At 43.1% G+C, this 57,671-nt stretch carries 59 protein-coding genes, 2 tRNA genes and 2 rRNA genes (1 of these 63 only partly in view); 1 reads left to right on the top strand and 62 read right to left on the bottom strand.

What is annotated here, in order from left to right:
• The 49 genes from JQX68_RS00490 to metG form a co-directional block, all read right to left on the bottom strand.
• Positions 1 to 897: ribosomal RNA gene (locus tag JQX68_RS00490) — 23S ribosomal RNA — on the bottom strand; it reaches 2,031 nt to the left of the window's first position.
• A 170-nt stretch (positions 898 to 1,067) separates the two neighbouring features.
• Positions 1,068 to 2,615, bottom strand: a 16S ribosomal RNA gene (locus tag JQX68_RS00485).
• Together the 16S and 23S rRNA genes form the textbook arrangement of a ribosomal RNA operon.
• 308 nt (positions 2,616 to 2,923) lie before the next feature.
• The gene (gene lysS / locus JQX68_RS00480; RefSeq protein ID WP_040081045.1) at positions 2,924 to 4,423 is read right to left on the bottom strand and encodes a lysine--tRNA ligase; all 1,500 of its coding nucleotides are present in this window, start codon (positions 4,421 to 4,423) and stop codon (positions 2,924 to 2,926) included.
• Positions 4,424 to 4,514: 91 nt separating this feature from the next.
• The gene (dusB, locus tag JQX68_RS00475; RefSeq protein WP_069150738.1) at positions 4,515 to 5,516 is read right to left on the bottom strand and encodes a tRNA dihydrouridine synthase DusB; all 1,002 of its coding nucleotides are present in this window, start codon (positions 5,514 to 5,516) and stop codon (positions 4,515 to 4,517) included.
• 23 nt (positions 5,517 to 5,539) lie between these two features.
• A complete protein-coding gene (locus JQX68_RS00470) occupies positions 5,540 to 5,749 on the bottom strand; it encodes a helix-turn-helix domain-containing protein (protein WP_014662507.1) in 210 nt (69 codons plus the stop codon).
• On the bottom strand, positions 5,701 to 6,204 hold the full coding sequence (folK, locus tag JQX68_RS00465) for a 2-amino-4-hydroxy-6-hydroxymethyldihydropteridine diphosphokinase (protein WP_014662506.1): 504 nt from the start codon (positions 6,202 to 6,204) through the stop codon (positions 5,701 to 5,703). Before folK ends, JQX68_RS00470 begins: the two co-directional genes overlap by 49 nt.
• Positions 6,201 to 6,563 carry a dihydroneopterin aldolase gene (folB, locus tag JQX68_RS00460; protein WP_014662505.1) on the bottom strand — a complete coding sequence of 121 codons (363 nt, stop codon included), beginning with the start codon at positions 6,561 to 6,563 and terminating at the stop codon, positions 6,201 to 6,203. Before folB ends, folK begins: the two co-directional genes overlap by 4 nt.
• Positions 6,556 to 7,413, bottom strand: coding sequence for a dihydropteroate synthase (folP, locus tag JQX68_RS00455; protein WP_205440459.1), 858 nt, complete (start codon positions 7,411 to 7,413; stop codon positions 6,556 to 6,558). Before folP ends, folB begins: the two co-directional genes overlap by 8 nt.
• Entirely contained in the window at positions 7,395 to 8,276 is an 882-nt protein-coding gene (gene pabC / locus JQX68_RS00450) for an aminodeoxychorismate lyase (protein WP_014662503.1), read from the bottom strand. The genes folP and pabC overlap by 19 nt, the downstream gene beginning before the upstream one ends.
• Positions 8,276 to 8,860, bottom strand: coding sequence for an aminodeoxychorismate/anthranilate synthase component II (pabA, locus tag JQX68_RS00445; protein ID WP_014478610.1), 585 nt, complete (start codon positions 8,858 to 8,860; stop codon positions 8,276 to 8,278). The genes pabC and pabA overlap by 1 nt, the downstream gene beginning before the upstream one ends.
• 13 nt (positions 8,861 to 8,873) lie before the next feature.
• Positions 8,874 to 10,286, bottom strand: a complete 1,413-nt coding sequence (locus tag JQX68_RS00440) for an anthranilate synthase component I family protein (protein WP_205440458.1) — start codon at positions 10,284 to 10,286, stop codon at positions 8,874 to 8,876.
• A 163-nt stretch (positions 10,287 to 10,449) separates the two neighbouring features.
• Positions 10,450 to 11,376 carry a cysteine synthase A gene (cysK, locus tag JQX68_RS00435; RefSeq protein WP_014662501.1) on the bottom strand — a complete coding sequence of 309 codons (927 nt, stop codon included), beginning with the start codon at positions 11,374 to 11,376 and terminating at the stop codon, positions 10,450 to 10,452.
• 75 nt (positions 11,377 to 11,451) lie between these two features.
• The gene (locus tag JQX68_RS00430; protein ID WP_172641353.1) at positions 11,452 to 12,345 is read right to left on the bottom strand and encodes a peptidyl-prolyl cis-trans isomerase; all 894 of its coding nucleotides are present in this window, start codon (positions 12,343 to 12,345) and stop codon (positions 11,452 to 11,454) included.
• A gap of 46 nt (positions 12,346 to 12,391) precedes the next feature.
• Complete coding sequence (gene hslO, locus JQX68_RS00425; protein ID WP_172641352.1) at positions 12,392 to 13,267, bottom strand: redox-regulated molecular chaperone HslO; 876 nt, start codon at positions 13,265 to 13,267, stop codon at positions 12,392 to 12,394.
• An 11-nt stretch (positions 13,268 to 13,278) separates the two neighbouring features.
• Positions 13,279 to 14,055 carry a type III pantothenate kinase gene (locus JQX68_RS00420; protein WP_003218395.1) on the bottom strand — a complete coding sequence of 259 codons (777 nt, stop codon included), beginning with the start codon at positions 14,053 to 14,055 and terminating at the stop codon, positions 13,279 to 13,281.
• 192 nt (positions 14,056 to 14,247) lie between these two features.
• Entirely contained in the window at positions 14,248 to 16,161 is a 1,914-nt protein-coding gene (ftsH, locus tag JQX68_RS00415) for an ATP-dependent zinc metalloprotease FtsH (protein WP_014662498.1), read from the bottom strand.
• Positions 16,162 to 16,258: 97 nt separating this feature from the next.
• Positions 16,259 to 16,801 (bottom strand): hypoxanthine phosphoribosyltransferase, encoded by a 543-nt coding sequence (gene hpt / locus JQX68_RS00410; RefSeq protein WP_014662497.1) that lies wholly within the window; start codon positions 16,799 to 16,801, stop codon positions 16,259 to 16,261.
• Positions 16,798 to 18,216: a tRNA lysidine(34) synthetase TilS gene (tilS, locus tag JQX68_RS00405; RefSeq protein WP_205440457.1), complete on the bottom strand. Its 1,419-nt coding sequence runs from the start codon at positions 18,214 to 18,216 to the stop codon at positions 16,798 to 16,800. The genes hpt and tilS overlap by 4 nt, the downstream gene beginning before the upstream one ends.
• 103 nt (positions 18,217 to 18,319) lie before the next feature.
• A complete protein-coding gene (gene prkT / locus JQX68_RS00400) occupies positions 18,320 to 19,336 on the bottom strand; it encodes a serine/threonine protein kinase PrkT (protein WP_014662496.1) in 1,017 nt (338 codons plus the stop codon).
• Positions 19,302 to 20,039: a vWA domain-containing protein gene (locus tag JQX68_RS00395; RefSeq protein ID WP_003243782.1), complete on the bottom strand. Its 738-nt coding sequence runs from the start codon at positions 20,037 to 20,039 to the stop codon at positions 19,302 to 19,304. Before JQX68_RS00395 ends, prkT begins: the two co-directional genes overlap by 35 nt.
• A gap of 84 nt (positions 20,040 to 20,123) precedes the next feature.
• Complete coding sequence (gene spoIIE, locus JQX68_RS00390; protein WP_040081059.1) at positions 20,124 to 22,607, bottom strand: stage II sporulation protein E; 2,484 nt, start codon at positions 22,605 to 22,607, stop codon at positions 20,124 to 20,126.
• Positions 22,608 to 22,806: 199 nt separating this feature from the next.
• A tRNA-Glu gene (locus tag JQX68_RS00385) sits at positions 22,807 to 22,878 on the bottom strand.
• A 9-nt stretch (positions 22,879 to 22,887) separates the two neighbouring features.
• Positions 22,888 to 22,964, bottom strand: a tRNA-Met gene (locus tag JQX68_RS00380).
• Between the two features lie 168 nt (positions 22,965 to 23,132).
• Positions 23,133 to 23,519: a S1 domain-containing RNA-binding protein gene (locus JQX68_RS00375; protein WP_003218379.1), complete on the bottom strand. Its 387-nt coding sequence runs from the start codon at positions 23,517 to 23,519 to the stop codon at positions 23,133 to 23,135.
• A gap of 80 nt (positions 23,520 to 23,599) precedes the next feature.
• The gene (gene divIC, locus JQX68_RS00370) at positions 23,600 to 23,977 is read right to left on the bottom strand and encodes a cell division protein DivIC (protein WP_040081060.1); all 378 of its coding nucleotides are present in this window, start codon (positions 23,975 to 23,977) and stop codon (positions 23,600 to 23,602) included.
• A 17-nt stretch (positions 23,978 to 23,994) separates the two neighbouring features.
• Positions 23,995 to 24,630 (bottom strand): spore cortex biosynthesis protein YabQ, encoded by a 636-nt coding sequence (yabQ, locus tag JQX68_RS00365; RefSeq protein ID WP_014662494.1) that lies wholly within the window; start codon positions 24,628 to 24,630, stop codon positions 23,995 to 23,997.
• On the bottom strand, positions 24,627 to 24,929 hold the full coding sequence (gene yabP / locus JQX68_RS00360; protein ID WP_003226714.1) for a sporulation protein YabP: 303 nt from the start codon (positions 24,927 to 24,929) through the stop codon (positions 24,627 to 24,629). The genes yabQ and yabP overlap by 4 nt, the downstream gene beginning before the upstream one ends.
• A gap of 78 nt (positions 24,930 to 25,007) precedes the next feature.
• Positions 25,008 to 25,268 (bottom strand): RNA-binding S4 domain-containing protein, encoded by a 261-nt coding sequence (locus tag JQX68_RS00355; RefSeq protein WP_003226716.1) that lies wholly within the window; start codon positions 25,266 to 25,268, stop codon positions 25,008 to 25,010.
• 2 nt (positions 25,269 to 25,270) lie between these two features.
• Complete coding sequence (yabN, locus tag JQX68_RS00350) at positions 25,271 to 26,740, bottom strand: bifunctional methyltransferase/pyrophosphohydrolase YabN (protein ID WP_205440456.1); 1,470 nt, start codon at positions 26,738 to 26,740, stop codon at positions 25,271 to 25,273.
• Positions 26,730 to 28,328: a putative polysaccharide biosynthesis protein gene (locus JQX68_RS00345; protein WP_205440455.1), complete on the bottom strand. Its 1,599-nt coding sequence runs from the start codon at positions 28,326 to 28,328 to the stop codon at positions 26,730 to 26,732. The genes yabN and JQX68_RS00345 overlap by 11 nt, the downstream gene beginning before the upstream one ends.
• 182 nt (positions 28,329 to 28,510) lie before the next feature.
• Positions 28,511 to 29,047, bottom strand: a complete 537-nt coding sequence (gene spoVT, locus JQX68_RS00340) for a stage V sporulation protein T (protein ID WP_014662490.1) — start codon at positions 29,045 to 29,047, stop codon at positions 28,511 to 28,513.
• A gap of 137 nt (positions 29,048 to 29,184) precedes the next feature.
• The gene (mfd, locus tag JQX68_RS00335; RefSeq protein ID WP_069150727.1) at positions 29,185 to 32,718 is read right to left on the bottom strand and encodes a transcription-repair coupling factor; all 3,534 of its coding nucleotides are present in this window, start codon (positions 32,716 to 32,718) and stop codon (positions 29,185 to 29,187) included.
• Positions 32,719 to 32,787: 69 nt separating this feature from the next.
• Complete coding sequence (gene fin / locus JQX68_RS00330; RefSeq protein WP_003243417.1) at positions 32,788 to 33,018, bottom strand: anti-sigma-F factor Fin; 231 nt, start codon at positions 33,016 to 33,018, stop codon at positions 32,788 to 32,790.
• Positions 33,019 to 33,077: 59 nt separating this feature from the next.
• On the bottom strand, positions 33,078 to 33,644 hold the full coding sequence (gene pth, locus JQX68_RS00325) for an aminoacyl-tRNA hydrolase (RefSeq protein WP_040081067.1): 567 nt from the start codon (positions 33,642 to 33,644) through the stop codon (positions 33,078 to 33,080).
• A 106-nt stretch (positions 33,645 to 33,750) separates the two neighbouring features.
• The gene (locus JQX68_RS00320) at positions 33,751 to 34,368 is read right to left on the bottom strand and encodes a 50S ribosomal protein L25/general stress protein Ctc (protein ID WP_147773096.1); all 618 of its coding nucleotides are present in this window, start codon (positions 34,366 to 34,368) and stop codon (positions 33,751 to 33,753) included.
• A gap of 84 nt (positions 34,369 to 34,452) precedes the next feature.
• On the bottom strand, positions 34,453 to 35,406 hold the full coding sequence (locus JQX68_RS00315) for a ribose-phosphate diphosphokinase (RefSeq protein ID WP_003218353.1): 954 nt from the start codon (positions 35,404 to 35,406) through the stop codon (positions 34,453 to 34,455).
• 22 nt (positions 35,407 to 35,428) lie between these two features.
• On the bottom strand, positions 35,429 to 36,799 hold the full coding sequence (gene glmU / locus JQX68_RS00310) for a bifunctional UDP-N-acetylglucosamine diphosphorylase/glucosamine-1-phosphate N-acetyltransferase GlmU (RefSeq protein WP_147773095.1): 1,371 nt from the start codon (positions 36,797 to 36,799) through the stop codon (positions 35,429 to 35,431).
• A 192-nt stretch (positions 36,800 to 36,991) separates the two neighbouring features.
• A complete protein-coding gene (gene spoVG, locus JQX68_RS00305; RefSeq protein ID WP_003218346.1) occupies positions 36,992 to 37,285 on the bottom strand; it encodes a septation regulator SpoVG in 294 nt (97 codons plus the stop codon).
• Between the two features lie 194 nt (positions 37,286 to 37,479).
• Positions 37,480 to 37,857 carry a 2-iminobutanoate/2-iminopropanoate deaminase gene (ridA, locus tag JQX68_RS00300; RefSeq protein ID WP_147773094.1) on the bottom strand — a complete coding sequence of 126 codons (378 nt, stop codon included), beginning with the start codon at positions 37,855 to 37,857 and terminating at the stop codon, positions 37,480 to 37,482.
• Positions 37,854 to 38,711, bottom strand: coding sequence for a pur operon repressor (gene purR / locus JQX68_RS00295; protein WP_147773093.1), 858 nt, complete (start codon positions 38,709 to 38,711; stop codon positions 37,854 to 37,856). The genes ridA and purR overlap by 4 nt, the downstream gene beginning before the upstream one ends.
• Before the next feature lie 55 nt (positions 38,712 to 38,766).
• Positions 38,767 to 39,636, bottom strand: a complete 870-nt coding sequence (gene ispE, locus JQX68_RS00290) for a 4-(cytidine 5'-diphospho)-2-C-methyl-D-erythritol kinase (RefSeq protein WP_040081072.1) — start codon at positions 39,634 to 39,636, stop codon at positions 38,767 to 38,769.
• 146 nt (positions 39,637 to 39,782) lie between these two features.
• A complete protein-coding gene (locus JQX68_RS00285) occupies positions 39,783 to 39,968 on the bottom strand; it encodes a small, acid-soluble spore protein, alpha/beta type (protein ID WP_040081073.1) in 186 nt (61 codons plus the stop codon).
• Positions 39,969 to 40,128: 160 nt separating this feature from the next.
• Positions 40,129 to 40,389: a biofilm formation stimulator Veg gene (gene veg, locus JQX68_RS00280; RefSeq protein ID WP_003218330.1), complete on the bottom strand. Its 261-nt coding sequence runs from the start codon at positions 40,387 to 40,389 to the stop codon at positions 40,129 to 40,131.
• A 210-nt stretch (positions 40,390 to 40,599) separates the two neighbouring features.
• On the bottom strand, positions 40,600 to 41,472 hold the full coding sequence (prtG, locus tag JQX68_RS00275) for a sporulation-specific protease PrtG (protein WP_040081075.1): 873 nt from the start codon (positions 41,470 to 41,472) through the stop codon (positions 40,600 to 40,602).
• Positions 41,473 to 41,633: 161 nt separating this feature from the next.
• Positions 41,634 to 42,512: a 16S rRNA (adenine(1518)-N(6)/adenine(1519)-N(6))-dimethyltransferase RsmA gene (gene rsmA / locus JQX68_RS00270; protein WP_040081077.1), complete on the bottom strand. Its 879-nt coding sequence runs from the start codon at positions 42,510 to 42,512 to the stop codon at positions 41,634 to 41,636.
• The gene (gene rnmV, locus JQX68_RS00265) at positions 42,505 to 43,065 is read right to left on the bottom strand and encodes a ribonuclease M5 (RefSeq protein ID WP_014662481.1); all 561 of its coding nucleotides are present in this window, start codon (positions 43,063 to 43,065) and stop codon (positions 42,505 to 42,507) included. Before rnmV ends, rsmA begins: the two co-directional genes overlap by 8 nt.
• A gap of 143 nt (positions 43,066 to 43,208) precedes the next feature.
• Positions 43,209 to 44,522, bottom strand: a complete 1,314-nt coding sequence (locus JQX68_RS00260; protein ID WP_147773092.1) for a ubiquitin-like domain-containing protein — start codon at positions 44,520 to 44,522, stop codon at positions 43,209 to 43,211.
• Between the two features lie 155 nt (positions 44,523 to 44,677).
• On the bottom strand, positions 44,678 to 45,445 hold the full coding sequence (locus tag JQX68_RS00255) for a TatD family hydrolase (RefSeq protein ID WP_147773091.1): 768 nt from the start codon (positions 45,443 to 45,445) through the stop codon (positions 44,678 to 44,680).
• Between the two features lie 78 nt (positions 45,446 to 45,523).
• Entirely contained in the window at positions 45,524 to 47,518 is a 1,995-nt protein-coding gene (metG, locus tag JQX68_RS00250) for a methionine--tRNA ligase (protein WP_147773090.1), read from the bottom strand.
• Positions 47,519 to 48,012: 494 nt separating this feature from the next.
• Here metG and abrB point away from each other — a divergent pair, with 494 nt between their 5' ends.
• Positions 48,013 to 48,303, top strand: a complete 291-nt coding sequence (gene abrB / locus JQX68_RS00245) for a transition state genes transcriptional regulator AbrB (protein ID WP_003226760.1) — start codon at positions 48,013 to 48,015, stop codon at positions 48,301 to 48,303.
• A gap of 48 nt (positions 48,304 to 48,351) precedes the next feature.
• Here the strand turns inward: abrB and rsmI are convergent, their stop codons facing one another.
• From rsmI to csfB, 13 genes are all read right to left on the bottom strand, one after another.
• Positions 48,352 to 49,230, bottom strand: coding sequence for a 16S rRNA (cytidine(1402)-2'-O)-methyltransferase (gene rsmI, locus JQX68_RS00240; RefSeq protein ID WP_014662478.1), 879 nt, complete (start codon positions 49,228 to 49,230; stop codon positions 48,352 to 48,354).
• A complete protein-coding gene (locus tag JQX68_RS00235) occupies positions 49,205 to 49,504 on the bottom strand; it encodes a GIY-YIG nuclease family protein (RefSeq protein WP_014662477.1) in 300 nt (99 codons plus the stop codon). Before JQX68_RS00235 ends, rsmI begins: the two co-directional genes overlap by 26 nt.
• Positions 49,491 to 50,234, bottom strand: coding sequence for a tRNA1(Val) (adenine(37)-N6)-methyltransferase (locus JQX68_RS00230; protein WP_040081085.1), 744 nt, complete (start codon positions 50,232 to 50,234; stop codon positions 49,491 to 49,493). Before JQX68_RS00230 ends, JQX68_RS00235 begins: the two co-directional genes overlap by 14 nt.
• 58 nt (positions 50,235 to 50,292) lie before the next feature.
• Positions 50,293 to 50,652, bottom strand: coding sequence for a replication initiation-control protein YabA (gene yabA / locus JQX68_RS00225; RefSeq protein ID WP_003218308.1), 360 nt, complete (start codon positions 50,650 to 50,652; stop codon positions 50,293 to 50,295).
• Positions 50,653 to 50,666: 14 nt separating this feature from the next.
• Positions 50,667 to 51,494: a competence/sporulation regulator complex protein RicT gene (gene ricT, locus JQX68_RS00220; RefSeq protein ID WP_003226767.1), complete on the bottom strand. Its 828-nt coding sequence runs from the start codon at positions 51,492 to 51,494 to the stop codon at positions 50,667 to 50,669.
• Between the two features lie 2 nt (positions 51,495 to 51,496).
• Positions 51,497 to 52,486, bottom strand: a complete 990-nt coding sequence (holB, locus tag JQX68_RS00215; RefSeq protein ID WP_014662475.1) for a DNA polymerase III subunit delta' — start codon at positions 52,484 to 52,486, stop codon at positions 51,497 to 51,499.
• 11 nt (positions 52,487 to 52,497) lie between these two features.
• On the bottom strand, positions 52,498 to 52,938 hold the full coding sequence (locus JQX68_RS00210; RefSeq protein WP_014662474.1) for a YaaR family protein: 441 nt from the start codon (positions 52,936 to 52,938) through the stop codon (positions 52,498 to 52,500).
• A gap of 12 nt (positions 52,939 to 52,950) precedes the next feature.
• Entirely contained in the window at positions 52,951 to 53,280 is a 330-nt protein-coding gene (gene darA / locus JQX68_RS00205; RefSeq protein ID WP_003242755.1) for a cyclic di-AMP receptor DarA, read from the bottom strand.
• A gap of 73 nt (positions 53,281 to 53,353) precedes the next feature.
• Positions 53,354 to 53,992, bottom strand: a complete 639-nt coding sequence (gene tmk, locus JQX68_RS00200; RefSeq protein WP_134976566.1) for a dTMP kinase — start codon at positions 53,990 to 53,992, stop codon at positions 53,354 to 53,356.
• Positions 53,989 to 55,431, bottom strand: a complete 1,443-nt coding sequence (locus JQX68_RS00195) for an aminotransferase class I/II-fold pyridoxal phosphate-dependent enzyme (protein ID WP_205440454.1) — start codon at positions 55,429 to 55,431, stop codon at positions 53,989 to 53,991. Before JQX68_RS00195 ends, tmk begins: the two co-directional genes overlap by 4 nt.
• 81 nt (positions 55,432 to 55,512) lie before the next feature.
• Positions 55,513 to 56,673 (bottom strand): toxic anion resistance protein, encoded by a 1,161-nt coding sequence (locus JQX68_RS00190; RefSeq protein ID WP_069150724.1) that lies wholly within the window; start codon positions 56,671 to 56,673, stop codon positions 55,513 to 55,515.
• An 18-nt stretch (positions 56,674 to 56,691) separates the two neighbouring features.
• A complete protein-coding gene (locus JQX68_RS00185; RefSeq protein ID WP_014662470.1) occupies positions 56,692 to 57,306 on the bottom strand; it encodes a 5-bromo-4-chloroindolyl phosphate hydrolysis family protein in 615 nt (204 codons plus the stop codon).
• A gap of 119 nt (positions 57,307 to 57,425) precedes the next feature.
• Complete coding sequence (gene csfB / locus JQX68_RS00180; protein ID WP_014662469.1) at positions 57,426 to 57,620, bottom strand: anti-sigma-G factor; 195 nt, start codon at positions 57,618 to 57,620, stop codon at positions 57,426 to 57,428.
• Between the last annotated feature and the right edge of the window lie 51 nt (positions 57,621 to 57,671).

Below are 57,671 nucleotides of genomic sequence, written 5' to 3'. Positions count from 1 at the left end.
CTCTTACCTTGAGGCTAGCCCTAAAGCTATTTCGGAGAGAACCAGCTATCTCCAGGTTCGATTGGCATTTCACCCCTACCCACACCTCATCCCCGCACTTTTCAACGTGCGTGGGTTCGGGCCTCCATTCAGTGTTACCTGAACTTCACCCTGGACATGGGTAGATCACCTGGTTTCGGGTCTACGACCACGTACTCATGCGCCCTATTCAGACTCGCTTTCGCTGCGGCTCCGCATCTTCTGCTTAACCTTGCACGGGATCGTAACTCGCCGGTTCATTCTACAAAAGGCACGCCATCACCCGTTAACGGGCTCTGACTACTTGTAGGCACACGGTTTCAGGATCTCTTTCACTCCCCTTCCGGGGTGCTTTTCACCTTTCCCTCACGGTACTGGTTCACTATCGGTCACTAGGGAGTATTTAGCCTTGGGAGATGGTCCTCCCGGATTCCGACGGAATTTCACGTGTTCCGCCGTACTCAGGATCCACTCAGGAGAGAACGAAGTTTTGATTACAGGGCTGTTACCTCCTATGGCGGGCCTTTCCAGGCCTCTTCATCTACCTCGTTCCTTTGTAACTCCGTACAGAGTGTCCTACAACCCCAAGAGGCAAGCCTCTTGGTTTGGGCTAATCCCGTTTCGCTCGCCGCTACTCAGGGAATCGCATTTGCTTTCTCTTCCTCCGGGTACTTAGATGTTTCAGTTCCCCGGGTCTGCCTTCTCATATCCTATGAATTCAGATATGGATACCACTCCATTACGAGTGGTGGGTTTCCCCATTCGGAAATCTCCGGATCAAAGCTTGCTTACAGCTCCCCGAAGCATATCGGTGTTCGTCCCGTCCTTCATCGGCTCCTAGTGCCAAGGCATCCACCGTGCGCCCTTTCTAACTTAACCGTTAAAAAGAATCACTATGTGATATCTTGTATTACTAATTGAATGTGATGTCTACTGTTATCTAGTTTTCAAAGAACACGTTTCGAAGGAATGATCCTTCAAAACTAAACAAGACAGGGAACGTTCTGTTTATAAGACCCAAGGTCTTATATTCCGTATAATATCCTTAGAAAGGAGGTGATCCAGCCGCACCTTCCGATACGGCTACCTTGTTACGACTTCACCCCAATCATCTGTCCCACCTTCGGCGGCTGGCTCCTAAAAGGTTACCTCACCGACTTCGGGTGTTACAAACTCTCGTGGTGTGACGGGCGGTGTGTACAAGGCCCGGGAACGTATTCACCGCGGCATGCTGATCCGCGATTACTAGCGATTCCAGCTTCACGCAGTCGAGTTGCAGACTGCGATCCGAACTGAGAACAGATTTGTGGGATTGGCTTAACCTCGCGGTTTCGCTGCCCTTTGTTCTGTCCATTGTAGCACGTGTGTAGCCCAGGTCATAAGGGGCATGATGATTTGACGTCATCCCCACCTTCCTCCGGTTTGTCACCGGCAGTCACCTTAGAGTGCCCAACTGAATGCTGGCAACTAAGATCAAGGGTTGCGCTCGTTGCGGGACTTAACCCAACATCTCACGACACGAGCTGACGACAACCATGCACCACCTGTCACTCTGCCCCCGAAGGGGACGTCCTATCTCTAGGATTGTCAGAGGATGTCAAGACCTGGTAAGGTTCTTCGCGTTGCTTCGAATTAAACCACATGCTCCACCGCTTGTGCGGGCCCCCGTCAATTCCTTTGAGTTTCAGTCTTGCGACCGTACTCCCCAGGCGGAGTGCTTAATGCGTTAGCTGCAGCACTAAGGGGCGGAAACCCCTAACACTTAGCACTCATCGTTTACGGCGTGGACTACCAGGGTATCTAATCCTGTTCGCTCCCCACGCTTTCGCTCCTCAGCGTCAGTTACAGACCAGAGAGTCGCCTTCGCCACTGGTGTTCCTCCACATCTCTACGCATTTCACCGCTACACGTGGAATTCCACTCTCCTCTTCTGCACTCAAGTTCCCCAGTTTCCAATGACCCTCCCCGGTTGAGCCGGGGCTTTCACATCAGACTTAAGAAACCGCCTGCGAGCCCTTTACGCCCAATAATTCCGGACAACGCTTGCCACCTACGTATTACCGCGGCTGCTGGCACGTAGTTAGCCGTGGCTTTCTGGTTAGGTACCGTCAAGGTACCGCCCTATTCGAACGGTACTTGTTCTTCCCTAACAACAGAGCTTTACGATCCGAAAACCTTCATCACTCACGCGGCGTTGCTCCGTCAGACTTTCGTCCATTGCGGAAGATTCCCTACTGCTGCCTCCCGTAGGAGTCTGGGCCGTGTCTCAGTCCCAGTGTGGCCGATCACCCTCTCAGGTCGGCTACGCATCGTTGCCTTGGTGAGCCATTACCTCACCAACTAGCTAATGCGCCGCGGGTCCATCTGTAAGTGGTAGCCGAAGCCACCTTTTATGTTTGAACCATGCGGTTCAAACAAGCATCCGGTATTAGCCCCGGTTTCCCGGAGTTATCCCAGTCTTACAGGCAGGTTACCCACGTGTTACTCACCCGTCCGCCGCTAACATCAGGGAGCAAGCTCCCATCTGTCCGCTCGACTTGCATGTATTAGGCACGCCGCCAGCGTTCGTCCTGAGCCAGGATCAAACTCTCCGATAAAGTAGTTTGACTGACTACGCACATCGCTGTGCGATTTATAAAAAATGAATTAACAGGTACGTTTTGTCTTGTTTAGTTTTCAAAGATCATTTTGTTCACTTCGTTCAAGCGACTTTATTATTATAACTCGTTGACTCAGTGAAGTCAATAACTTTTTTTGAAGTTCTTTTTTCGTTATCGCCTTGTTTAGCGGCAACGAATAATAATATACCACCTTGTAAATAATAGTGCAATAGTTTTTTTGAAGAAATACTAAGAATTTAAAAAGAGCGGTATCCTCCATAGAGAAAGGATACCGCTCTTCTTTATTAGCGTTGTCTCATTTGCGGGAATAACAGCACATCGCGAATAGAAGGGGCATTCGTCAACAGCATAACCAGACGGTCGATACCGATGCCTAAACCTCCTGTTGGCGGCATACCGTATTCCAGAGCTTCAACAAAGTCTTCATCCATTAGATGAGCTTCATCATTACCGGCTTCACGTTCTTTTAGTTGCTCTTCAAAGCGTTCTCTTTGATCAATAGGATCATTCAGCTCTGTAAACGCGTTGGCATGTTCACGGCCGACGATAAACAGTTCAAAACGGTCTGTAAAACGCGGGTCCTCAGGGTTTTTCTTAGCAAGAGGAGAAATTTCTACAGGATGCCCGTAAATAAACGTTGGCTGAATAAGCGTTTCTTCAATTTTTTGTTCGAAGAATTCGTTGATGATATGCCCTACTGTCATAGAATCTTTAATTTCTACACCGTGTTCTTTTGCATATTCCCGCGCCTGTTCAACAGTAACCTCTTTCCAGAAATCAACGCCAGTCGCTTCTTTGACTGCGTCAACCATATGGATTCTTTTCCACTCCGGTTTAAGGTCGATTTGCTCTTCCCCGTATTGAATTGTAGTTGTGCCAAGCACTTCTTGGGCGATATGAGCGACAAGGTTTTCAGTTAAGCTCATGATATCTTTATAGTCCGCATATGCTTCGTATAATTCAATCATCGTAAATTCAGGGTTATGGCGTGTAGAGACACCTTCGTTACGGAAAACACGGCCGATTTCATATACTTTTTCTAAACCGCCGACAATTAGGCGTTTTAGGTGTAGTTCAATTGCAATACGCATATAGAGTGGAATATCTAACGCATTGTGGTGAGTGATAAATGGACGTGCAGAAGCTCCCCCAGGAATGCTGTGCATTGTAGGTGTTTCTACTTCTAAGTATCCATGATCATCAAGATATCTTCTCATAGCTTGAATGATCTTGCTTCGGGTAATGAATGTATGTTTGCTGTCCGGGTTTACGATAAGATCCAGGTAGCGTTGACGATAGCGCTGCTCAACGTCTTTTAAACCATGGTATTTGTCAGGAAGCGGACGAAGCGCTTTTGTCAGCAATTCAAAGGAAGTTGCCTTAACAGACAATTCGCCTACATTTGTTTTGAAGACTTTTCCGGTTACGCCGATCAGATCACCAAGGTCAGAAGACTTGAAGATTTCATACTGGTCGTCACCGACACTGTCTTTTCTTACGTAGATTTGGATTTGCCCTTCTAAGTCCTGAATATGAGCAAAGCCGGCTTTTCCTTTGCCGCGTTTTGTCATCATGCGGCCTGCGATTGTAACTTCAATCGCTTTTTCTTCTAACTCTTCTTTGGTTAGATCTTGATATGCCGAAATAACTTCTTGAGACTGATGAGTTCTTTCAAAACGTGCCCCAAATGGATCGATGCCGTTATCTCTCAGCTGATTCATTTTATCGCGTCTGACTTGCAGCTGATCATTCAATTCTTCATGGTTATGCTCTTCTTGACTCATTGTTATCACTCCATTACAGTTATTGTTTCATGAAAAAAGCAGAAAAACTGCCAGCGTAAAACTAGCAGTGAGCAGCAAATAGAGGTGGGTATTATCCTACTTTTGCATTTTGAAGCTCTTTTGCCTCAACTTCAACCGTAAACGCATCTAAAAGCTGTACAAACTCTTCTCTTGTCTCGCAATGATTGATTTCATTACGAACGTTCGCATTGCCTTTTACACCTTTCAGATACCATGCAGCATGCTTTCTCATTTCTCTTACCGCTACGTTTTCACCTTTTAAGTCAATCAGGCGGTCAAGATGCAGTTTGCATACGGCCATTTTTTCGCGTACTTGCGGCTCTTCTTTTAATTCACCTGTTTCAAGATACTGAACCGTACGGTAAATCATCCACGGGTTGCCCAATGCAGCGCGTCCGATCATGACACCGTCTACTCCTGTTTCATCAAGCATGCGCTTAGCATCCTGCGGTGTTTTAACATCGCCGTTTCCGATAACCGGAATCGAAACGGATTGTTTCACTTCCTTGATGATGTCCCAGTTTGCCGTTCCTTCATACATCTGCACTCTCGTACGGCCGTGAAGCGCAACTGCTTTACCGCCCGCACGTTCTACAGCTTGTGCATTTTTTACCGCGAAAATATGGTCTTCATCCCAGCCCATTCTCATTTTCACTGTTACTGGTTTATCGACGGCATCTACTACTGCAGAAACCATCTCATAAATCTTATCAGGATCAAGAAGCCATTTGGCTCCCGCATCGCATTTTGTAATCTTTGGCACAGGACATCCCATGTTAATATCAATGATATCAGCAGTTGTGTTCTGGTCTACAAACTTCGCCGCTTCCACAAGGGTATCCTTTTGTCCTCCGAAAATTTGTAGGCTTAGAGGTTTCTCACGTTCATCGATATAAAGCATACCCATTGTTCTTGCATTGTTGTAAAGGATCGCTTTGTCACTGACCATTTCAGCGCATACCAATCCGGCTCCGAATTCCTTTACAGTCAATCTGAACGCAGAGTTGCAGACACCAGCCATAGGTGCGAGCACAACCCGGTTTTTCAATTGAATATCTCCGATTTTGAACAATTTTTCTCCTCCTTTCGTTTGTTCTATTTTTCTGGCGGTGCCAATTCGTCCGCACTTATATTTAAAACATCTGCCGCATCTTGAATGATGACAGCCGACGGCAATCGGTTTCCGCGTTCAATTTCGCCGAGAATAGAAACTGATATACCTAACGCCTTTGCAAATCCTTCTTGAGTATAACCTTTCAGCTTTCTGAATGCACGAATTCGTCTACCCCAGATTTCTGCTTCCATACTCTTACACCTTCTTGGTTTGTTTCAGCGCTTGTAGCCTCTTTTTCAACCTGCTGGCAAATTTCCGCAAGCGGCGCAAGGACAAACAAACGCTCATACATTCTCGGATGCGGAACAATTAGTTGCTCTGTTTCAATATTTTCACGATTAAATAACAAAATGTCAAGGTCTGCCGTCCGCGGCCCCCATCTTACTTCCCTTGTTCTGCCTAATTCGTTTTCTATCTGCTGCGTCAGTTCAAGGAGTTCAAAAGGGTTTAGTGATGTTTTGATTTCAACAGCCATATTCAAAAACTCATCTTGATCTTCGTATCCGACCGGGTCAGTTTCGTAAATTGACGACACTTTAGTGACTGTCACTGCAGCATGCTGATGCAGCAGGGCCACTGCTTGCCTTAAATACGTTTCTCTATTTCCAATGTTAGATCCAAGTGCAATATAAGCTATGTTGTTCATGACTTTTTTCTCGTGATTTCAATTGCTACTGATTTATAGTGTCCGGGAATTGGCGGATCTGGCTTAATGACTTTCACCGTACATTGCTGAACCGGCTGAAATTGTTTGAGAACAGTGTCGGCGATACGTGCTGCCAGCGTTTCCACCAATTTTACAGGCTCCCCTTCCACGACATCTTTACATACGTGATAGAGCTCAGCATAGTTGATCGTTTGCTCAAGGTCGTCTGTTTGTCCGGCTTTGCTTAAATCCAGCTCAGCGGTTAAATCGACTTTAAACCGCTGGCCAAGTTTGTTTTCTTCTTTGAACACACCGTGATATCCGTAAAACTCCATACCTTCTACATAAACTTTATCCATGGTGCATCCCTCCCTTATTCAGCATCGCGTCCATCATTTTCGCCATTCTGGCAATTTGTTTTACATCATGGACCCTGACAATGTCACAGCCTTTTTGAATGCCGAGACACACAGTCGCACCTGTGCCCTCAGCCCGCTCCTCGGGCGGAAGATCCAGAACACGTCCGATGAATCTTTTGCGGGAGGTTGCCAGAAGAACCGGATATCCCAATCCGCTGAAAATCTCCAGCTTGTTCATCACTGCCAAGTTGTCGTGATAGTTTTTCGCGAAACCGATACCGGGATCAAGAATAATATTCTTCTCGTCTACTCCGGCCTCAACAGCAATTTTTACACTCTCCATTAAGTCCGACAGCATATCCGGCAATAAGTCATTGTAGTTTCTTTCTGGGCGGTTATGCATGAGAACAATTGGAACATTGTGTTCAGCTGCAACAGAAGCCATCCTCGGATCATGTTTGGCTCCCCAAATATCATTGATAATGGATGCGCCGGCTTTCACAGCTTCATCTGCGACAGAAGCCTTGTACGTATCTACAGAAATAGGAACACCAAGCTCCTTTGTAATTCGCTCAATCACCGGAATGACTCTGGACATCTCCTCATCTTCAGACACACACTCAGCGCCAGGCCTTGTCGATTCTCCTCCGATATCTATGAGATGGGCACCGTCATCGATCATTTCTTTCGCGTGCAGCAGTGCCTTGTCCAAGCTGTCATACTTCCCGCCGTCCGAGAAAGAGTCAGGCGTTACGTTTAAAATTCCCATCACCAGCGTCTTCTCTTTATATGATAAAGCGCTGGGCTTGGTGTGGATGACTTGTGTTTGATTTATCGTTTGCTGCGCCATGCTCTTCCTCCCTTTTCATGTATCATGTTCTTTATCTCTTTCTTATATAGCAATTGAAGAGCGGAGACTGCTTCTCCGCTTTGGCTTCCATAGGTTACTTCTTCTATTTTAGTAAACGGGATGATTTCAAGAACCGAGTTCGTCATCCACGCTTCGTCAGCTGTCAAGAGAGCTTCTAGCTCATATCGGCCCGTTTTGAGATCCAAACCTGCATTCTTTGCATTTTCTATGATAAAACGCCTCGTGACGCCGTCCAGAATACCAGTATCAAGAGATGGCGTATAGATACAGCTGCCTTTTCTCCAGAAGACATTAGATATGATACCCTCTGCAACAGCTCCATCCTCCGTTAAGAATATTCCCTCGACACGCGGGTTATTTCCAATCTCCCGTTTCGCATACATATTATTTAGATAATGATGAGATTTTAACCGGAACGATCCCTCTGGAGTGTTTCTCCGTATCGATAAAACCTTTCCTTCTTTGTGCAATGGGAGGCTTTCTGGTTTCAGCTGATTCACAAAGCATAAAACGGTCGGCTTATCGTACGTCTGGGCGACAAAGCCTTTATCGCTGATCCCCGCTGATATGTTCAGTCTGACGCGGGCATTTCCATCCTTGATATCATTTAGCTTTAGCAGCTTGTCCAACATCTCAAGGATCTCATGCTTTGAAACAGTATATTCAATTTGCAGATCCTTAAGCGCGCGTTCAAGCCGTTCTATATGCCAATCAATCAAAAACGGGCAGCCTTCGTAGAGCCTGAAGGTTTCGAAAACACCGATCCCGTATAAAAAACCATGGTCAAAAGGAGAAAGAACTGCATCTTTCTCCTCCATATACCGGCCGTTCACATATATCATCACGCAATAACTTCCTTGCGGTATGTCTCAATAAAATTTCTGAGCATTTCTTTTCCAAAGGAGGTCATGATAGACTCGGGGTGAAATTGCACGCCCTCTATCGGGAGGTCATTGTGGCGAATAGCCATGATTTCTCCTTCTTTCGTTTGGGCTGTTACTGTAAAACAGCTTGGCAGCGTCTCAGGTTTTACGATCAGCGAGTGGTAACGTGTCGCAACAAGGGGATTCTTTAACCCTTCAAAAATGGTCTTGCCGTCATGCTCGATATCCGAGGTTTTCCCGTGCATAAGCCGTTCTGCCCTAACCACGTCGCCACCGAACACTTGTGCAATGGATTGATGTCCGAGGCACACACCGAAAATAGGAATTTCCCCTGCAAAATGTTTAATGGCTTCGAGGCTGATTCCCGCCTCATCAGGGCTGCACGGTCCGGGAGATATCATCAGAAAGTCCGGAGACAGTTCTTCAATTTCTTCGATTGTGATGCTGTCGTTGCGTTTCACAACCAGCTCTTCCCCAAGCTCGCCCAAATACTGTACCAAGTTGTACGTGAATGAATCGTAGTTATCAATCATTAAAATCATTTCTCCGCTCACCTCATCTAATTTTTGTCTCTTCTTTGCTCAGCTCTAACGCCTTTTGCATCGCAAAAGCTTTTTTGAATGATTCCCTGTATTCATGCTTTGGAACAGAATCAATCACAACTCCTGCGCCGGACTGCATAAATGCCTGCCCTCCGGTTGCATAAATGGTTCGAATAACGATATTAAACTGCAGATCGTGATTATATCCAAACCATCCTATAGATCCAGTATAAAGCCCGCGGCGTGTCGGCTCAAGTTCTTCTATAATTTCCATTGTCCTTACTTTTGGTGCACCTGTAATGGTCCCCCCAGGAAACACAGCATGAATAATATCTACAGCATCATACCCATCCTGCAGTTCACCCTGGACGTTAGACACAATGTGCATCACATGCGAGTATTTTTCAATCGCCATGAATTCATTCACGCGCACAGACCCGTAACGTGATACTCTTCCCAGATCATTTCGCTCAAGATCAACCAGCATGACATGTTCCGCGCGTTCTTTTTCGTTGTGGATCAATTCGTTTGCAAGCGCCTCATCTTCTTCATTCGTTTTCCCTCTGGAACGGGTGCCAGCGATCGGTCTCGTCTCTAATCGTTTGCCGTTTTTGCTGACAAGCAGTTCAGGCGATCCGCAAATGATTTGGAAATCAGGCGTTTCTAAATACGCCATGTACGGAGAAGGATTTACTTCTCTCAAGGTTTTGTAAATTTGATATGGATGAGCTGGCAGTGACTGTGACTGCCTTATTGATAGATTAACTTGAAACACATCTCCGTTGGCAATGTATTGTTTGATTTTCTCTACAGCTTGTGAGAATCCATCCTCGGTAAATGGCGCCGCGAAGGAACCATCCGTTTTAGGCTTCATCTCTCGCGAAGGGACAGCGGGAAGCTCAGTCAGCCACATCTGCTCTAACTCAGATAGCTTCACATCCGCTGTTTCCTGGTCAGAACCATTTACATGAGTAATCAGCCATAGAGACTCTTCTTGATGGTCATAAACCGCTATATCATCAAAAACAAGAAAATAAATATCTGGCGTTTCTAGATCATCTAACGAGAGCATTTTAAAATTTTCAATATAACGTGCGTAATCATAGCTGAGAAACCCGATTGCTCCGCCTTGAAAGTCGGGGAACTCATGATTCGTTTCTGTTTCCAGTGTTTTAAACCAGCTGTGGAAAGCCCGTAATGGGTCACCTTCTCTAAACAGCATGTCATCACAATGCTTAATAGTCGTTATTCCGTCTTTTCCTTTTACAGTCGCAATTGGATCAAGACCGGCTATACTGTATCTGCCGCCTCTTGCACTTTCGAGAAGTACATGATGTTTTCGGGATTGCGCAAGTTTCTCAAATTGTTGTAAGAATGAGTCTTTTTGAAAAGGTACTTTTTTGCCTGCCGGTCTGCGTTGTGCCATTTGTATCATTCCTCTATTTTCTTTTTTGCTTGTTTTCATTGTAAAGCAATGTTGTTAGTGAAAAAAGTGAATTTCTCTTCCAAGAATAACATTCGTCGCAGACATGGCATATTTGATGCACGAAATAAAAAAACTCCCGGCGAACCGGGAGTTTTGGCTTTTTTTAATCGAATTGATACAGCGGCGTGCTTAGATAACGTTCACCGTTACTTGGAATGATGGCCAATACTTTTTTGCCTTTTCCGAGTTTTTTCGCTACTTGAAGTGCAGCATAAATTGCCGCACCTGATGAGATGCCTCCGAGAATTCCTTCTTCACGTGCAGCTCTGCGGGCATACTCGAATGCTTCTTCATTCTTCACAGGGAAGATTTCATCGTATACTTCAGTGTTTAAGATGTCCGGCACGAATCCAGCTCCGATTCCCTGAATTTTGTGAGGGCCTGGTTTTCCTCCTGAAAGCACTGGGGAATCTGACGGTTCAACAGCGTAAATCTTGATGGAAGGGTATGCTTCCTTCAGTACTTCGCCAGCTCCCGTAATCGTTCCGCCTGTGCCAATTCCGGCTACAAATGCGTCAAGCTGGTCGTCACCGAATTGCTCGACGATTTCTTTACCCGTTGTTTGGCGGTGAATTTCTGGGTTAGATGGGTTGTTGAACTGCTGCGGCACAAAGTATCCGTGCTTTTCAGCAAGCTCTTCAGCTTTCTGAATGGCACCTTTCATGCCTTCCGCACCAGGAGTCAGCACAAGCTCTGCGCCGTATGCGCGAAGAAGGTTGCGGCGCTCCATGCTCATTGTATCAGGCATAACCAAAATAGCTTTTAATCCTTTAGCAGCAGCAACCATTGCAAGCCCGATTCCAGTATTTCCGCTTGTCGGTTCAATGATTGTATCACCGGCTTTTAATTTTCCTTCTTTTTCAGCCGCTTCAATCATGGCTAAACCGATACGGTCTTTTACACTGCTTCCAGGGTTCATGTATTCAAGCTTTAGATATACATCCGCACTGTTTTCATCTGCAAGGCGATTTAATTTAACGATTGGCGTATTCCCAATTAATTCAGTAATGGAGTTTGCTACACGTACCATTCTCGACACCTCAATTTCCGACTATTTGTATTGGTATTATGTATATAATCTATCAATTTCAAAATTTTTTGTCAATCAATTAGTACTTTTTTCCCCATAAAACCAAGATACATCGGCTTCTTTCCAAAGTGTTTTAACTGTCGCTTTATCGCCAAGCTGATCCATTGCGATTTGCCGTCTGATCTGGTCCTTTACTTCATCATATGAGAATGTTCTTGCTTTTAGTTTTTCTTTAAGCTGGATAATGGCATATCCATTGCTGACCTTAATGGGTTCCTGAGACCATTCATCCGTTTTGAGTGTTTTCGCCTCTTCAATATATGCTGACGGAATGTTGTCTGATGCCTCTGTGACAAAACCTAAATCTCCGCCGTATGGTGATGTATATCTGTCAGTAGATCTCTCCGCCGCGGCAGCTTCAAAGCTTGAGCCGCCTTTCAGTTCTTTCAGGACTTCTCTCGCTTCTTCTTCATCTTTTACAACAATGTGCCGAATTCGATACGAATCATCAAACTGATATAGTTCCTTATTTTTATGATAAAATGATTCCAATTCTTTGTTTGAGATGTCGATATCCCTTGTTAACAATTGTTCAAGGAGGATATTATAACGAATTTGGTCTTTCCACTCTTTCTCAGTCGTATGTTCATCTTCGTAAAAGGAATTATTGACCGCTTTGATCAGCAAAAACTCCCGATCAATTTCGCTTTTGGATACTTTAAGGTTGTTCTTTTTGGCCAGTTGCTCAACGACTCGGACATTGATCATATCTTCAAGCGTTGACTTCCCATACTGGTCTTCCATTTCTTTCAGCCATTCTTCTCTTGTCACACTCTTGCCTCCGATAGTCGCAATAGACTCACCGGATGACGATGCGCCGGCTTGGGATTTCGTCAGCGTATACGCAACAGCAATACAGCAAACCAACAGCGCCCCTAAAATAATGGTCCAGATTGTTCTTGATTTCAAACCTGCTTTCAGCCCCTTTTCTCAAATTAAAAACCCGCTAAAGAGCTTAGCGGGTAGTTTGGTCACGAAGCCCTTCCAGCTCTTCTTTTGTAAATAAGTACTTTTCATTACAAAAATGGCATACTGCTTCGGCTTGTCCATCTTCTTCTATCATATCTTGAATTTCTTTTTTGCCTAGTCCTAAAATGGCTGTTTCGAACCGTTCTTTTGAACAAGCACAATGGAATCTGACAGGCATCGTTTCCAAAATCTCTGGTTTCTCGCCTAGGACTTCTTCTAAAATTTCTTCCGGTGTCAATCCCTTTTGGATGAGCTTAGAAATCGGCTCAACTTGAGATAGGCGCTGTTCAATTTTTGTGATGGTTTCATCATCTGTTCCCGGCATCAGCTGAATAATAAAGCCCCCTGCCGCAAGAATGGTATTGTCAGGATTGACGAGCACGCCTACACCCACTGATGAAGGAACCTGCTCAGATGACACAAGATAGTAAGTAAAATCATCTCCTAATTCTCCTGAAACGATTTCTACTTGTCCTGTGAAGAACTCACGCAAACCTAAATCTTTTACAACACTTAACGTTCCGCTTGTTCCAACCGCACGTCTGACATCAAGCTTGCCTTGTTCATTTAAATCGAAATGAACTTGTGGGTTAGAGACATAGGCTCTGACTTCTCCTTTGGCATTGGCATCAGCTACAATAGCTCCAATCGGACCTCCGCCCTCGACTTTCACAGTCAGCTTATCTTCGCCCTTCAGCATAGCGCCGAGCATAAGTGAAGCTGTCATTGTGCGCCCTAATGCAGCGGATGCTGTCGGCCACGTACCATGGCGTCTCTGTCCTTCATTTACCATATCAGTCGTTCTCGCTGCATAAGCCCGAACTTTTCCGTCATACGCAAGTGCTTTTACTAAATAATCCATTACAAAACCTCCTATACACTTCCTACGCGGTTTCTTTCATAAATCAATTCCAGCCCTTTTAGGGTTAGGAATGGATCAACGATATCAATACAATCTGATTCGTTTGCAATGAGCGGCGCCAGTCCTCCTGTCGCAATGACCTTTGGTTCCTGTTTTGCCTGCCATTTCATTCGCTTAACGATTCCTTCCACTTGGCCTACATAGCCAAATAAAATTCCAGATTGCATCGCGCTTACAGTGTTTTTACCGATAATATTGTCGGGCCGGGTAATTTCGATACGCGGTAGCTTCGCTGCACGTGAGTAAAGCGCCTCTGTCGAAATTGTAATCCCAGGAGCAATCGCCCCGCCCATGTATTGTTTATTTTCATCAATATAGCAGTACGTTGTGGCCGTTCCGAAATCAACGACAATTAATGGATTGCCGTATAAGTGTATCGCAGCGACAGCATTTACGATTCTGTCTGCCCCCACTTCTTTCGGATTGTCGTATTTTATATTTAAACCAGTTTTCATACCCGGACCGACAATTTGCGGTTCGATATGAAAGTATTTTGTGCACATTCTTTCTAACGCAAACATGATTGGCGGCACTACTGATGAAATAATGATGCCATCTATCTGTTCAAACATAAGCCCGGAATGCTCAAATAACGAGCGTAAAATCATTCCAAACTCATCTTCTGTTTTATGCCTGCTTGTTTCTATACGCCAGTGATATTCTAATTTTCCATCATGATATACACCAAGTACAGTATTGGTGTTCCCAACATCGATAACCAGTAACAACCTCTATCACCACTTTTGAATAGTTTCTCTACTTTACTTTTTACAAACATTCTACAATACCATACACGATCAGCGGCTCATTTGTAAACAAATCGATACCAGAATTGGATGATTGTAAAAGACGCAGCTGAGCCCATCATTTACATAAAAAAACTGCCAGCGTCAGCCGGCAGTTTTTAGAGAGAAAGCGAATTATTCTTTCGTATCGTCTTTCTTTTCTTCTGTTTTTGTCAGAATGTTTACTTTCACATCATCATTCTTCTCATCATCAGAGAAATTGCGTTCTGGCAATGTTCCATGATCGACAAGGTGTTTGATTTGTTCAGCGTCAAGCGTTTCAACTTTCAGAAGCGTTTGGGCAATCAATTCAAGCTTGTCACGATTTTCAGTCAGGATTTGTTTCGCGCGTTCATAACATTCTTTGATGATGCGCTGAATTTCCTGATCAATTTCGTAAGCGATTTGATCACTGTAGTTCTGTTCGTTGTTGAAATCACGGCCTAAGAATACCTGACCGCCCTGAGACTGTCCAAATTGCAACGGCCCCAGTTTTTCTGACATACCGAATTCCGTAACCATTCGTCTTGCAATATTCGTCGCACGCTGGAAGTCATTGTGCGCTCCTGTGCTGACTTCACCGAAGATAATCTCTTCAGCAACACGCCCGCCCAAGAGGCCGACAATTTTATCAAGCAGCTCCGGCTTCGTTTGGAAGTAACGGTCTTCTCTTGGCAGCATAACAGCATAACCGCCAGCCTGACCCCGAGGTACAATCGTTACTTTATGAACCATATCTGCCTCATCTAAAACGAGTCCGATAACAGTGTGTCCGCCTTCGTGATAAGCCACGATATTGCGTTCTTTCTTGGAGATAACGCGGCTCTTCTTAGCAGGTCCGGCAATTACACGGTCCGTCGCTTCGTCAATATCACGCGCATCGATTTTTTTCTTATTTTGACGAGCCGCCACAAGCGCAGCTTCATTCAAGAGATTTTCTAAGTCAGCGCCTGAGAAGCCTGGTGTTCTCATGGCAATTGATTTAAGGTTAACCGTTTCATCCAGCGGTTTGTTTCTCGCATGGACTTTCAATACAGCTTCACGGCCAATGACATCTGGACGATCCACTGTGATTTGACGGTCAAAACGTCCCGGACGAAGTAAGGCTGGGTCCAAGATGTCCGCACGGTTCGTCGCAGCAATGATGATAATTCCTTCATTAGCGCTGAATCCGTCCATTTCAACAAGCAATTGGTTTAGCGTCTGTTCACGTTCATCGTGTCCGCCGCCGAGACCCGCTCCACGCTGGCGTCCCACTGCGTCAATTTCATCAATGAAAATCAAACATGGCGCATTCTTTTTCGCATTTTCAAACAAGTCACGCACACGGGAAGCACCGACACCTACAAACATTTCAACGAAATCAGATCCGCTGATGCTGAAGAAAGGTACACCGGCTTCACCTGCACAAGCCTTGGCGAGCAATGTTTTACCGGTACCCGGAGGTCCGACTAAAAGCACGCCTTTCGGTATTCTGGCGCCAAGCTCGGCAAACTTGCGGGGATCTTTCAGAAACTCAACAACTTCAACGAGTTCTTGCTTTTCTTCGTCAGCCCCTGCAACGTCTTTAAATTTGACGCGTTTCTTTTCCTCTGTATACAGCTTCGCCTTACTCTTACCAAAGTTCATGACACGGCTGCCGCCGCCTTGAGCCTGATTGAGCAGGAAGAAAAACAGAATAAAGATAATAACAAACGGGATGATGGTCGTCAGAAATGTCACCCATCCGCTTGTTTCTTGAGCGGGATCAACCTTTACGTCCGTTTTTTTCAAAGCGTTAAATATCTGGTCTGCTCCCTTTCCTTCAGGAACATGAGTCAAAAAGTATTGATCTTTGTCGTAGTTTTTCAGCTGCCCTTTTACCTCATAAACACCTCTGACAGGCTGAACCGATACGCTATCAACTTTCCCGTCATCCAGGTTTTTGATGAACGTACTGTACGACATATTTTCTGTTTTCGGATTTGAGGTCTGGAAGTAGCTCACAACCCCGATTACTACTAATAAAATAAGTAAATAAAAAATGGTATTACGGAAGACCCGATTCATTCCTTACCTCCTCCCACAGTAAGCACAACTATGTTCAATAGTACCATAGAAAATCATTCCAATACAAACAATAACCATCTCGGAAGCAGGCTGCCGATCAGCTTTCATAAACTGCCGGTTTTAACACTCCGATATAAGGCAGATTGCGATAGCGCTCAGCATAATCAAGTCCGTAACCCACTACAAACGCGTCAGGAACTTCAAAACCTACAAAGTCTGCTTTGATGTCCGCTTTTCTTCCGCTCGGTTTATCCAAAAGGGTAACAATCTTAATTGATTTTGCTTTACGGTATCGGAAGAGCTCTACGAGATAACTTAAGGTTAACCCACTGTCGATGATATCTTCAATAATTAAGATGTCCCGGCCCTCTACAGATGTATCCAAATCTTTAATGATTTTGACTTCTCCAGAAGAAACCGTAGAATTTCCATAGCTTGATACATCCATGAAATCCATTTCCAAATATGTATCAATATGCTTGATAAGATCCGCCATAAAAGGAAGTGCTCCTTTTAACACACCGATTGCCAACGGAAATGTATCTTGATACTCGCTCGTTAATTCTGCGCCTAACTCTTTTACTTTCTCTTGTATCTCTGCCTCTGAGATCAATACTTTCTCGATATCATGTTTCATCATGATTTTGCTTGCCCCCTACACTTTTCATGCTGTCTATATTGTAATACAATGCGGTCGCTGTTTGGAATCACAAGATCTTCAAAAATTGATTTTTTCAAGCCAGGTATCCAGATAATTTCACCGCTTGCGTCCGTCACAATCGGCCAGTTGTCTCTTTCTTGGAGAGGCATTTTCTTATCAATAAATATATCCTTTACCTTTTTTGAGCCGTTCATCCCTTTTAGTTTGATCCGGTCTCCAGCTTTTCTTGTCCGGATAGTTAAGGGAAATTGCACCTTTTTTTCACTTGTGATAAAAACAGCATTCCCATGTTCTTCAGGCGAATCCGTATAATGCTTTGCCTCTATCAGATATCCATTGGGGAGCACTGCCGTTTCATCAGCAGCTCCGCTTATTTGGTATTCAAAGGGAACATTTTTGCACTGCCATTGTTCAAATGTAAACAAACATGTCTGATATGATTTGACCACCTTCAGCCCTTTCGGAAAGTCCAATACTCCTGAAGGACCGCCATTTTCCGCCCAATCAAGAAACTGTTGAATGTGATGGGCTGAAAAGGATGATGGAACGTTTTCATAAAGATAGTTTAATATTAGTTGAACTCCTCTTCTTTGTAAAGGCATCGGGAGGGCAAGCAATTGAGAGGAATTGATTTCAACTGATGTATTAGACTGGCTTGTGATTACTTTATTCATTTCATCTTTCGTTAATGACTGTAAGAATTGCTCATCTTCCGTCAGTGCTTCACTCACTTTCTGAAACCTTTTATGCACATCCGGAGACTCCTTTTTCAAGAACGGGAGCACTGTTTTTCTGAATCTGTTTCTTGTGTAGTCATCTTTGGCGTTGCTTTCATCCGTCCGGTAGCTCAAGCCGTTTTCACGGCAATAGCGAAGGATCTCTTCCTTTGTAATCGTTAGGAACGGCCTGATGATCCGCCCCGTCCCAAAACGTCTAACCGGCTGCATTCCCGCAAGCCCCGTTCCAAGCGCGCCCTTAGCCAATCTCATAAGCATTGTTTCAACCTGGTCATCTCCATGATGAGCAAGCGCCAGATAGTCCGCTTGGTGCTTTGACATGATTTCCTCAAAAAACTGATAGCGGCAATCACGTGCTGCAGCCTGCTTATTGAGTCCTTTTTCCTGTGCATATGCGGTTACATTGATTTGAGCCGTTTCACACACGAGCTGTTGAGCCTTACAATAAGCTTGGACAAAACGCATATCCTCCTCGGATTCCGCGCCTCTGAACCGATGATCAACGTGAGCTGCAATAATATTTGCTGAACGGCCGCATAAAGTATGCAATGCGTGAAGAAGAGCCATTGAGTCCGGACCGCCGGAAACGCCTACAATAATTGTCGCCCCTTTTAACGTAAGATTGTGTTTGTTTAAAAAATCTTTGACACTTTTCACAATGTCCTCCTCACAATGAGCAGGTATTTTAAAGATATTCATATCCTATCACTTTCAATCCCTCCAAGCAAAGAAGAAGCATAGGCTCTGGAGTTTGCGCCATTCAGATTAAGAAAAAGATAATGTAGGCGAAATAAAGCGCTAAAACACTGATCACGATGAGCGTTGTTTCAAATAACCCCCCAGACTTAGCCGGTTTCTGTTTTGGGGTGTACCGGGTCTTCGCTACTTTTCCTTGACGAGGTTTTTGCTGCCTCTGTCGTGCGGCAGGCTGCGGTGATGTTTTTATAGGTTGTTTTCTTTGTACTGCTTTTTGCCCCGCGTCGAGCATATCCTTCTTCATTTCATCTGCCGATTGATATTCTCCGTTCAAGGCTGAAAGAAGCACTTTTTTATACTTATGCAGCAACGGGTTTCCTTCAACGAGCGACCTAAGCTGTTCTTTGGGCTGGTTTGTTTTCTTAAATTCTTTTTTGTGCACACTGTTGATCATAATCATAGCAACCGCGAACAAATCGTAGGATGGCTCTGCCTTTCTTGTTCCATACCCCCAATAGCCTCTGTCATAAAACTCCGTATACTCTTTTATCGCCCGGCCCTCCTTTGTCGTGCCGCCCACATCAATACAGCGGATCCTTGCGGGGGGGCCAGTTACGATCAGATTATCAGGTTTAAGATCGCCGAATATCCATCCTTGCTGGTGAAGCAGCGATAAACTGGATAATAGCTGAATCATTAATACCGGTATCCATTCTGCTCCTTTATCACTGACATACTTCAAAAGCAGCGGCCCTTTTATGTATTCCATTGCATAAAATGAAACTTTCGTATTGGCACTGGGAATATAGGCATCATCCGTATCAAAAAAAGAAGGCCCCATCGTAACGGACTGGGCCTTTGAGAAAGATTTCAAGACATTCACTTCAGAAGTAATCGACAGGCTGTCATCACTCACCTTTAAGGCAACATGTCCATCTGATGCTTCTGCCAAATACACAATTCCATTGGCCCCTTTACCAAGCTGTTTACGCAATGTATAAGTGTTTCCATTCCACTTGCCTTTGATTGTCGTACCAGGCTTTAGGCTACATGCCAAACTCGTCAAAGCGTCGTTCATCATCTGCCAGCATGCCCCTTCTTGAGCGTATTTTTTCAAATTGCAGTGTCGCTTCACGAATCGCCGGACCTGTCGGCGTGATGCCTCCTGTCGAAAGCTTTGCAAAGAGGGTGGAAAGAGATTGCAGCTTCGGTGTCCAGTTCAGCACAAGCTCGACCTCTTGTTTTTTCCCGGGAAATATACACATCGCAAATTCGTTATTCCCGATTCGGGAATTGAGGCTGACAGACAAATCAATCAGCGCCTCTTTTACTGTTGGAAGCTTTGGCGCCATACTTGCACTTGTATCAACAAGAACCAAAACCTGAAGATGCACCGTTTCTCCAAGCTCGTCTACCACTTCCATGACTTCGCCGCGTTTTTCCGGAGAAAGCTCTTCCATTTCCACATTCTTTCCGAGAATTTGTTTCAGTTCTTGATTGACGACACCTTGCAGGGTTTGCGTCATCGCTTTTTTTGTTACCATTTGAACGGTTTGTGAAAGCTGAGATGCATAAACGACCTGGTGCACGCCGCCTCCGGCAAGTGCAATCCCTTCAACTTCCTTCATAGCCTCAGGGTCAATTTGATTTTCTTCCATTATACCTATGACGTTTACCGTAATCCCCTGCTCTTTAGCAAAAGCAGCCATTGCAAGCGGGTCTTCCCCATGGTTCGAGCAGCCATCCGTTATCAGCAAAATTTGATTTAAATGTCCGTTATTCACATTCATTCCTCCTGGAGAATACGCGGATTCTCAGATTCATATATTCCCATCTTCGCCAGAAGAAATTTGATTTATACGAAAGCGTTATGAAATTTCTTGTTTGTTTTGAAAGATTGCCGGAACAGGAATGGATGCCCACTTCGGTGTATTGTGATCAATCCGGACGACAACAACAGTCATATCGTCCTCAATTTGGCCGGACCTTGTGCGGATGACTTCTTCCATAAGCAAATCGGCAATCTCCTGCGGGTCATTTGTTTTCAACCCTTTCATTTTACGCTTCATCCATAAGTCGTGATTTTCCACATGCTTAGGCCCCTCAAAAATGCCATCACTCATCATAATTAAGAGGTCACCCGCTTTTAACTGTTCACTCACAACCTCCACATCGAATTCATTAATAATACCGATTGGCAGATTGCTCGCTTGAACTTTCATGACCTGATCACCCCGTTTGATAAAGCTAGGCGTCGATCCAACCTTCAAAAATTTACAGCTTGCATCTTGTAGATCGATAATAGATAGGTCAAGTGTGGAATATATCTCGTCAGTTGTCCTTAGGGACAGTATGCTGTTAATCGTTTTAATTGCTATTTTTTCATCAATGCCGGATTCAAGGATTTTTTCAAGAAGCTTGATCGTTTCATTGCTTTCAAAGTGCGCTCTTGCGCCATTGCCCATTCCGTCACTGATTGCCGCAGCATATTTTCTGGCTCCTAGCTCCATCATGCTGTAGCTGTCGCCGGAGACAAGGCCGCCGCCCTTCGCAGCGTGTGCTGCACCTGTAGACACCCTGTATGATTTAGTTGATCCAAAGGCGACATGGCTGTATCCATTCGGATGCGGAGAGTGCTGTTCGGCTTTCACAAGAATTTGTTCTTCCAGAATGTCAGAAAGCATAGGGGCAATGATTTTTTCACTTTCTCCATGTCCGCTGAACGGAATCGTCATTTCAATATCGATATTTCCTTGTTCGAGGCTATAGATCTCTACATGCTGAATCTCAATTCCGAAATGCTGAAGTGCCTCTATGATTTGCTCTTCCTGCAGAAAGTGCTGTTCTCGCTCTCTTTTTATTTCCCGAGAAAAGTCGGCCATGACCTCAGAAACGCCTAAAAGCTGTTCGGCAACAAGACGCCTGCTGTCCTGGACTTTTTTCTTGAGCGTCAAATGGGCATGATGATGTGCGAGTTCATCCTCAATCAGCTCTTCAACCTGCTTTGATTTAGAACAATGCTGATGAAACTCTTTTTTCAGCCTTCGGTTTGATGCATATTCTTTTTCTTCTGTTTCAAGCATAACTTGTTTCATTAAATCATATGTTTTATCAAAGTTCTGTACCCAGCACCTGTTTTTCTTGTAACACGTCTGACAGGAATGCTCCGTGATTTTGCTTAAAAACAGATCCACTTCGCTGTCATCTGTCTGTTCGTCTGATGCTTGGTAAAAGGTTGCAAAGCTTTCAGACAGCGCGTGAAATACATTGGAGAACTGGTCTACCTTCTGAGCAGTGACATCTCGGATTTTTCTTGCGTATTGCTGCTGCTCTTGAAGATGCTCCACAGTTCCCGGAATATATCTCGCCACTTTCCTTGTAATAGATTGAGGTGTGAGCAAAAACAGGCCGACTGCGATTAGTGACTCATAGAGCGTTGTCATCAGACCGGCAGAGCCTTCACCATATAAAGATATAAGAAGCGACCCAACGATCAGGCCGATCGCCGCACCTGCTTTTTTCCCTTCCTTCAGCAAGCCGCCTAATAAACCGGAAAAAGCAAGCAGACTCATTTGATAGAGGTTTCCAATATTCGCCAAACCAAGAATCAGGCCGGTCACGACGCCAACCGTACATCCAATGCTTGCTCCGCCAATAAAGGAAAAACTCAATACAACATAGCGAGCCAATATATGTTCTGCCTGCATCCCTTGGTAGGACAAGCCGGCCAGTCCCGTTAACACAGAAGCAATCAGGATCATAAAGCAAATGATTTCCTCTATTTTTAATGATTGTTTCACTTTTTTCACAGTGAAAACTGGAAGGCTCTGAAGGAAAATCAATGTTAAGATAAACGATAGTCCAGCCTCAACGACAGCCATTACATAATCATAGGTTGTAAATGCGCCATTTTGGGCATAAACAAACCCGGCTCTTGCTGCAGCCATGGAAAAGAACACGACAATCGGGAGTGCTTTTACACGATCGTCGGTAATGAAGGCGGCCACTTTAGAAAATACGAAGAATGCCAGCAATGCCGCTAGTATGAGCAATGAGTGCTTCGGAGATATAGTCAGCGCACCTGCAAGCACGGCCAAAACCGCATAAAACGCTTTGTCTCTTCTGATGAGAAGCATCGCTCCAAAGAAAGGAAGTGCGAAAGGAAGCACCTCGGATAATATGAAAGCTCGTCCAAGCAAAAATCCGATGACGACATAAATGAATCCTTTATAGAAAAACAGTGAATGCAAATGATGGGTCACCAGCTTCGTTCCCCTGTTAAAAAACGATTGGAGTTTTTCCAAAGCCTGTCCCGCCATTGGCCCGTTCACTCTTCTTTCTGCTTTTTCCATTCCTCTCATCTCCCACCTGTTATATTCGTTGCCTGTCATTATAGCGAATGCACAGATAGGATTTTGTCAAAAGAAGGTAACAATACCGAAGAAATCTTCGACGGTTTCTGCCTTGATATTCGTTTATCAAAAGAATTTCTGGAATGTTGTCTAAAAATGAAAAAAATCGGTTTCTGCAAGAGAAACCGATTTTTTAGGATGACCCGTACGGGATTCGAACCCGTGTTACCGCCGTGAAAGGGCGGTGTCTTAACCGCTTGACCAACGGGCCAAACAAATATGGTAGCGGCGGAGGGGATCGAACCCCCGACCTCACGGGTATGAACCGTACGCTCTAGCCAGCTGAGCTACACCGCCATATTGTTTTGTGCTTCTAAGCACAAGTTATATAATACAAAGGTTTGTCTCTTTCGTCAACAGAAACTTTAATGTTGTAATTTTCTAACTATTGGAGAGGGTGAGGATAATAAAAAAGCATCCGTCGGGATGAACGGATGCTTCATTTATTTTATAGAAAGCAGCAAGTTATCCTCTTCTTGCTCCGCGCCCTCCACGTTTTGATTCCGTATTGCGTTTTAAAGATGACAAGCGATCTTCGCTGTCTTTTAAAAACTTATTCATTTTCTGTTCAAAAGATTCTTTCGGACGGAAATCATTTCTAGGTCTGGCTTGCGGACGGTCTTTAGCTTTTTTAATAGATAAACCAATTTTCCCGTCTTTTTCAACGTTGATGACTTTCACTTCAACTTGGTCGCCGACTTTTAAGTGGTCGTTAATGTCTTTGACATAATTATCAGCTACCTCACTAATGTGAACGAGACCGGTTGAGCCTCCAGGCAATTCAACAAATGCTCCAAAATTTGTAATACCTGTAATTTTCCCTTGCAACTTGCTGCCAACTTCAATCGACATAAAAAAAGTGCTCCTCCTTAGGCTTATAAAAAGATCGTTTGCTTAATTATACCTAAATAAAAATTTAAGTGTCAACAAGGCTACTTGCTCTTCTTCTCCACATTGAAGATAATTTCTCCGTCTCCAGACATGAATAAGTCCCTTCTGGCAAGCTCTGTGACGTAATCCTCATCCTTCAATTTGGATATTTCTTCTTTTAAATCCGCTTGTTTTGTCTTTAAATTTTTCAGTTCTTTTTCAAGCTGTTCTTTCTTTTCTTCTTTTGCGCTAAGGGAAGATGTTTGGGACCATACAGAGCTTGCCAGCACAATTGCCGTCAGGAATACTAGGGCGCCGAATACAGTCAACCGTCTGTACAGCCCTTTGCGTCTTCTTTTCTTCAGCTGATTCTGCCGTTCCACTTGTTCTTTATAGTCGTTTTGTATTTCAGTTATCGTTCGTTCCCTGGAAAAATTCAAACCAGACGGTCCTCCTTTCATCTCTTCAAAAAACTTGTGATGGTCGTTCTTATGGTTATCAATAGTTTCTTCTTCTTTTTGAGAAATCCTGCACCTTTTTCAAATAAACGTCTAAAAGTTAGACGCATTCTCACAGGAAGAAGTTTCAAACATTGTTTCACGATAAAACGGATCGGAAAACACAGAACCATGACTATTTTATAAAGACACAGCAGGAGAAAACCGATCAGGCGGTATGTTTTTTTGAATAAAAATGCCGCCATCCAGATGATCGCTCCGCATGTCCACACAATAGGACGAAATAACACGTGCTGAATGAGTTTTTTGAAGAATTGATAAACAGAAACAACAAGGTAAATGACGAATTTCAGTATTTTTATATAGATTCGTTTGCAAAGGCTCTGATACGTCGCAATGCCCAGCAGAACCGCTAAAAAGATGTAAATTCTGAATTCTCCCTCATTTACATGAAGCAAGACATAAAAGAAAAGCAGCCCTTGCACAATCCAGAAAAGAATATCATGAATAAATAATAGCCATCTGGCTGTTTTAGCACGAATGACAAAGAGCCGGTATGTATCAAGCGAAGCACCAAGCCAGAGACCCATACCGGACATCGCCAGCATTGTATAGAATTGTGTCGTCAGCGTCATTTAAACAACTTGCTAAAAAACCCTTTAGCTTTATCCCCTTGTTGTTCGTCTAAGTACACTAAATCAAATACCCTGCCTTTAATAGAAACAATCCCTTTTTCCACATCTAGATTTTTCATCTGCAGGTTTTGGCCTCTGACGGAGAGCATTCCCATCACCGTTTCTAGCAGGAATTCTTCATTATCGAAGCTCTCCACATGCTTAACCCCAGAAATATCTAAATGCTTCCGGCCTTTCATTGTCACATCATGCTGTTCCGGAACAGACGAAGAACCTTTTTGATCATAATATGAATTCATCTATTCAGCCCCCATATCCTCGATACTTTTAGCATTATTACTGCATTGTATGAGGTAGGGGATTTTTTTAGAACAAGCCTATTCGCCGAGTTTTTCTTCTTTTAGAATCGTGTACATGTTTGCAGCTTCTTCTTTTTTCGTCGTGTCTTTCAATTCATTAACTTGAACCGTTACAAGCTTTTGTCCGAAGCGGACCGTTAGTTCATCTCCCGGTTTTACATCAGAGCTTGCTTTCGCCTGGTTTCCGTTTATAGAGATTCGTCCTTGGTCAGCTACTTCCTTCGCTAGTGTACGTCGTTTGATCAGCCGTGATACTTTTAAAAATTTATCTAATCTCATATCTATGATCTCCTCTCAGTTTCTTTTGCTTCGTTCCACAGTTTGTCCATGTCCTCAAGAGACATATCAGCCAGCTCGATTCCCTTTTCCTTCGCTATTTCTTCAATGTATGAGAACCGTCTCCGGAATTTGTCATTAGTCATAGTCAGCGCTTCCTCTGGCTCTATTTTGTAGAAGCGGGCTACATTCACCAGCGCGAACAAAATGTCGCCAAACTCGGCTTTAAGATTGTGTTCATGAGGAGCTTCAGAAACCTCAGAAGAAAATTCCTTCATTTCCTCACTTACCTTTTCCCAAATATCGCTGACGTCTTCCCAGTCAAAATCGACCTTCGCTGCTTTTTTCTGCAATTTAGCAGCTTTCGAAAGAGCTGGAAGAGTCTTCGGTACGCTGTCTAATAACGATGATTCAGATGTGTTTTTTTCAGCCTTTTTTATATCTTCCCAATTTGCCAATACATCGTTCTCATCCTGAACCTTAACATCTTTAAACACATGGGGATGTCTTCGGACCATTTTTTCACTGATTCCTTTTATGACATCATCAATTGTGAAATAACCTTCATCTTCACCAATTTGCGCGTGAAGCAAGACCTGAAGCAAAACGTCGCCAAGCTCTTCGATCATATGGTCTGTGTCTTCTTCGTCAATTGCTTCGAGAAGCTCATAACATTCTTCAATCATGTACTGCTTTAATGACTGATGCGTCTGCTTTTTATCCCACGGACATCCATTAGGTCCGCGAAGCTCTCTGATGATGCTTCGGAACGTGGAGAATTCGTGATAAAGCAGCTTCTCTTCTTTAATCGGCGGAATATACACACTTGTTAAGTTATTCAAGGCGACATTACGGTCCAGCTCAAATAATGGCACTGTCCTGATATCTTCGTCACGGCTGCCTGCTGCAGTCACGATCACGACCTCATAATCATCAGGCAGCTTCTCCATTAATGTCAGCTTCACCTCAGAGGCCGTCATTTGGTCGTAAACCTGACATATAATCAAATGATGGCTGAGCTCTAGCTCATCCGCAGACAATGTACCGGCATCCACAAATTGAAAACCTTCAATCGGGTCGATTTGCAAGGCATTGAATGTGGCATCAAGGAAACTTTGTCCCCCCGCGACTTTCACTTGAACATTTTCCTTTTCCTGCCGCTCCGTCAGCAGCTGAACTGTTTTTTCTGCGACAAACGGGTGTCCCGGTACAGCATAAACCACATCCTCATGCTGCGCCGCTTCAAAGAGGATGTCAGCAATTTCTTCATATACCGCCTCAAACTGATCATGCTTCTCATATATATCGTCAAAGTAACGGATATTCTTCGTTTCTTTTTCAAGCTCCTCAATTAAAGGATGATCCTTGGTTCTGACATACAGCGTATCTGCCTTCGTCAGCAGCTTGTGTATACCAATTGTCAATTGGTCCATGTCTCCGGCACCAAGTCCGACGACAGTAATTTTACCCGCCATTTTGTTCTCTCCTTCTCATGAATTTGCTTAACTTGCTGCCGAATGGCACACTGTTCAGCTCTTCATCTGTAAATATTCCCAATCTCATCATACAATAAATAAACACCGCGCCACCAATAGCAACAGCAGAAACACTCTCAATCACAGACGCTCCTCTTCCTGTTGCAGGAAACAAGAAAGTCCAGAGACGCGTATAAGCAAGCAAAACAGCTGACATCAAAAGAGCAGATCCAATAATCGGAATCAAAACACCTCTAAGCTTATCGAGCCATTCCTTTTGCCGAAGCTGATACAAGTTAAGGCCGGCGACAGCAGCAAAGGAAGCCGCTGTCGCAAGCGATGCACCTTCAATCCCATAGCGCGGAACCAAAAGAGTGTTTAACACCCATTTCACTACAACACCCATGCCTACCGCTATCGCAGGAAAAACTGTGTACCCCGCGCCCTGTAAGACTGCCGCTGCCGTTACCGCCATAGATGCAAACAAAATAGAGCTGCTAAATATTTGTAACGCGCCTGTCCCTTCTCCATTTTGAAACAGCATGATATTCACCGGCTTAAGAATGCAAATTAATCCAGCCGATGCGCCTGTACCGAGCACAAGGCATAGTTTCAAAGATGACGTGATTTTTTCTTTCATGATCTTCAGCTCTTTGTTTTTTACAGCCATAGAAATATACGGAACGAGTGACGTCGCAATGCTTACGGCAAACACTGAGCCGAGCTGCAGCAAGGGCTGTCCCCGATCATAAATTCCCTTTAGGCGTTTCGCTTCTTCGCTTGCCTCACCACCTGATAGCAAAGCATATAAATTCAAAGCATCAACAAGCTGGATAAACAAAAGCAGCAAACTGCTTACACAAATTGTAACCGAATATAACAGCAGTTTTTTCGTCAATTCTTTTGTTGTGATGTCATTTTCGTTTTGCCTCCCCGTTTGCTTGTCTCTTTTCATTTTGAACCAAAAAAATCCGAGTATTATCAATGCAACGAAACTTCCGGCAAGAGATCCGGAAGCTGCTGCCGCTCCCGCAGTATAAAGTGAGGCTCCTTTTTTGACGAGCCAAAATGATAATCCTAAGAGCACCGCAACTCGCAGAAACTGCTCTGTCATCTGTGATAGGGCCGAAGGGAGCATTTCGTGCCGCCCTTGAAAACCGCCTCTAAGCAACGCGACAAATGGGAACAACAGAAATGCATACGCGGTCACTTGAATTAACTCAGCGAGATGCGAATCCCCCATAAAGAGCGCGATGGGAACAGCACCCAAATATAAACAAAGAAATAATAACATACCGATTAAAGACAAAAACCACGCTGATATTTTTAATATAGTGTGATGATTTTTTTCACTATAATCATTCATCAGTTTCGAAATAATGACCGGAAATCCTGATGTTGACAGCATAACCGCAATACCAAGAAAGGGATATACCTGCTGATATATATAGAATCCAACATCGCCGACAATGTTTTGAAACGGGACTCTGTAAACGGCGCTTAAAATTTTTGTGATGACGCCTGCCAGAATTAAAACAAATGCCCCCTGCCAAACCCAATGCCGTTTAACGCCTATTGAATCGTCCATCCAAAAGCTCCTTCCCAACGTCAAGGGCAATACGGTTCACGTATTACCGCGGCACAAATAAAAACGAGGTTATTATACCATATCCCAACCCTTGGAATCCTATTTCGGCACGCATGAAAAAGAACAGCGTCTCAAAGGAGAGCTGTTCTTTTCATACCTATTTTCGATAAAAGGAATAAGACCTACTGTTCCATTTGACGAGCCAAAAATCCAGCTGCTGTTTCAACGGCTTTATGCTCTACTTCGCCCATTGATTGATCTTTTGAAAAAATCACCACAGCACCTATCGGATCGCCATTCGCCACTATTGGGCCGACAGTATAAGAATTCATGTCCTCATCTATGCCATTTACAAGCTGTACTGATTTCGCATCACTCTCAAGCACAGAGCTGCGCTGATCCATTATTCTTTCCAGCATTTCGCTGATTGACTTGTTTAAGTAATCTTTTTTGGAGCTGCCAGACACAGCAATATATACATCACGATCACAAATCAGCACTGAATGGCCGAGACTGTCGTAAAGCGCGTCTGCATACTCTTTTGCAAAGTCTCCAAGCTCACTGATCGGAGAGTACTTTTTCAAAATCACTTCTCCGTCACGATCCACAAAAATCTCAAGCGGATCGCCTTCCCTGATTCTCAGAGTTCTTCGAATTTCTTTAGGAATCACGACCCGACCTAAGTCATCAATACGACGTACGATACCGGTTGCTTTCATCTCTGGTGCCTCTCTTTCATTTGATGGTATATATATGTGGGAAAGACCTAAAGCAGTTACTTTATGTACCTTCCGCCTCGCTTGAAATTAGTATCCGTCACATCAAATGTAATATACACCAGAGAGTAACAAAAAATTTACGTTGATGAAATGGTTTGCTTTTTCACATTTTTTAAGCCCTTCAGCATGCCCAGCACGGTGTCGAGCCACTCATCGGCACTACGGCCTTTCGTCTGTATGGAGATTTTGAGTTTTTTCCCTTCCATTCCCAGTCCGATTTGTCTGCCATATTGATTGCCAAGCTCAAACAGCTTCTGTCCGTCAATTTCAGCACTTGCTTCTTCAGAGATCGTCAATCTGACAGCGTCTTTATCCTGCTTAATCAGCTCGACACGTTCCTGTCTCGCATAAACCTTCATTTCTGCAACAGTAAACAAGTATTCGACTTCTTTTGGATAGTTTCCAAAGCGGTCGATCATTTCATCCTGAAGCTCGTTCTTCTCTTCGATTGTCGCCACAGATCTAAAGCGTTTATACATATCAATTTTCTGTTTGCCGTCTTGAATATATGTTTCTGGAATATACGCATCAAGCTCGACATCAATTTCTGTTTCAAACTGCTCTGTCTTCGCTGTGTCTCCTTTACGTTCTTCAATGGCCTCTTTCAGCATTTGTGAATAGAGGTCAAATCCGACCGAATCGATGAAGCCATGCTGCTGGGCGCCAAGAAGATTCCCGGCTCCGCGAATGGTTAAGTCACGCATTGCGATTTTAAAACCGGAACCTAGCTCTGTGAATTCTTTAATGGCCTGCAGCCTTTTTTCAGCTACTTCTGTCAGCACTTTATCCCGACGGTACGTGAAGTACGCATACGCCACACGGTTAGAACGGCCGACACGCCCCCGCAGCTGGTAAAGCTGAGAAAGCCCCATCTTGTCGGCGTCAAATACGATCAGCGTATTGACGTTCGGGATGTCCACGCCTGTTTCAATAATGGTTGTACTGACGAGAACGTCTGATTCTCCTTCAAGGAAACTTAGCATAACGGTTTCTAATTCATTTTCTGTCATTTTTCCGTGGGCGTACGTCACCTTTGCGTCAGGGACAAGCATTGAGATCTCATCCGCTTTCCGCTCGATGTCCTCTACCCGGTTGTACAAGAAATAGACCTGGCCCCCGCGTGCAAGCTCACGTTCAATTGCCTCTCTTACAAGAGCGCCATTGTATTCCACAACATACGTCTGTACGGGGAAGCGGTTTTCCGGCGGAGTTTCGATGACTGAAAGATCCCTTACGCCAAGCATAGACATATGCAGCGTACGCGGAATCGGCGTTGCTGTTAGCGTTAAAACATCAACATTGGCTTTTATTTGCTTGATCTTTTCTTTATGGGTTACACCGAAACGCTGCTCTTCATCAATGATGAGGAGCCCTAAGTCTTTATACACGACATCTTTTGATAGCAGCCGATGCGTCCCGATGACGATATCAACCGTCCCGTTTTTCAATCCTTTGATTGTTTCGTTTGCTTCTTTTCTTGTTCTGAACCTGCTGAGAAGGCCGATATTAATCGGATAGTCCTGGAAGCGCTCTTTAATGGTTTCATAGTGCTGCTGTGCCAAAATGGTTGTCGGGACGAGCAGAGCTACCTGCTTTCCGTCGCCGATCGCCTTAAACGCAGCACGTATGGCAACCTCTGTTTTACCGTAGCCCACATCTCCGCACAGCAAGCGGTCCATCGGACGTTCTCTTTCCATGTCTTTTTTGATTTCGTGAATCGAACGGAGCTGATCCTCAGTCTCTTGATAAGGGAAAGCTGATTCGAATTCACGCTGCATCTCATGGTCAGGAGAAAACGCGTATCCCTTGCTCGCTTCTCTTTCGGCATAGAGCTTAATTAAGTCATCAGCAATATCCTGAACGGATGTCTCTACTTTTTTCTTAACCCGTTTCCATTCGCTTCCGCCTAATTTATACAGCTTCGGCTCTTTTCCTTCGGAGCCGACATATTTTTGCACCTGATCAATTTGTTCTACAGGGACGTAAAGCTTGTCACTTCCCTGATAATGAATATTTAAATAGTCTTTATGAATTCCGTTGATTTCAAGGGTTTCAATTCCCAGGTATTTTCCGATCCCGTGATTAATATGAACGACATAATCACCAATTTGAAGCTCAGAATAGCTCTTGATGCGCTCTGCATTGGTAAGCTTCTGTTTTCGCGGCTTCTTTTTCACACGGTTTTTGAACAGTTCTTCTTCCGTAATAACGGCAAGCTTCATTAATGGCAGCTCAAATCCCGATTGGAGCTCGCCTTCCATAATATAGACCTGTCCCTGAACAAGCGCTTTTTTGCTGTCTGTCACGGCGGCCTCGATATCATAATCAGCCAAAACAGATGACAATTTCTGTGTACGTTCCTTGTTTGCTCCTAAGAACACAACAGTGAAATTTGATTTTTTAAAACGCTCCATTTCACCCGCGAGCACGTTCATTTGCCCATGGAAACTCTGCATTTGACGGCCTGACACATTGACGATATTTTGCGGACTCGTATGCTGTACATGCCGCAAAAATAAAGAATAGTACAGCAGAGGCCGTTTTTGTTCAGCCACTATTTTTTGGAAGCTGAATGACAAACGAATGTCATGCAAAATCTTGCCTTCCTCAAGAAGATTTGTTATAAACTCTGCTTCTTCTTTTTGAAGCTGTTCTTCCATCTCATGAATCCGGCTGACTTCATCCAAAATCAGAAGTGTATTTTCAGGTGTATAATCTAGTAAACTAGCAGGCTTTTCATAGAAATATGAGAGATACTTCACGAGCTCCTGATCTGTCTGGCCTTCAGACAAGCGTTCTTTATCGTGGGAAATATTCGCATGAAGTATTTCTTTTTGCTTGTCAGCCTTTAATTTTTTCAAGCTCGCAGCAAGACCGCTATCGATTTTCTCCATCGCCCGCGCTTTTTCTTCCGGTCTGATAATTAATTCCTTCGCAGGACCGATATTGATCGAGGTAAGGGTCTCAATTGACCGCTGATCATCTGAATTAAAGCTGCGGATTGAATCGACTTCAGTGTCAAAAAGTTCAATTCTCACCGGATTTTCTGAAGTCAGCGGATAAATATCAATGATTCCTCCGCGAATACTGAATTCTCCGGGCGCAGATACCATATCAGACCGTTCATACCCTACCTCTACCAGCCGTGACGCTAGCTGGTCTGGTTCGATATCATGCCCTACTTGAATGAGCATCTGGCTGCTTTTCCACACCTCTACAGGCGGCAGCATTCTTCTGATGGCAGCTACAGGAGCAACGACAATCGGCGCTTCTCCATTCGTTAATCTATTAATGACATCTAATCGCTGCGCCCGCAATTCAGGGCTTGCCACTGCGATTTCTGATGAAATGAGTTCATTGACGGGGTACAAAAGGACAGACCGATCCTCCAGAAGTGAAGTCAGATCATCTGTTACTTTCTGGGCTTGATATAAGTTATGGGTGATGAGAAAGATAGGCTTATTCGTTTCATTAGCCAGGGCAGAAGTAAAAACAGAACGCGCGGAACCCGACAGACCCGCGAGCAGCTGTTCCTTCAGGCCCTCGTGTAAACCGTTGATGATGGATTTAAAGTCATCGCTTTCTTTTATAAAGGTTTGAATGTTGTCCATATGGCCCCTCCTCTCTGTTTCCTGTGAGAACAGAAAAACGCTTTGGTCTAGTGTCTACACCAAAGCTTTTTATTGAATAAATGTGTGATATTCGTGGTAATGCGGATTTCGGTCAAGCGCCTCTTGGCAGTCTTCACATATCGTCAAAACATGGACATCTCCATTTTCTTTATAAGAAATCATATCGTTTCTTTCCTCATTTGTTAAGTGCTGAAATCCAAGTGAGTCTGTCGATACCATTGAAGATTCGAGACTGCCTACTTTCACTCCGCAATGACGACAATAATAATGCAAAGCCATACAAGGGACCTCCTGATGAAAAAGTCATTTTGGTGTAGTATGGACTTTGTTGTTTCATTTTATACCTTTGCGTTAAATTCGTTCATGACTTCTAAAAACGGTTTACTCAGAGAAGCCTCACAAGCCTTCACAGATTTATCAACCGCTTCCCCGATCTCAGGTGCCTCCTCCTTGGTAAAGGAGCCTAACACATAATCAACGACCTTCATGCCGTTTACAGGCCGGCCGATTCCGATGCGGATCCGGTCAAACTCGGATGTACCAAGATGTTGGATCAGTGATTTGATGCCGTTGTGCCCTCCGGCGCTTCCTTTCGTTCTTAACCGAATCTTGCCAGTCGGAAGGTCGAGATCGTCGTAAATGACTGTCAAATCTTCGTTATCGACATCATAGTAATCCATTAAAGGCCGCAAACATTCTCCTGATAAATTCATATATGTAAGCGGTTTAACAAGTAGAACCTTTTTGCCGGAAACAAATCCGGTTCCGTATAATCCGTTAAATTTATTTTGATTCAGCTCTATATTCCATTCCTTTGCAAGCTGATCTATCACCATAAATCCGACATTATGCCGTGTATTTTCATAGTTCTTCCCCGGGTTTCCGAGACCGGCAATCACTAGCATGGCGAATCCTCCCTTAGTCACATAACTCCCGTCTTCATAAACGGGCTATAATTCTTCTCATTCTAGCACAAAAGACGTAACCGCGGGAGGGTTACGCCTTAAGCTATTATTGTTCTTTGTTTTCACCTTCAGGCTGAGCATCAGCAGATTCCTCTTCATCGATCTCAGCTGTTTCCTGCTGCTGCGGAGGAAGGATAGAAGCCACGACCTCATCTGAATCATGATGAAAGGAGTAGTCACCGCCAGCAGGCAAATCCGCGATCGTCAGTACTTCATTTACATCGAGATTAGAAATATCAGCCTCAATCGTTTGCGGAATGGCTTTTGGCTTAGCCTTTACAGTAAGTGCATATAGCGGCTGCTGCAATACGCCTCCGTTTTTCACACCAATGGCTTCTCCGGTCAGATGAATCGGAACTTCCACTTCAATGTCCTCACTCATATTGACTACTTGAAAATCAGCATGAGTGATTTCATTTTTCAGCGGGTCCGTTTGCAGGTCTGTCACCATGACAGAGTGTTTTTCTCCGCTGACCTCAAGCGTAATGACTGCATTTTTGCCTTCGTCCCTCAGCGTTTTGATCAGCTCCACACTGTCTAATGACACTGGTTTGTTGCCAGTATCCTTCCCATATATGATACCTGGAACATGTCCTGAAGTACGGATATTCCGAAGAGATGAACGAGTAAAGTCCGTTCTTTCTTTTGCCGTTAAAGTTGCCATATTCAGCACCATCCTATTATCGTTTTAATTGTCCTATTACAAACAATACCCATAACGATTAGGATTTAAACCTCAAAAAACGGTTTAGCTGAACAGATAGCTGACTGATTGCTGCTCATGAACGCGAATAATCGCTTCAGCCAGAAGCGGTCCGACTGAAAGCTGCTTAAAGCGTTCAATTTTCTTTTCTTCAGGAAGCTTGATGCTGTTTGTCACAACGAGCTCTTTAATTGTTGAATTATTAATTCGTTCAACCGCAGGGCCTGATAGTACAGGGTGTGTACAGCATGCATATACTTCTTTCGCTCCGTTTTCTACGAGCGCATTAGCAGCAAGTGTAATCGTACCTGCAGTATCAATAATGTCATCGATGAGGATAGCAGTCTTCCCTTCGATATTACCTACAATATTCATAACTTCCGCCACGTTTGGACGCGGACGGCGTTTATCGATAATCGCAATCGGCGCTTTTAGTCGGTCAGCCAGTTTGCGGGCACGTGTCACACCGCCGTGGTCTGGTGAAACAATGACGATATCTTCAAGGTTTTTGCCTTCAAAATATTCTCCTAAAATCGGAACACCCATTAAGTGGTCAATCGGTATATCAAAGAATCCTTGAATTTGCGGCGCATGCAGGTCGAGTGCAATCACACGAGTCGCACCAGCTGTTTCAAGCAGGTTAGCGAAAAGTTTAGCTGTGATTGGCTCACGGGATCTTGCTTTTCTGTCTTGACGCGCATAACCGTAATAAGGAATAACAATGTTAATCGTTTTTGCAGAAGCGCGTTTTAACGCATCTACCATAATCAGCAGTTCCATAATATGCTCGTTAACGGGGTCACTTGTAGACTGGATGATGTAACAATCACATCCGCGAATACTTTCTTCGATATTAATTTGGACTTCCCCGTCACTAAATCTTGTGACAGAACATTTCCCTAATTGAACTCCAACTATATCTGCGATTTCTTTTGCAAGCTCTGGATTCGAATTCAAAGAAAAAATCTTTAAATTCTTATCTCCGTATTGATTAGACATGGATAAACCTCCGAATTTAGGATTATTTTTTATGAATATTTTTCACATAATCGTCTTTATTAACTTGTCTCGCTCTAGCAATAGCAAGCGCTTTTCCAGGTACATCTTCCGTAACAGTTGAACCTGCCGCCACATAAGCGCCTTCTCCGACTGTGACAGGGGCAACCAAGTTGGAGTTGCAGCCGATAAACGCGCCATCTTCAATTTTTGTCAAATACTTATTCTTCCCATCATAATTGACAGTAATTGAACCGCAGCCTAGGTTTACATCAGTGCCTACCTCAGCATCACCGACATAGCTTAGATGAGATGCCTTGCTTCGGTCTCCGAATTGAGTCTTTTTAATTTCAACAAAGTTGCCGATCTTCACTTCATTCCCGATGACAGAATCAGGTCTGATGTGAGCAAAAGGTCCTATGTTTACATCATTCCCCACTTTACTGTGATTGACTACCGATTGTTTAATAACCGTACGGCTGCCGATGGAACTATTCATAATCTCCGTATGAGGGCCAATTATCGTATCTTCTCCGATTTGCACCTCACCTTTAATCACCGTTCCAGGATAAATCACAGTATCGCTTCCGATAACAGCGTTGGGAGAAATATACGTATTCATCGGGTCAATCAACGTCACGCCATTTTGCATATGCCGTTTATTAATACGCTCTTTCATAAATTGTTCTGCTTGAGAAAGAGCAACTCTATCATTAACTCCGAGCGTTTCTTGGAAATTACCAGTCTGGTAAGCGGCAACAGTTTCGCCTTCATTTTTAAGAATCTCTATGACATCCGGCAAATAATACTCGCCTTGGGCATTATCATTAGACACCTGATCAATAGCCCGGAATAGCGCTTCATTGTCAAAACAATACGTACCGGTATTAATCTCAGTTACAAGACGTTCTTCTTCAGAGGCGTCCTTATGCTCAACGATTTTTTGAACCGCTCCGTTTTGGCTGCGAATAATGCGGCCATACCCGGTTGGATCTTCTGCAACCGCAGTTAAAATCGTAGCTTTCGCTTCTCTTTGTGTATGTTCTTTCAGCATCTCTTCCATCGTCTCTGCTGTTAAAAGCGGCGTATCTCCGCAAATGACAATCGTGACGCCTTTTTCGTCAGCAAGAAATGGCTGTGCCTGTTTTACAGCATGAGCAGTGCCAAGCTGTTCTGCTTGAAGCGCGTACTCGCTTTTATCACCAAGCTGCTTTTTCACTTCTTCCGCACCATGTCCGACAATCGTGACAAGCTTCGATAAAGATAATTTTAAGGCTTCGTCCACGACGTGCTCTACCATAGGCTTACCGCAAACTGGATGAAGGACTTTATAAAGCTTCGATTTCATTCTCGTTCCTTGTCCAGCCGCTAAAACAACTGCAAACCGCTTATCCATTTATTGGCCTCCAATATCCCTTTTATCCATAGAAAAATATATCCTAAATATCTTCTGATTTCAAGGAGACTTCATGAAGTGCAAGAATTTTCTATTGAGTGCAAATACGTTTGAAAAATCAGAATTAAAAAAGGACCGCCGGCAAAAGGCTTATGTCAGCCCTTTCAGCAGTCCTTGCTTTTTGGTTATTTTTTAAGAAGCTCCAGCTTCTTCGAATTCTAATGCTTCAGTGTCACCCAGACGATGATACTCATTTAACACGGCATCTTGAATCTTTCCTCGCGTGCTTGAATTAATAGGATGAGCAATATCGCGGAACTCTCCATCAGGGGTGCGTTTACTCGGCATCGCAACGAAAAGACCATTGTTTCCATCAATCACACGAATATCATGTACAACAAATTCGTGATCCAGCGTGATGGATGCAATCGCTCTCATGCGACCATCGGTATTCACGCGGCGTAATCTTACGTCAGTAACTTCCACAGTAGTTCACCACCTTTTCCCTATATAAAAGCATTAGTGTATCAATTCCACGATTTTCTCTGAAATCCTGCTCGTTTTTAAAATATTTTTTGAAAAAATAGGATATAGTTACACAATTAGGTCATATCGCTTTTATTTCGGGCATAAGGTAAATAAAAAAGTGATCCCGGGCACTCCCAGAATCACTTTTCTTATTATTTTACCAATGCAATAACTTCAATTTCGACTAGCGCATCCTTCGGGAGTCTTGAGACTTCCACACAAGATCTCGCCGGTTTGTGAGTGTCAAAATATTGTCCGTACACTTCGTTTACTTCCGCAAACTGTTCCATATCCGCGATAAACACAGTTGCTTTTACAACTGTTTCAAAAGAAGCACCCGCTTCTTCCAGAACCGCTTTTAAGTTGCTGAATACTTGATGAGTCTGCTCCTTAATATCTCCGTTCACCATTTCGCCTGAAGGAGTCAAAGGAATTTGGCCTGAGCTGTAAAACATATTGTTGACGATAATCCCTTGTGAATAAGGCCCAATTGCCGCTGGGGCATGTTTTGTGTGGACTGCTTTTGTCATGATTCTGTCTCTCCATTCTTTAAAAGCTTGTCTTTAAAAAAACGCAGAAAATTGCCATTCTGAATTTCAATGGACTTCTCTTTCATGTTGATGGTTGAAAGAGTAAGAAGTGACATATATTCATCAACAAGACGTTCATCTACTCCTTCGGCCTCTACTAAGACGCCGATTCCCGCCACATTTGCGTTAAACTCATCCAACAGGTTAATCATACCATTTATTGTGCCGCCTGCTTTCATAAAGTCATCAATAATGAGTACGTTTGAACCCGTTTTCATGCTTCTTTTCGCAAGTGACATTGTTTGAATGCGGTTTGAGGAGCCTGAAACGTAATTAATGCTGACTGTGGAGCCTTCTGTTACCTTATTGTCTTTACGAACGATCACAACAGGCACATTCAAATAGCTCGCAGCTGCGTACGCAAGAGGGATGCCTTTCGTGGCAACAGTCATGACAACATCAATATCGCGCTCAGCAAACACGGAAGCAAAAAGCTTCCCTACCTTGGAGAGTACAGATGGCTTTCCTAAGATATCCGTTAAATATACATAACCGCCCGGAAGGATACGTTCAGGATTTGCCAGCGACTGTCCAAGAGTCTGCACAAACTCTTCAGCTTCAGCCTGCTTCATTTTCGGAATATATTTTACGCCTCCGGCAGCACCGGGAACAGTAAGCAAAGTACCGATCCCCTGCTGTTCAAAGGTTTGTTTAATAATTGTTAAATCTTCACTGATCGATGATTTTGCAGATTCATACCGCTCAGAGAAAAAGGTTAGCGGTATTAACTCGTGCGGATGGGTTAACAAGTAATTTGTTAAGTCCACCAATCTGCCGCTGCGACGAAACTTCATGAACTTACCCCCAAAATCCGAATATTTTAAGATCAATATAACTTAACATACGGATTTAATCAAGAGCGTTCTGTTCGCCGATCATTCTCACCGCATAAACTTGATCGCAGAAGCCTCTTAACCCGTTATAAATTCTCTGCACCTTCGACTCATACTGAACCAGTCCAAACACTGTCGGACCGCTCCCGCTCATTAACACGGCATCTGCACCAAAGCGTTTCATCTGGTTTTTGATCATCGCGACTTCAGGATGCAGATCAAGCGTAACAGATTCGAGCACATTGCCTAAACGGCTGCACATCTTCTGAAAACTCTTTTCCTCTATCGCCTCGATCATGCCTTGTACATCGGGATGCTCTATGTCATCCAGTTTCAGCGCTCTGTACACTTCAGCAGTTGAAACACCGATTGTCGGCTTCGCTAAAATGACCCAGCAGTGCGGAGGCGTGCTGATATGTTTAATTTTCTCGCCGCGCCCTGTTGCAAGTGCAGTTCCTCCATAGACACAAAATGAAACGTCGGAGCCAATTTCCGCTCCAAGCTCAGCAAGCGTTTCCGCAGAAAGATTTAAATTCCACAGTCTGTTCAGCCCTCTGAGCGTCGCCGCCGCATCACTGCTTCCGCCGGCAAGACCGGCAGCCACCGGAATTACCTTCGTAATCATGATGGAAACTCCCTTTTTCACGTTGTATCTGTCCTTGATCAGCTTGGCGGCCTGATAAGCTAAGTTTCTTTGGTCATCAGGCACAAAACGGTTGTGGGAGGAAACCCTCACTTCATCCTCTGCCAGCTCCGTCAATTCAATTCGATCAGCTAAATCAATTGTCGTCATGATCATTTCGACTTCATGATAACCATCCGGGCGTTTTCGGGTGACGTCAAGTGACAGATTGATCTTGGCTGGCGCTTTTTCTAAAATACGCATAGCTTTCACCTACTTCTCCATCTAAACATAAGTATGAACATTGTATCACATTTGAAGTACAGGATGAACATATCCATATTCAGCCCATTATGTATTTATATCCAATATAAAAAACCGGGGAACGGCACGTCCCCCGGGTCACATCCTTATCGGTTATTATGATTCTGAGCCATTTGCTGTTCAGCGATTTCAATGGCGCGCTTTACCATATTACCAGCATCGCGGGCCCGAATTTCGCCCCAACCGCCATTTTTTACTGTGTCATAAAAACCAAGGTCCTTAGCCAGCTCATATTTAAACTCATCTGACATAACTCCACGACGTCTGCCCAAACGAAACAACCCCTTTTTTAGAAGTGATAGCCATTCGTGCACGTCACGATAATATGTGACCGTTTTATCTTTTGTTAAATCAAATGGAACTTTCGTTAAAATTACTGGAAACCAAAAAAAGGGCAAAACAAAAAGCAGTAAACAAAAGGTTCACTGCCCGTTAAAATGCCACTGAGCTTGCTGCGTCATCATTAAATGTCAGCTCAACAGTCTCAGTCAAAATATCAGCATAACTGTATGAAACTCTTTCAAACGAGTTCTCGTCTTGATCTAGTTGTATCACAAAAACAGAAGGGTACGTCTCAGCTAAAATGCCCGAACGCTCAATCGTTTTTCGGCGGCCACCGTTTGCTTTTAACGTTAGCCTTTTACCTAAATTCCCATCAAGCGATCTTTTAATATCGGACAACGTCTTCGCCATTGCATCCACCTCACTACATTTATTGTACAACACGAGCCCATTTTTGTCAAATAAAATTTAAATTATATCAACGTTAATAAGACGTTGTCAATAAAATTATTTTGACAAAATTCTATGATTCCTCAATTATGTTCCGCAAGTTTCGGTAAATTATGTATCATTATGCAAAATAAAAAACCCGCATAGATCTACTATGCAGGTTTTCAACTGTTAATTGGACTTATAAGGCATGCCAATTCTCAGTACTCCTCTTGTTTCAATACCTCCAAGCCCTTTCTCTCTTGTCAGCGTATTACGAAGCACTTCCCATACATTGATCCGTTCCATAAACGGTGTAAAGCTGATCTTCGCGACGATATATACCGGATCAAGCGCATGAATATTTACTCTTGATGGTGAACTCGCAAAATTTGCACCCGCTCTGATGAGTGATTCAAAATGGGATTGGCAGGCCCCCGCAAAAATAACAAGCTGATCTAAGTGAGGGATCTTTTTTCGGGCTTTATGAACGGTTTCAACAAAGTGCTTAGAATGTCTGTACGCGTTCAAATCATCAATGCCGCCCTTTTGCTTCGAATACGCATCATGCCCTGTGATCACCAGGATATCTGGTCGATATTTGTCGAGCAATTCTTCAATAGAAGCAGACATTTTCTTTTCGTGGCAATGGATGCCATAGACCGGCACTCCAATTTTTTTATAGACATTCAGGCATTTTTTCAGATATGCTTCGTCACCATCCAGATGAAGCACTTTGCCAGGCATATGGAAATAATGCTCCTGATGCTGATATTGGCTTGTCGCAAAGTACTCCTGCTTTTCTCTAAGCAGCTTATAATCCTGGCGGAGCAATTCGAGCGACTCATTCATCCTGCTCTCATCTTTCTTTTTCCGCATCATCTGCTCATCCTTTTTCACTGCCACCAGATCAGAAAAATCCGAATCAGCAATCAGCCTGACTTCATCTCCATGCAAAATGGCAATTGAATTTCCTTTGCTTGTTTGCTCTATTCCTATAATTCGAAACAAAACATCCATCTGATAGGATTTTCTGGCTACCATATCCCCTATTTGAAATTGCACGTTCCTCACTCCACACATAGACTAAGCCTCATCATGAAAGAAAGAGCCTTGAGAAAGCGCCTTTTTTCGCTGAGTCCAAGTTTTTTCTTATCATTGAATGAAAGGTCCTTCTCTAGCCTATGTAGCGGCAGTCCATGTGGTGCGCAAAACAAAAAGCCCTTTTAGAAAAGGGCTTTATACAATCCGTTAGACAGCGCTGCGAACTCCTCGATAGACAGGGATTCACCTCGGCGTTTGCCGTCAATATTTGTTTCTTTAAGCACTTGCTCAATCGTTGATTTTTGTGCTTTTCCTTCAGGCAGATTGTTAACTAAGTTATTGAGCAGCGTTTTACGGCGCTGTGCAAAGCTTGCCTTGATGAGCTGAAAGAAAAAGGATTCGTTTTCTACATCCACTGCCGGGCCGTCTCGGAGAATCAGACGGATGACTGCGGAATCGACATTAGGCTGAGGGACAAATACGGTTTTCGGAACGATCATCACCGTTTTGGCTTCTGTATAAAACTGCACCGCGATTGAAAGCGAGCCGTATTCCTTAGATGAAGGATCAGCCGCCATGCGCTCAGCCACTTCTTTTTGCAGCATGACCACAATCCCTTTCAGCGGAAGATGCTCTTCAAGCAGTTTCATGATAATCGGTGTTGTTACGTAATAAGGAAGGTTGGCTACTACCATGATCTCATCGCAGTCTTGAAATTGTTCTTCAATGACCGATTTGACATCAGCCTTTAACACGTCCTGATGAATGACAGTGACATTGTCGTAAGGTGACAGCGTGTCCTTCAGAATCGGCAGTAAACGCTGGTCAATCTCAAATGCCACGACTTTTTTCGCCCGCTTGGCAAGCTGTTCGGTTAAAGCACCGATTCCTGGGCCGATTTCAATGACACCTGTTTTCTCCGTCACTTCTGCGTGATCGACAATTCGGTTTAAAATGTTCGTATCAATTAAGAAATTCTGTCCTAAGCTCTTTTTAAAAGAAAAACCGTATTTCTTCAATATCTCTTTCGTTCTAATCGGTGTCGCAATATCTTTATTCATTCTGTTCCTCCCGCATAACGGTATCGAGCGCACTCATAAAATCACTTTTTTTAATTTGAAACATTTGCAGCCGTTTTTGAAGTTGTTTGCCATTTGTATAGCCGATTTTCAACAGATCACCCAGTCGTTCGCGGCGGCGTTTGGCCGCAGATCCGCCTATTAGTCCGGCATGAATCAAATCCTCAGCCGAAATCTCACTCGGCTGCGCTTCCATCTCTTCATGGACATTTTCTAAACATGCCCTAATGCTTTCAACCGATGCATGCTCCACACCAATTCCCCGCTTGTTTTTAGGTTTGGCAAGGTGCTTTGGCAAAAATGCATGCTTACAGCCGGGTACAGCCTCTGAAATGGTTTTGCGGATCTTCTCTCCCGGAAAGTCCGGATCCGTTAAAATAATCACGCCTCTGGTCTTCTGAGCCAAACGGATTTGGTCAATCACATGATCGTCGATAGCTGAACCATTTGTTTCAATTGTGTCTGCATCAACAGCCAATTTGATGCGGGCCGTATCGTCACGCCCCTCGACCACAATGATCTCTTTTATTTTCATTATTTCCTCCAAGACAAAATAAAAACTTTTGTATATTTATGAAACTTTTTCTTATGTCGAGCGTCTAATAAGCATAAAATACACTTTGTCTATTATAACGAAAAAAACAGAGGGCGCAAAACCCTCTGAATCATAAGTATATATTAATTTAAGACTTTAATTTTGACTGTTTTATTTCCCCATCGGTACGCCGATGATTTCTCTGGGAAAAAGACGTCTATTTTGTTCCCTTTAATCGCTGAACCAGTATCTGCAGCAATGGCATATCCATAGCCTTCCACGTGGACTTTGGAGCCTAGCGGAATGACATTGGGATCCACAGCGATGACTTTGGCATTCGGATTATTTTTTAAATTGACGCCTGTCGCTGTATGTCCTGAACAGCCGCTGCAACTTGCCGTATAAGCCGTAGAAGATACAGTCATGACTTTTCCTGATGATTCATTGCTGCGGGACACAACTGTTTTTGAATCACCTGAAGCGCTGACCTTTTCAACTTTTGGACTGCTCTGCTTTGTGCCGACAGCAATGACTTTATCTTTGCTTTGTTCAGCTGTTTCTTCTTTTACAAGCTCTCTGGACACTTCTTTGCCGTTTTCTTTAACGACCTCGAAATGTTTCTTAAGCTTGCCTTCTTTTCCTTTTTGGACGACCTTTTCTTCCCCTTTTTCAAGAGAAGCGTCTTCTTGCTTTTTCACATCGAATGCAATCTTCTCTTCAACTACATCGGTGACCTTTTCGATACGAGTAATTGTAATATCAGCCTTTCCTTTCGTCAGCTTTGCATCTAACGCAGGCTTGATTTTATCTTCGTCTTTTATGTGCATCTTTTGCTGTTTTAAAAAGTCAGCGACCGTAGTCGAAGTCGTCCAGATCTTCTTTTGTTTTCCTGCATCATTCACAGTAACCTGAAATGCGGGCTCTATGTTAATCTTCATGTCTTTCGAAATATCTGTATCTATTGCGGGATCAACTTGATCTTGTTCTTTCACATCAACATCTTGTTCGTCCAGTAATGCACCGACCGTTTTTGCTGTTGACCATAATGTCTTTTCTTCCCCGTTTATTGTAAGCTTCACAGGTTTTGCAGCCTCATACACAACGTCCATATCTGCTGTTATCTTTGTCTGTTTAGCAGGTGTGATCTTGTCTTCGTCTCTTGTCTTGATATCAAGCGTCTCCAAAAGATCACTGACTGTACTTGCATGTGTGCGTATATGTTTCTTTTTGCCATTGATAGAAACTGAGACTGATTGTTTCGTCAGCTCATGAGCCGCGTACGCAGTCCCGCTTCCTGCCAAAAGCAAACAAGCAGCAACCAGAATGACTTTGCTTTTGCTAAGCTTTACGGAAAACAGCTTTTTCATTTTTTGTGTGATGAAAAACGCCTCCTTCTCCTCGGAGAGATTATATAGAGTATCTAAAAGGCTGTCAACCCTCCCTTCTCTTTCTCCCAAAAGCTCAGTGTCTTCTTCATTATCCTGAAATACACTGAGAAACGGAAGAAAGACTTGTCGACAAACCTATCCTATGAGGAGAAGAAAGCATGTAGAACTTTTATAGAAAAACGCTGTAAGGGACAAGCTCTTACAAAACCCGCTAGCGTTTTTTGTCAGTTTATACGGAAAAGTCTTTTCGCATTTTCAGTCGTGATTGAGGCAATCTCCTCAAAGGTCATTTCTTTTAATTCGGCGATTTGTTCTGCCACATATTTCACATAGCTCGGTTCATTTCTTTTCCCACGAAAAGGGTGAGGCGTGAGAAACGGGCAGTCCGTTTCAATCAGTAACCGGTCATTCGGAATTTCCTTCACTACTTCCTTCGGTTTCTTCGCGTTTTTGAATGTCACCGGCCCTCCAAATGATAAATAAAAATTCATTTTCATGCATTCTCTTGCCACTTCCACACTTCCTGTAAAGCAGTGCATGATTCCGCCCACAGCTTCTGCGCCTTCCTCTTTCAGAATAGTCACGACATCCTCCGTTGCATCACGGTTATGAATGATAATAGGCAGATTGACCTCTTTCGCTAAGGCAATTTGTTTTCTAAACACCTCTTTTTGAATGTCTTTAGGTGATTTATCCCAGTGATAATCAAGTCCCATTTCACCTATTGCTACCACTTTTTCATGAGCAGAAAGCTCTTTAATCCATGCTAAATCTTCCTCTGTCATGTCAATCGCGTCAACAGGGTGCCAGCCGATGGCTGCATAAATAAAATCATATTCCTCAATCATTTCCATCGCACGGGTAATCGTTGGCCGGTCAAAACCAACTACGACAATTCGTTCAACTTTTTCAGCTTTTGCCCGTTCAATAACCTCTTTCAGATCATTATCATATTGTTCCGCATTTAAATGCGCGTGTGTGTCAAACAACATAAGTGAAAAACTCCTTTCTTGTCGAAACACAAAAGGTGTTCGACGAATTGTTACACGTGAAACACCTTTTGTTTATCATTATTTAATTCTTGCGCCTTTTGGTAATGACTGATCGATAGATACGACTTTTAAGACGCCGTCTGCCTCCCCTGCAAGGATCATACCTTGAGAAAGCTCGCCTCTCAGTTTAACCGGTTTTAGATTTGTTACACAAACGAGTTTCTTTCCAACAAGCTCTTCAGGCGTATAATGCTTCGCTATGCCAGATACCACTTGGCGCTTTTCAAAACCAAGATCCAGCTGAAGCTTCAATAACCGGTCTGCTTTTTTCACTGGCTCTGCCTCAATGACCTCAGCTACGCGAAGCTCTACATCCATGAATTGATCAATCGTAATTTCAGGTAAACGATCGACCTCTTGCGGCTCTTCTTCTTTTGTTTCTTCTTTCGCTGGTGCCGAACCTTGCATTTTCCCTTTGATATAAGCAATTTCTTCCTCTGCCTCTAAGCGTGGGAACAACGGCTCGCCTTTTTGTACTTTTGTATCTTTCAGCTGGCCGAAAGCTGTAATGCTGTCCCAAGCTTTTAAAGATTCATCAGTAATGCCCAACTGCTCGAACATTTTTTCCGGTGTTTTTGTTAAGAATGGCTGAAGCAGTACCGCTGAAATACGCAATGATTCAGCGAGATGGTACATAACGGATCGCAATTCTTCTTCTTTTGCCGGATCTTTCGCAAGCACCCATGGAGCTGTCTCATCAATGTATTTGTTGGTGCGGCTGATGAGCTGCCATAAAGTCGAAAGTGCTACCGAGAATTCCATGTTTTCCATTGCTTTCTCATAAGCTTTCACTGTTTCTTCAGCAACCGAAGTGAGCGTTTGGTCAAATTCCGTAACAGCACTTTTGTAAGAACCGATCTGTCCGTCAAAATACTTATTGATCATCGCAACAGTACGATTCAATAGGTTTCCTAAATCATTCGCTAGATCATAGTTGATCCGCTCAACAAATCCTTCCGGCGTGAATACACCGTCAGATCCGAACGGCACTTCGCGAAGCAGGTAATAGCGAAGCTCGTCTAACCCATAGCGTTCAATTAATGTAACCGGATCTACAACGTTTCCTTTTGATTTCGACATTTTTCCGTCTTTCATCAAAAGCCAGCCATGAGCGAATACTTGCTTTGGCAGAGGCAGATCCAGAGCCATCAGCATAATTGGCCAGTAAATCGTATGGAATCGTACAATCTCCTTACCGACTAAATGAACATCGGCAGGCCAATATTTTTGATACAGCTCATCATTTTCTGTATCATAACCTAGTGCTGTTAAATAGTTAAATAGTGCGTCAATCCAAACATATACAACGTGCTTTGGATTTTCCGGCACCTTTACGCCCCAATCAAAAGTGGTACGTGATACTGCCAAATCCTCGAGTCCAGGCTTGATAAAGTTATTAATCATTTCGTTTTTGCGTGATTCCGGCTGGATGAAGGTCGGATTTTCTTCATAGTATTTCAAAAGACGATCCGCGTATTTGCCCATACGGAAGAAATAAGACTCCTCTTTGATCAATTCAACTGGGTGACCGCTGTCAGGGCTTTTTCCGCCGATGACCTCTCCCTTTTCATTCCGCTCGATATCAACAAGCTGCGTTTCCGTGTAGAACGTTTCATCAGGGATGCTGTACCAGCCTTCATACTCATCAAGATAGATGTCCCCATTATCAAGAAGCTTTTGAAACACCTTTTCAATGACAACTTTATGCCGTTTTTCTGTCGTACGGATAAAGTCGTCGTTTGAGATTTCAAGCTGCTTCCACAGTTTTTGAATATCTGCCGCTGCGCGATCCACATACTCCTGAGGTGTAATGTTTTCCTGTTCAGCTTTTTGCTGAATCTTTTGTCCATGCTCGTCCGTTCCCGTTAAATAGCGAACATCGAACCCTTTTAATCTTTTATAGCGTGCCATTGCATCTCCCGCGACTGTCGTATATGCATGGCCGATATGTAATTTTCCGCTCGGATAATAAATCGGTGTTGTAATGTAAAAAGTATTGTTTTCTTGCGGCATCTTGAAACCTCCTAATCAGAATGTCAAAAAGCTCCCGCCCAAAGGACGAGAGCGGCGATAAGTGCAAATCATATATGCATATTTTTTATATTTATCCTTTATCTATGATACCATCTTAGCCTTTAAGATCAAGAATATATACATATGCCCTGAAAAAGAATAATTAAAATTAAAAATCTTTAATGAAAATAAAAAAAGTCTGTTCGTGTCGAATTTTGTCGTATATAATCAAATGAAATAAAAAACTTTGGTTCGAAAGTCTTGATTTAAAAGGATTTTTAGTAGGATAATAGCTTTATTAAATATTTATAAAATGCTGTTATTTCGGTAGTTTCCAAGACATTACTGACTATAAGAACTAATTCTTACAATCAATAGTAAACAAAATGATTGACGATTATTGGAAACCTTGTTATGCTATGAAGGTAAGGATTTTGTCGAATAATGACGAAGAAAAATATAATTTAAACAAATAAGTATCTCTTGGGAGGAGAATGTTTATGAAATCTACTGGTATTGTACGTAAAGTTGATGAATTAGGACGTGTAGTTATTCCTATCGAATTGCGTCGTACTCTCGGAATCGCAGAAAAAGATGCTCTTGAAATTTATGTTGATGATGAAAAAATCATCCTTAAAAAATATAAACCAAACATGACTTGCCAAGTAACTGGTGAAGTTTCTGATGATAACCTTAAACTTGCAGGCGGTAAATTGGTTCTTAGTAAAGAAGGCGCTGAGCAAATCATCAGCGAAATCCAAAACCAGCTTCAAAACCTTAAATAATCATTTCTTGTACAAAAAACGTTCTTGTTATGACACAAGAACGTTTTTTTATTGCTTAATATGGTAAGCATCGTACATTTCACGCTTTGGTACATTGCGATCGACTGCTGCTTTTTTAATGGCTTCTTTAGAAGTAGCGCCTTTCGAGATGTAATGCTCGACATGTTCTTTCGCAGTGAGGGTTTCCCACCATTGTTCTTCCTCATCTGCTTCTTCATTATTACTTCCTTCTACGACAAGACAAAACTCGCCGCGTATCTGATCCTCGTTTGCCCATTCGATGACCTCGGATATCGTTCCTCGGATAAACTCTTCATATTTTTTAGTGAGTTCACGCGTTACGGCAATTTCTCGATCCCCTAATATCTCTGCCATCGCTGACAAGGTTTCCTTCAATCTGTGAGGCGCTTCATAAAAAATGATCGTTTCCCGCCGTTTTTTAAGGGCTTCCAGCTCCTTCTTCTTTTCTTTTTTCTGTCTGTTGAGAAAACCGTAAAAGAAAAAAGGCTGCGGTACAATACCTGAAGCAATAAGAGCTGTTAATGCAGCGTTGGCTCCCGGCAACGGAACAACATAACCGCCTATATCCGTAAAATCTTTCACGATTTCAGCTCCAGGATCAGAAATTGTCGGCAGACCGGCATCACTGACAAGAGCAATGTTTTTTCCCGATTTCAGCCATTCAATAATTTTGTGCCCGCTGCTTTCTTTATTGTGTTCATGATAGCTGACCAGCGGTGTTTCAATTTCATATACATGACAAAGCTTTTTCGTTTGCCTCGTATCTTCCGCAGCAATCGCATCCACTGATTTCAGCGTATCGATCGCCCGGAATGTCATATCCTCTAAATTTCCGATTGGGGTTGGGACCAAGTAAAGAATTCCCATGTCCGACTTTCCATTAAAGCTCATTTGGCGCCTTAACATATACAGCCTCCTTGCTGTTCCGCTTTTCTTCTATATAAAGCTCTTTTTTCTTTCGAGTTAGTTTTTTGAAATAATATTCAGCCTGCATAGCTTCCCGTTTGGTATCGAAAGCTTCAGCAAAAATCAATTCAACCGGACGTCTTACTTTTGTATACTTTGCGCCCTTTCCGTCATTGTGTGTTTTCACCCGTTTATGCAGATCGTTGGTATACCCGGCATACCAGCTATTGTCCCTACATTTCACGACGTAGAAGAAATGATTATTTGTCTCCATATAAAATGGTCCTGATCTCTTTTGTGTATTCATTTTGTTCATCATAAACGAACAAAGGAGGAAGAATTTTCAAATCTGGACGCCCGCCTTTGATTCCTTCAACCAAAATGGTATTGGCTTCTTTCCCTTGCTTCGGATAGACAAATTGCACACGCTTTGGCTCAATTTGATAAGCCTTCATCAGTTCAAAAATCTCCAGAAGCCGTCCCGGCCGGTGAACAAGCGCTGCTTTTCCTCCTTGTTTGAGCAGCTTGCTGCTGACTGAAATGACATCCTCCAGTGTGCAGTGAATTTCATGTCTTGCAATTCGGAGATGCTCGTTCATGTTTTGTTCAGTTTGTTTCGGCGTTTTAAAATACGGCGGGTTGCAGGTGACAACATCATATCGATTATGTCCAAGTTTCTCCGGCATGTTTTTCAGATCATCATGTATGATCTGAATCTGACCCTGCAGCTTATTGTACTCCACACTGCGAATAGCCATATCATGCAGCCTTTCTTGAATTTCGACTCCAAGAATGTCTGCTTTTGATCTTGTACTGAGCAGCAGCGGCACAATGCCATTGCCGGTGCACAAATCAACAATTTTTCCTTTTTGTATCGGAACGTACGCAAATTTGGACAGAAGCACAGCGTCCAATGAAAAAGCAAACACCGTTGGACTTTGTATGATTTTCATGTCCTCTGCCAGCAAATAATCTAATCTTTCATCATCACGTAATGAAACCATCTTCTTATCCTTTCAGTACCTTTGAAAAAGGCTCCCGTCTTATGCGGAAGCCTTTTCCCTATTTTTTATTTAAGAATGACAGACAGAAAAGACAATCTTCTTTTCGAACACTTCCATAGTGGACATTGCAGATATGAAATCCTTCTTGATACAGTCGTGCCAGATTATCATATCCTTCCCCTATATCAGTTTGCTCTGTCTTCTGTGTTTTTGATTCTTTTTTATCAGCTTTGAACTTTTCAATCTGCTGCGTCGTATCGTCCAGCCGTTTGCGCAAATGCTTGTTTTCAAGCTGTAAATGATGATTTTCCTCAATCATCTCACCGATATGCTGCTTCAAATCCCCCAGCTGCCGGTACAGTGAACCAATTTGTTCTTCTAAGTTAATGACTGTATCAAATAACTCTTTTTTATCCAAGGTTCCACACCTCGTTAATCTGTGGTTTGTGCGGATACGACGCCCTCTTCCAAGAGCTCTTCCCAAGTATATTCTATCACTTTTTCACGGTTTATCAGTTCCACCTGAAGCACCCGTTCCAGAATATTTAGTCCGACGACCTTCGCGGGACCGTTTGCTGTCGTAATCATTTCTCCAATATCCGGAAGCTGTTCTTTTGCGGTCTCATACTCATCGTTCTCATATTTTAAACAGCACATCAAACGTCCGCAAAGACCTGAAATCTTCGTAGGATTTAAAGACAAGTTCTGATCCTTGGCCATTTTAATGGAAACGGGTTCAAAATCTCCAAGAAAAGTTGAACAGCAAAGCATTCTTCCGCAAGGACCGATTCCTCCGAGCATTTTCGCCTCATCCCTCACTCCGATTTGGCGCAGCTCAATTCTTGTCTTAAAGATAGAAGCCAAATCCTTTACAAGCTCTCTAAAATCCACTCGGCCGTCAGCAGTGAAGTAAAAAATGACTTTATTGCGATCAAACGTGAATTCAACATCGACCAGCTTCATATCCAAGCCATGTTCAATCACTTTCTTTTGGCAGATATCAAATGCTGATAGTGCTTCTTGTTTATTCTCTTCTACAATGAGAAGATCACGCTCGTCAGCCACACGTATCACTTTTCGAAGGGGAAGCACCACATCATGCTCATCCACCTGTTTATTTGCAATCACGACCTGGCCGTACTCAACGCCTCTGACAGTTTCTACAATTACGCAGCTGTCATGTTCTATATGAAATCCATTCGGATCAAAATAATATATTTTACCCGCTTTCTTAAAGCGGACACCAATTACATTGTACAAGCTTATCCCTCCTGCAACATTAACACCAAGTGCTCCATTAATCCTTGTACATTCACATTGGAATGAAGCCGTTTCTTTGCTTCTAAAACAGCAAGTATCTGATTCGTAACGCTTTGTTGTGTTGATTGTAGCGCATGCTGTTTTATTGATTGGAATAAGTCTTGATAAATCAATTTATCTTCATTTCCTATTTGGATGGACAACACATCACGATATATCAATAAGAGCATATCAAGACCCATTTCTTGATGGGTTTTTTCTTTGAAAAAGGGCATCCATTGATCTTGAATAAAGAAAAAAGCATGTCCTTTCCGCTGGTGTAGGACTTCATACAATTTTATCACTTTCGCTCTAGACTCTGCAAACTCATCATTTCGACTTAATTCGACTGCTTCTGCCACATTATTGGTCATGTTGGCCAGAAGCCTTGCCATATGAGGCGAGACGTCCTGTTCGATCAGTCTGTCTTCAATTGCTTTTGGCTGCAAAGGTTGAAAGGGAAGGGTTTGGCATCTTGAAATGATGGTATCCAATAACCTTTGGGGCTGCTCAGTGATGAGGATGGCCATTGTGTCTTTATTCGGTTCTTCTAAAAATTTCAGCAGGCTGTTCGCCGCATTTGCTGTCATTTGATCTGCGTGCGAAATAATATACAGCTTTTTATGCGATTCAAGACCAGTCTTAGAAAACTCTTCTTGCAACGCTTGAATTTGCGCCTTTTTGATCGATAAGCCATCAGGCTGAACAAGATGGAGATCGGGATGGTTCCCCGACTCTATCCGTTTACAGTTTCGGCAGCTCTCACAAGGCTCCGCGCCATCCTCCAAACAAAAGAAGCTTTTTGCAAGAAGCAGCGCGGCATCAAGCTTGCCTGTTCCTTTTTTCCCCTCAAACAAATAAGCGTGTGATAATCTGTCCTTCTCAATACTATTATATAAAAGCTTCATCACTCTGGGCTGAAGCTCGTTCATTTCCTTCCATGATATTGCCATTGTATCACTCTCTATGTGTAAAGGTTAATCAATAAACCTTTTATTTCGCCAATACGCTCCAGCAAATCAATTGCCGGTTTTTCCTGATCCATCATCTCTTCTGTAAGCTGTATCAATTTTTCATCTATTTCTTTCACAAGTCCCAGCGTTCTGCTGTTCCCGTAAAGATCAAAGCTTTTCGACGTTTCATGTGAAAGGCCGCTGTCCACAGCTTCTTTGACAAAACGTTTCACAAGTCCTTTAAATCTCGCTAAGTCTTTAAAGTTCCGCGATTTCGTTAGCCTTTTTCCAAATGCCTCTATGTCGGATAACAGCCTGGTAAGCTGATCAAGCTTCAATTTGCTGCTTTGGTTTTCCATTGATGTTTTAAATGATGCTGTGATCTCAGATGTTTTCACAGAGGGAAGCTGCTTATTATCTATAAATGTACGTATATCTTTATTAATTTTCACAGTTTCAAATCCTTAAAATTGATGAAATTCATCGACTGGAAGGACAAATACTGTCGCTCCGCCAACTTCAACTTCGACTGGATAAGGGACATAAGAATCAGCATTTCCGCCCATTGGAGATACAGGGGCAATCATTTGGTCACGTTTCTGTCCGTTTTCTTTAATGAGACTCAACGCTTTATTGACGCGTATATCCTCAACACCAATCATAAACGTTGTATTGCCTGATTTAAGAAATCCTCCCGTCGTCGCAAGCTTTGTGACCCTGAAGTTGTGATCCGTTAAGGTTTTCAAAAGTCTGTTGCTGTCCTGATCTTGTACAACTGCCACTATCAATTTCATCTGTGAAGGCCTCCTTTAGATTGGAAACAACATGATCTCGTTTACATTATTATATCAACTATTGGGAAACAGGTCACAATTGAATTTTTTTCAATGCTTCATTGATCACCTTTAGAACATCCTGAACGACGAGGTCTTTAGATTGCCCGGCATCAACTGAATGGAATCTTTCCGGAAATCGTTTCATCAGCTCTTGATAACCTTCCTGTACCTTTGTATGAAAGTCCAGTTTTTCTAAATCGAGCCTATTTTTCTCCCGTGAGCCGTTTGCATAAATACGCTTCAGTCCTTCTTCCGGATCAATTGAAAAATAAACCGTTACATGGGGCATCATATCTCCAATGGCAAATTCATTAATGGACAGAACCTCATCGATTCCAAGTCCTCTTGCATATCCTTGATACGCAAGCGAACTGTCTATGAATCTGTCGCAAAGAACGACATGCCCCTCTTCTAAAGCAGGTTTTACTTTTTCAACTAAATGCTGGCGTCTCGCAGCCGCATATAAGAGAGCTTCTGTTTTTGGGTCCATTAATGTGTTGTTCTCATTCAGAATAACCTCTCTAATTTGTTCTGCAATATCTATTCCGCCCGGCTCTCGAGTTGCCATAACCTGAAGGCCTTCAGCTGACAGTATGTTTTTGATTTCCTGGAGAACAGTTGTTTTCCCCGCCCCTTCAGGACCTTCGAATGTAATAAATAAACCGCTCATGATTTCTCCTCTTCTATATAAACAAGTAGTTGTTTCTCTTTGATTTTCATATTCCCTTGAACATGCGTTTTCATGCTGATCAAACGGCTGAGCTTTTGTACACTTTCTTTTGTTATTCTTTCTCCCGCCATAATCATCGGGATACCCGGAGGATAAGGGATGATATCCTCTGCATTCAGCCGGCCTGCTGCTTCCCCAAAGTCCACATATTCTTTCTTAAACGAAAGTAAGACCTTTTTTGGATAAGGCAAGACAGTAACAGGCTGCGCTCCCCATTCTAAAGGAACAAACGGCTGATCCGGAGGCGTTTTCTCAATCTCCTCATCAATGCTTCTAATGGTTTCAGCGTTTATTCTCCGTTTTCCTCCCAGCGGGAGAACGAGCAGTACTTGATTTTCGTCAGCAAGCTCAGTGAATATGTTGGCACGCTCTAATATGCTTTGCAGTGTATAGCCAGAATGCCCGCGTTTTGAACGAATGGTAAGCTTCAGCGGGTCCGCTATAACCTGTGTATTAGCAGGGTTAACAGCTTCTGCATTTGTAAGTGAATCAAACGTTTGTTTAAGTGTTTGTATTCGCTGCAAAATGTCAGGAAGCTTTTGTTCTTCTATAATATGCTGTACATAAGCACGGGCAATGTCTAACGAAGCCATAATCGGATAAGACGGGCTGCTGCTTTGTAATCGGTTTAAATACTCTGCCACCCGATCCCTGTTAACTCTGCAGCTGCTGTTGAGGTGCAAATAAGAGCCCATCGTCATGGCAGGCAACGTTTTGTGGGCCGACTGAACAACAATATCTGCCCCCATTTTTAAAGCTGAGACTGGAAAAGGCTCTCCTAAAATAAAATGTGCGCCATGTGCTTCGTCCACCAAAACAGGAATCCCGTAATGATGGGCCTCCGTAATGATTTCGGTCAAATCAGCACTATGTCCATAATATGTGGGATTGGTCAGTACCAAGCCTTTCGCATCAGGATATGCTGCCAAGGCTTCTTTAATTGTACCAAGCGGAACATGCATAGGCACATGCATCGCTGGATCAACGTCAGGTGCGAGATAAACCGGCTCTGCACCAGCCAAATCAACAGCATGAAATACAGACTTATGACAGTTTCTTTGAACCAAAATTGTATCACCAGGTTCACAAACAGATAAAATCATCGCTAAGTTTCCGACAGTCGTACCGTTCACCAGAAAAAAACTTTCGGCCGATTCATATAATTGACTGACAAGCTCTTGCGCTTCCTTAATTACCCCGGAAGGATGATGGAGATCATCCAGCCCTGCCAGTTCAGTTACATCAATGGTGAGAAGAGGATCGAATATTGACTTGGCGTCATCAAAAAAGACATCTCCATTGTGATGTCCCGGAACATGAAATGAATGAGAATTTCTTCTCGCATGTTGAATTAATGCTTTATATAAAGGTGTGTTCATGAAAACAATCCTTTGAATGTGTCTTCTTACACTTTATTATATCGTGCCTCTGACAGAACTTAAAGCCAGACTTACTGGTAACTATCTTTCCTTTATTGTAAGCAGCTTTTGCTTTAGGTCGCCTTCCATCATCATGAGCTCTTCTTCTGCCTGACGGCGTTTGATTCGTCCTTCTTCTTGTATAGTCAATGTTTCTTCAAGCGTGCTTATTAAGCTTTCCTGCACCTTTTTTAAGGTATCTATATCAACTAGGCCTCGTTCATTTGCCCGTACGGTTTCAATTGTATTGGTTTTTAAAAGCTCCGCATTTTTCAGCAAAAGCTCATTGGTTGTATCCGATACTTTCTGCTGTGCATCCACTGCATTCCGCTGCCTTAAAAGTGTCAGTGCGATCGCAACTTGATTTTTCCAAAGCGGAATCGCTGTCACAATGGATGACTGGATCTTTTCAGCTAACGCTTGGTTTGTATTTTGAATCAGTCTGATTTGCGGAGCACTTTGGATTGTAATTTGCCTGCTAAGCAGCAAATCGTGCACTCTTTTATCTAATCGGTCAGCAAATTGCATCAAATCATTTACTTCTTGAACGGCCATTTGGTTATGATCACTCGATTCAGCCTGTTGCTTCAGTTCAGGAATTGTTTTTGTTTTTAATTCCTCCAGCTTCAGTTCTCCTGCAGCAATATAAACATTCAGCGCTGCGAAATACTCTTTATTTTTTTCATATAACTGCTCTAATAGCTTATTGTCACTGATTAAAGCATTTTTAGAGTGCTCCAGCTTCAAGCTGATTTTGTCTATCTGCACGCTGGTCTTTTGATATTTAGACAGCACCTCTTGAAGAGAATTTGATACTCTTCCAAACATGCGTGCCAAAAAACCCTTTTTCTTAGATTGAAGATCATCAGGATTTACTTGCTCCAGCTTTTTCATCAGCTCTCCAAGTATTTCGCCAATCTCTCCGACATCCTTCTTTTGAACATGGTTAATCATATCATGAGAAAAGTTCAGCAGTTTAGACTGAGCTTGTGAACCGTATAAGACAATGCTTTGCATATTTTTATGATCAATCTGGCCAGCAAGCTGAATTGCTTTTTCCTTGTTTTCCTCAGGAAGAACATCAACAAGCCGTACTTGCTCTTTCTCTGCTTTTACAGCCTCGGAACCTGATATCTCTATATCACCACCAAAAGGGTCTGCCAATAATTCATCTATATGAAGGTCGCTTTGATCTCGGTTCATCGCTTTTACCCTCTTCCATTATTTCTTTAATGAATGTTTTGCTGCATCTAATTCAAATTGCAACTCGTCAATTTCATCACCCATTACTTGAGTTAAATCTTCCTCTAAACGCTTGGTCAATTCAGTAAGAGTGATGCGTGTCTCACTTAACGACATCGACAATTCTTTGCTTTTTTTCGGGTGAGATGATAGAAAAGCATACTTCTCTGTCAATTCAACAACCGAATCGAGAGTTTGATAAAAAAATCGCTCTGCCTGATAAAACCGCTTTGGCTCTTTTTTGGTTAGCAAATAAATCCTTCTGACAAGCCTAAGGATTTCCGCATTTTGCTTAAACATTTGAATGCTTTTAGCCTGAAACAATGCTTTTCTAAGACGTATGATTTTCCGCCTTGCTTCCTCTAGGTTTTCCTTAATGTAAGCATACTCTCTTCCTGTCAATTCATGCTTTTTAAGAAATAACCGTCTTGCATTCCAGATACCTGCTGTGTATACGACTGCTCCTGAAGCAAGCCCATAAACAAGAGATAAAAAAAGCGACTGATTTAAACCGAAAAAGCACAATATCCCTATGAAAACAAAAGTCGCACTGCTAGTTAAACTCCACATTAAAAAGTGAAAAAATCTCTGCATGAGATAATCGACTCCTGTGTCTATACTCAGTTTTAATATTATTATCTACTACGTTCAATTCTTAAACAAGTTTCATCTTCTTTTTATTATGAAGCGTACAAAAAAAGACCTTTTCAGGTCTATGAATATAATGGCGGTGTATGAATGCTCTTTAGTTTTTTCACGTAAAAGGCATATTCAGGATCAGAAGTTGATGTAGAAATTACTTTTCTCTCACAATCTAAGCATATGAATTTCGTATAAAGATGAATGCCTCTATTCTTCTCTTGATCACAAATCACACATGTATGATTAAGTTTAGCTGTTTCGTCCACCTTCTCCACCTCCGTACAATTAGCCTCCCCTTAAAATGGCTATTGTATACA

Origin of the sequence: Bacillus sp. LJBS06, assembly GCF_016924995.1 — a bacterium.
In the GTDB taxonomy this organism is placed as follows: domain Bacteria; phylum Bacillota; class Bacilli; order Bacillales; family Bacillaceae; genus Bacillus; species Bacillus stercoris.
Note: the sequence above shows the minus strand (reverse complement) of the source record. Positions and strands in the feature narration are given on the sequence as shown.

Excerpts from the sequence above, each read along its gene's own strand:
- lysS (WP_040081045.1), bottom strand. The coding sequence starts at position 4,423 with ATGAGTCAAGAAGAGCATAACCATGAAGAATTGAATGATCAGCTGCAA.
- JQX68_RS00470 (WP_014662507.1), bottom strand. The coding sequence starts at position 5,749 with ATGGAAGCAGAAATCTGGGGTAGACGAATTCGTGCATTCAGAAAGCTG.
- folK (WP_014662506.1), bottom strand. The coding sequence starts at position 6,204 with ATGAACAACATAGCTTATATTGCACTTGGATCTAACATTGGAAATAGA.
- folB (WP_014662505.1), bottom strand. The coding sequence starts at position 6,563 with ATGGATAAAGTTTATGTAGAAGGTATGGAGTTTTACGGATATCACGGT.
- folP (WP_205440459.1), bottom strand. The coding sequence starts at position 7,413 with ATGGCGCAGCAAACGATAAATCAAACACAAGTCATCCACACCAAGCCC.
- pabC (WP_014662503.1), bottom strand. The coding sequence starts at position 8,276 with ATGATATATGTGAACGGCCGGTATATGGAGGAGAAAGATGCAGTTCTT.
- pabA (WP_014478610.1), bottom strand. The coding sequence starts at position 8,860 with ATGATTTTAATGATTGATAACTACGATTCATTCACGTACAACTTGGTA.
- JQX68_RS00440 (WP_205440458.1), bottom strand. The coding sequence starts at position 10,286 with ATGGCACAACGCAGACCGGCAGGCAAAAAAGTACCTTTTCAAAAAGAC.
- cysK (WP_014662501.1), bottom strand. The coding sequence starts at position 11,376 with ATGGTACGTGTAGCAAACTCCATTACTGAATTAATTGGGAATACGCCA.
- hslO (WP_172641352.1), bottom strand. The coding sequence starts at position 13,267 with ATGGATTATTTAGTAAAAGCACTTGCGTATGACGGAAAAGTTCGGGCT.
- ftsH (WP_014662498.1), bottom strand. The coding sequence starts at position 16,161 with ATGAATCGGGTCTTCCGTAATACCATTTTTTATTTACTTATTTTATTA.
- hpt (WP_014662497.1), bottom strand. The coding sequence starts at position 16,801 with ATGATGAAACATGATATCGAGAAAGTATTGATCTCAGAGGCAGAGATA.
- prkT (WP_014662496.1), bottom strand. The coding sequence starts at position 19,336 with ATGATGAACGACGCTTTGACGAGTTTGGCATGTAGCCTAAAGCCTGGT.
- spoIIE (WP_040081059.1), bottom strand. The coding sequence starts at position 22,607 with ATGGAAAAAGCAGAAAGAAGAGTGAACGGGCCAATGGCGGGACAGGCT.
- JQX68_RS00375 (WP_003218379.1), bottom strand. The coding sequence starts at position 23,519 with ATGTCGATTGAAGTTGGCAGCAAGTTGCAAGGGAAAATTACAGGTATT.
- yabQ (WP_014662494.1), bottom strand. The coding sequence starts at position 24,630 with ATGACGCTGACGACACAATTCTATACAATGCTGGCGATGTCCGGTATG.
- yabP (WP_003226714.1), bottom strand. The coding sequence starts at position 24,929 with ATGAATTCATATTATGATCAAAAAGGTTCTTCGTCTGTTCCGGAACAG.
- JQX68_RS00355 (WP_003226716.1), bottom strand. The coding sequence starts at position 25,268 with ATGAGATTAGATAAATTTTTAAAAGTATCACGGCTGATCAAACGACGT.
- yabN (WP_205440456.1), bottom strand. The coding sequence starts at position 26,740 with ATGGCGGGTAAAATTACTGTCGTCGGACTTGGTGCCGGAGACATGGAC.
- JQX68_RS00345 (WP_205440455.1), bottom strand. The coding sequence starts at position 28,328 with ATGGACGATTCAATAGGCGTTAAACGGCATTGGGTTTGGCAGGGGGCA.
- spoVT (WP_014662490.1), bottom strand. The coding sequence starts at position 29,047 with ATGAAAGCAACCGGTATCGTACGTCGTATTGATGACTTAGGTCGGGTC.
- mfd (WP_069150727.1), bottom strand. The coding sequence starts at position 32,718 with ATGGACAACATTCAAACCTTTATAAAAGAAAGCGATGACTTTAAATCC.
- fin (WP_003243417.1), bottom strand. The coding sequence starts at position 33,018 with ATGGCTTTGCATTATTATTGTCGTCATTGCGGAGTGAAAGTAGGCAGT.
- pth (WP_040081067.1), bottom strand. The coding sequence starts at position 33,644 with ATGCTAGTGATTGCCGGTCTCGGAAACCCGGGGAAGAACTATGAAAAT.
- JQX68_RS00320 (WP_147773096.1), bottom strand. The coding sequence starts at position 34,368 with ATGGCAACTTTAACGGCAAAAGAAAGAACGGACTTTACTCGTTCATCT.
- JQX68_RS00315 (WP_003218353.1), bottom strand. The coding sequence starts at position 35,406 with ATGTCTAATCAATACGGAGATAAGAATTTAAAGATTTTTTCTTTGAAT.
- glmU (WP_147773095.1), bottom strand. The coding sequence starts at position 36,799 with ATGGATAAGCGGTTTGCAGTTGTTTTAGCGGCTGGACAAGGAACGAGA.
- ridA (WP_147773094.1), bottom strand. The coding sequence starts at position 37,857 with ATGACAAAAGCAGTCCACACAAAACATGCCCCAGCGGCAATTGGGCCT.
- purR (WP_147773093.1), bottom strand. The coding sequence starts at position 38,711 with ATGAAGTTTCGTCGCAGCGGCAGATTGGTGGACTTAACAAATTACTTG.
- ispE (WP_040081072.1), bottom strand. The coding sequence starts at position 39,636 with ATGCGTATTTTAGAAAAAGCGCCAGCCAAGATCAATCTGTCACTTGAC.
- veg (WP_003218330.1), bottom strand. The coding sequence starts at position 40,389 with ATGGCGAAGACGTTGTCCGATATTAAAAGATCGCTTGATGGGAATTTA.
- rsmA (WP_040081077.1), bottom strand. The coding sequence starts at position 42,512 with ATGAATAAAGATATTGCGACACCGATTAGAACGAAAGAGATATTGAAG.
- rnmV (WP_014662481.1), bottom strand. The coding sequence starts at position 43,065 with ATGAAAATAAAAGAGATCATTGTGGTCGAGGGGCGTGACGATACGGCC.
- JQX68_RS00255 (WP_147773091.1), bottom strand. The coding sequence starts at position 45,445 with ATGTTGTTTGACACACACGCGCATTTAAATGCGGAACAATATGATAAT.
- metG (WP_147773090.1), bottom strand. The coding sequence starts at position 47,518 with ATGCCGCAAGAAAACAATACTTTTTACATTACAACACCGATTTATTAT.
- abrB (WP_003226760.1), top strand. The coding sequence starts at position 48,013 with ATGTTTATGAAATCTACTGGTATTGTACGTAAAGTTGATGAATTAGGA.
- rsmI (WP_014662478.1), bottom strand. The coding sequence starts at position 49,230 with ATGTTAAGGCGCCAAATGAGCTTTAATGGAAAGTCGGACATGGGAATT.
- JQX68_RS00235 (WP_014662477.1), bottom strand. The coding sequence starts at position 49,504 with ATGGAGACAAATAATCATTTCTTCTACGTCGTGAAATGTAGGGACAAT.
- JQX68_RS00230 (WP_040081085.1), bottom strand. The coding sequence starts at position 50,234 with ATGGTTTCATTACGTGATGATGAAAGATTAGATTATTTGCTGGCAGAG.
- holB (WP_014662475.1), bottom strand. The coding sequence starts at position 52,486 with ATGGCAATATCATGGAAGGAAATGAACGAGCTTCAGCCCAGAGTGATG.
- darA (WP_003242755.1), bottom strand. The coding sequence starts at position 53,280 with ATGAAATTGATAGTGGCAGTTGTACAAGATCAGGACAGCAACAGACTT.
- tmk (WP_134976566.1), bottom strand. The coding sequence starts at position 53,992 with ATGAGCGGTTTATTTATTACATTCGAAGGTCCTGAAGGGGCGGGGAAA.
- JQX68_RS00195 (WP_205440454.1), bottom strand. The coding sequence starts at position 55,431 with ATGAACACACCTTTATATAAAGCATTAATTCAACATGCGAGAAGAAAT.
- JQX68_RS00190 (WP_069150724.1), bottom strand. The coding sequence starts at position 56,673 with ATGAACCGAGATCAAAGCGACCTTCATATAGATGAATTATTGGCAGAC.
- JQX68_RS00185 (WP_014662470.1), bottom strand. The coding sequence starts at position 57,306 with ATGCAGAGATTTTTTCACTTTTTAATGTGGAGTTTAACTAGCAGTGCG.